The sequence below is a fragment of the Variovorax glucosi genome, from assembly GCF_051216695.1.
In the GTDB taxonomy this organism is placed as follows: Bacteria; Pseudomonadota; Gammaproteobacteria; order Burkholderiales; family Burkholderiaceae_C; genus Variovorax.
The window spans coordinates 900611-956648 of sequence record NZ_JBPJZE010000001.1 but is presented as its reverse complement, the minus strand read 5'-3'; the positions used below and the strand labels follow the sequence as shown (position 1 = coordinate 956648).

Sequence of the window (56038 nt, the reverse complement as noted above, 5' to 3'; positions counted from 1 at the left end):
ACGGCAGGTTGTGACGGGTCGAGTTGCAGCGAGCGAATCCGAAGCGTGCCGGTGCGCGCGACGCCCGGCAGTTGCGCGACCTGCTGAACGAAGGCGGGCGCGAAAGTCGCTTCTGCGGCGGTCGATGAGCCCGTCGTGCCGGCGGCGCGTACATACAGGTCGGCGGGCAGGACGACGTCGAGCCACTGCGTCACCGAATCGCGGAAGCTCGCGACCATCACGGTCAGCGCGACGGCCAGGCTGAGGCTCGCCACCACGCCGCTTACCGCCACTGCCGCAGTGCCGCGCATTCGCCGCGCGCGCTCGATGGCGAGCATCGGCAGCAAGCGCTGCGACAGGATCGGCGCGATGCGGTCGTAGAGCAGCGCGATCAGCGTCGGCAGCGCCGTGATGCCGCCGACCAGCAGGAACGCGACCGACAGATAGGCCGCGAGCGGAATTCCGAATACCGGCGGCACGTTCGCAAGTGCGACGCCGACCAGCAGCAGCGCCAGCGAAAACCATCGCGCGCCCGATGCCGACGGCGCTGCGCCCAGTCCCTTCAGCGTCTGCGCTTCGGGCAGCGACTGCGCCGCCCGCGCCGGCCACCAGCCGCCGACCAGCGCAGCCGCCACGCCGAGTGCGCCGTAAACCAGCGCTGCGGTGCCGCTCCAGCGCAGCGTCGGCGCGATGCCGGCGAAATAACCGCCGCCGAGATCGCCGCCCAGTACCTTCAGCGCGAACGCGGCGAGCGCCGTGCCGAGAGCGATCCCGGCCAGGCTGCCGACGATGCCGAGCACGAAAGATTCCGCCAGCACCAGACGGAGCCGCCCACGCGGCGTCAGCCCCAGCACGCCGAGCAATGCGAACTGTTGCGCGCGCTTGGCCACGCTCAGCGCCAGCACCGAAAACACCAGGAAAGCGCCGGTGAAAAGCGCCACCAGCGCCAGCACGGTGAGGTTGACGCGGTAGGCGCGCGACAGATTGCTCACGCGTTCGGCCGCATCGCCCGGCTCGGCGATCTGCACGTTGGTCGGCCAGCCGGGCGAACTCTCCAGCGCGCGGATGAAGGCGGCGCGGTCGGCACCGGTCGCCAGCCGCAGGTCGATGCGCGACAGCTGCCCGAGCCGACCGACCAGTTCCTGCGCGGCGCCGATGTCCATCACAGCCAATGCCGCGCCGCCGGCCGCGACGCGCCCGGCGATCTGCAGCGTTTCGCGACGGCCTGGGAGTTGTACTTCGATCTGCGTGGCGGTCGCGCCGACGGCCGTCTGCGCCGCGGCGTTCAGGAAAACCTGTCCCGGCGAGAACATCGCGAATCGCGGCGCGCCGTCTGCGGGTTGCGGCATCAGCGCCGGCGCCAGCGTTGGCAGCACCAGCGCGTCGATGCCGACGATGCGCAATGGCAACAGTGGGGAGGAGGGCGTGCGCATCTGCACCAGCGTCTCGACGACCGGGCTCGCAAGCGCGACCTGCGGATTGCGCGCGACCTGCGCGAAAACGGCTTCGTCGAAGCTGCCCTGGGCGGCGCGGAGTTCGAGATCAGGCTGGCCGTTAACCGACCGGACGGCGCTGGAGAATTCATCCAGCGCCGAAGCGTTGATCAGATGCACGGAAAAAGCCAGCGCGACGCCCAGCATGACCGCGACCACGGCAGCCGCATTGCGCCAGGGATGGTGGCGGAGTTCCTGCCAGGAGAAGGTGAACAGCAGGGCTCGCATCGGTCGATTGTGCCGGGGCAGGCGGCGCTAAGCTCGGCGCATGACGTTACTCCCTACCTACCAAGATGTCGTCGATGCCGCCGCGCGGCTCGAGGGCCATGCCCACCGCACGCCGGTGCTCCGTTCGTCCACGGCCGATACGCGCTGGGGCGCCGAGTTCTTCTTCAAGTGCGAGAACTTCCAGCGCATGGGCGCCTTCAAGTTCCGTGGCGCCTTCAACGCGCTGTCGAAGTTCGATGCGGCGCAGAAGAAGGCCGGTGCCATCGCTTTCTCCTCCGGCAACCATGCGCAGGCTGTCGCGCTGTCGGCACGCATCCTGGGCATGCCGGCTGTGATCGTGATGCCGCTCGACGCGCCAGCCGCCAAGCTTGCGGCCACCCGCGAATACGGTGCCGAAGTCATCCAGTACGACCGCTTCACCGAGGACCGCGAAGCCGTCACCCGAAAGATCGCAGCCGAACGCGGCATGACGCTGATTCCGCCCTACGACCATCCCGACGTGATCGCCGGCCAGGGCACGGCGGCGCGCGAACTGCTCGAGGAAACCGGCCCGCTCGATGCGCTCTTCGTCTGCCTTGGCGGCGGAGGACTGACGAGCGGCTCGGCGTTGTCGGCGCGTGCGCTGTCGCCACAGGCCAAGGTGTACGGCGTCGAGCCCGAAGCCGGCAACGACGGCCAGCAGTCGCTGCGCGCGGGTCGCATCGTGCACATCGACACCCCGAAGACCATCGCCGACGGCGCGCAGACGCAGCATCTGGGCAACCACACCTTCGGCATCATCCGACGCGACGTGGACGACATCCTCACTGTGAGCGATGCGCAACTGGTCGAGTCGATGCGCTTCTTCGCAGAGCGCATGAAGATGGTCGTGGAGCCGACCGGCTGCCTGGCGTTCGCCGCAGCCTGCGCGATGGCGGTAGGCGGTGGGCTGAAGGGGCAGCGCGTCGGTGTGATCGTCAGCGGCGGCAACGTCGATCTGGCGCGTTACGCGGCATTGCTCGCCGGCTGAAACTGTTTGACTCCGCTCAACTGCCGCGACTTTCGACACCGTCCGCCCGCAGATGCAGCACGCGGTCGGCACGCGCGGCGGCTGCGTCGGAATGCGTCACCAGCACCAGAGACGCGCCGTGCTCGCGCGTCTGCGCGAGCAGCACGTCCATGACCTTCGCAGCCGTCGTCGGGTCGAGATTGCCGGTCGGTTCGTCCGCCAGCAACAGCGCCGGCCGATGCAGCAGCGCCCGCGCGATCGCGACCCGCTGCAGCTGACCGCCGCTTAGTTGCTGCGGCAGGCGCGAACCGAGTCCGGCCAGCCCGACGACGTCCAGCATGCGTGCCACGCGCGCCTTCGCTTCCGCATCGCGCTGGCCGAGCAGCATCAGCGGCAGTGCCACGTTCTGCGCCACGTCGAGGTGCGGCAGCACGTGAAATGCCTGGAACACGAAGCCGACATGGCTGCGCCGCCAGATCGCGCGCGCCTCGGCGTCGAGCGCGCCGATGTCGGTGCCATCGTGCGTGATGCGGCCGGAGTCCCAGTCGTCCAGGCCGGCCATGCAGTTCAGCAGCGTCGATTTGCCGACGCCGGATTCGCCGACGATGGCGACGAATTCGCCACCCGCGACTTCGATGGAAACGTTCGCGAACACCGTCGATTCGGCGTAGCGCTTGGCGAGCCTGTCGATGACGAGCGTCATGCGACCTCCGAAGCCATTGCGGTCGCCATCGCCGCTGCAACCACCTGTTCGATGGCATCGGGCGCTTCGGCGGCGATCACGCGCCGCTGCGGCATGCTGCGCAGCCATGTCATCTGGCGCTTGGCGAGCTGGCGTGTAGCGGCAATACCGCGTTCGCGGATGTCGGCCAGCGCGATGGCGCCGCCGGTCGCATCCGCGGTATCCAGCGCTTCCCAGGCCTGGCGGTAGCCGACGCAGCGCATGGAAGGCAGGTCGGCATTCAGATCGCCACGCACGCGCAGGGCCTTCGCTTCGTCCAGGAAACCATCGCGCAGCATGGCGTCGAAGCGCATGGCGATCCGGTCGTGCAGCCAGGCGCGGTCGGTGGGTTCGAGCGACAGCAGCACCGATGCTTTCGGCCGCGCGCCGTCGGCGCTCGATTCGGACCTGGCCGCATGGAAGTGCGACAACGGCAATCCGCTAGCGTGCCAGACCTCCAGCGCGCGCTGGATGCGCTGGCTGTCGTTCGGCGCCAGCCGCGCCGCCGTCGGCGGATCGACTTCGGCCAGCCTGGCATGCATCGCCGGCCAGCCGTGGATCGCCGCTTCGGCTTCGAGCATCGCGCGCACCGCAGGATCGGCCGACGGCATCGCGTCGATGCCGTCGGCCAGCGCCTTGAAATAGAGCATGGTGCCGCCGACGAGCAGCGGCGTACGGCCGCGCGCGGCGATCTCGCCGATCAGCCGCGTGGCATCCGCCACGAAGGCGGCGGCGCTGTAGGACTCGCTGGGCTCCCGGATGTCGATCAGGTGGTGCGTGACTTCGGCGCGCTCGGCGGGCGTGGGCTTGGCGGTGCCGATGTCCATGCCGCGATAGACGAGCGCCGAATCGACGCTGACGATTTCGACCGGCAACTGCCTGGCTATGGCGAGTGCGGCTGCGGTTTTTCCGGAAGCGGTAGGACCGGCGAGGGCGATGTAGCTGACCGCCTGCGCGGGAGAAAGAGGCATGCGCCCGAGGTTAGCAAAAGCCTCAGATCGCGTGACCGGTGTCGCTGGAAGCCTGTTGCGTCGGCGTGGCCGGCTTCATCTGGAACAACTGATTCAGGGCCGCCCTGTATTGCACGGCGCCGATCGAATTGGTGTTGTGGTGCGAGCCGCCTTCGACCAGCACGAACATCTTCGGCACCGTCGCCGCTTCGTACAGCTTGCGACCCAGCGTCGGGTTGATCAGGCTGTCGGCAGTGCCATGCACGACCAGAAGCGGCGAATCGATGCCTTTCACCTTCGTGATGGCTTCGAAGCGTTGCGTGATGAAGGGTCCGAACGGCAGCCAGCCCCACTTGAAGCTGCTCGCCACATCGGCGATGGAGGTGAAGGTGCTCTCGACGATCACGCCGCTCTCGTCCTTGACGTTCGCCGCCAGGTCGATGCCGATCGCGCCACCCAGCGAGTGGCCGAAGATGTAGCGGTGCTGTGCCGGATGGCGCGCGGCCAGCCAGGTCCAGGCGGCGCGGGCGTCTTCGCGCGCGGTTTCCTCGGACGGCAGTCCGGCGGAACTCTTGCCGAAACCGCGATAGTCGATTGCCAGCACCGAAAAACCCAGTTCGTGCATCCGGCGCATGCGCGGTGCTGAGCCGGCGACGTTGTAGCGGGCGCCGTGCAGGTATAGCAGCACCGGCGTGTCGGCGGATTCGGGCGCGCCGCCGAGCCACAGGCCGTGCAGCTTGGCCGGCTCTCCGGTCACCGACGACTTGAAGTCGATCCAGACATGCTCCATGCCTTCGGTCTGGGATTCGGTGTTGCCCCAGCTTCGATCGCTCGGCTGGAAAATCCACTCCCGCTGGCGTTCGTCCAGCGTCGAGCAGCCGCCCGCGAGCAAGGCGAGGAGGGCAGTGGCGGTGGCGAACAAAGACCAATGTTTCATGCGTGGTGACGTAATGACCGGCGGCTTAGCCGAAAGTTCAATAGGCAAGACACATGCAACGTGCGTGCCGGTTTCTTCGCTGACGCTCGGAAACCCGTAGAAAGTAGTAATAAGGGGTTACAAACCGTCGGATATCGGGTCTTCAACGTCCGCGGAGAAAGAGGGTGTCCAGTTCCCGCACCGAGAGCTGGCGCCAGGTGGGGCGACCGTGGTTGCACTGATCGGAGCGCTCGGTGGCCTCCATCTGGCGCAACAGGCCGTTCATTTCATCGACGGTCAGCTTGCGGTTCGCGCGCACCGCTCCGTGGCAGGCCATGGTCGAGAGCAGTTCGTTCTGCGCGCGCTGCACGACAGTGCTTGCGTCATGCTGAGCCAGTTCGGCCAGCACGCTTCGTGCGAGTTCGACCGGATCGCCGTCGGCCAACGTGCCGGGTACCGCGCGCACCGCCAGCGTGCGCGGCGAAAAAGGCGTGATTTCCAGACCGAGCGCCTGCAGCACGCTCACGCAGGCTTCGGCTGTGGCGACTTCCTGCGGCGTAGCTGCGAAAGTCGCCGGAATCAGCAAGGGCTGGCTGGCGATCGATGCGCCTTCGAGCTGCGTCTTGAGTCGCTCGTAGACGATGCGCTCATGGGCTGCGTGCATGTCGACGATGACCAGACCCTGGCTGTTTTCGGCGAGGATGTAGATGCCCTGCAACTGCGCCAGGGCGCGGCCGAGTGGCCAGACGGGTTCGCTGAACGATGAATGGGTCGCGGCCGATCTCGTCGGAGCCGGCTCGACAGGCTGCGCCTCCTGCAGTTCCTGGAATTCGGTTGTTTCGCGCGTCGCGAACGGCGCCGCACCGGCTGGCGGATTCGCCGTGCTTGGCCACATCGCCGCCTCGTCGCCCGGCCCGCGCTCGGCGGCGAAATGCATGCGCGGCTGGGTCCATGCGGCGAATGTCGGCGCAGGGGCGGCAGGTGTGCGGGTGAAGAAAGGCGTCGGCGTGCCTTCGGCGTCGGTGGCGCGCGGGGCGGCCAACGCGTCTTCGACGGCATGGCGCACCGCCTGGTGGACTTCCCGGCTGTCGCGAAAACGCACTTCGATCTTGGTTGGATGCACGTTGACGTCGACGCGCGCCGGATCGATCTCCAGATACAGCGCATAAACCGGCTGGCGCTGACCATGCAGCACGTCTTCATAGGCGCTGCGCACGGCATGCGCCAGCACCTTGTCGCGCACGAAGCGTCCGTTGACGTAGAAGAACTGCTGGTCGGCGCGCGAGCGGGCGGCATCGGGAATGCCGGCGCGGCCTTCCACGCGAACCGCGCCGCGCGTGTGCGCCACGGCCACGCTGCGGGTCACGAAGTCGTCGCCGAGCGTATCGATCAGCCTCGGGTCGCGGCCTGCGGCGGCGCGCCACTGTTCGACCAGCTTGCCCTCGTGCCAGACCGAGAAGCCGACGTCTGGCCGGGCCAGTGCGTGGCGCCGCACCGCTTCGATGCAGTGCGCGAGTTCGGTGGCGTCGGTCTTCAGGAATTTGCGGCGCGCCGGCGTAGCGTAGAAGAGTTCGCGCACTTCCAGCGTGCTGCCATCGGCGCGCGCGACCTGGCGAAGCTCGCCGGTTCGCCCGTCGAGCGCAAAAGCCGCGTCGGCGCCGCGCGCACGTGAATGCAGCGTGAGTTCGGCAATGGAATTGATGGCAGCCAGCGCCTCGCCTCTGAAACCCATCGTGCCGACGGTTTCGAGATCGGCCAGATTGGCGATCTTGCTGGTGGCATGGCGGCGAAGCGCGACCGACAATTCTTCGCGCGGAATGCCCTGGCCATCGTCCTCGACCGATATCAGCCGGACGCCGCCGGCCGAGAGCCGCACCGTGACCTGTCGCGCGCCTGCGTCGAGCGCGTTGTCGACCAGTTCGCGCACCACCGAGGCCGGCCGCTCGACCACCTCGCCGGCGGCGATCTGGCTGACCAGCTCGTCGGGAAGCTCGAGGATTGGGCGACGCGGCAGAAAATCGGGGGAGGAAGACGGGATTGCGCTCACCGGAACATTCTAAGAACCCGCAGCTTCGAGGCGTTTTCAGGGAAAAGGCTGTCGCGGCGCCGGGATAATGCGCGCCATGGACATCGTGCACTTCCTCCTTGACTTCATCCTCCACATCGACAAACACCTCGAAGCGTTCGTCATCGCCTATGGGCCGTGGGTCTACGCGCTTCTTTTCGTGATCGTCTTCGTGGAGACCGGCGTCGTCGTCATGCCGTTCCTGCCAGGCGATTCGCTGATCTTCATCGTCGGCGCGCTCTGCGGCATCGGACTGATGAGCTTTCCGATCGCGTGCACGGTGCTGCTGGTGGCGGCCATCCTCGGCGATCAGTGCAACTTCACGATCGGCAGCAAGATCGGGCCGAAAGTCTTTCAGTGGGAGGATTCGCGATTCTTCAACAAGCGGGCGTTCAGCCAAGCCCATGGGTTCTATGAGCGTTACGGAGGTGTGACGATCATCCTGGCGCGGTTCATGCCGTTCATCCGTACGTTCGCGCCGTTCGTGGCCGGAGTCGCCGCGATGGACCGGGGCAAGTTCACGCTGTTCAACGTCGTCGGCGCGATCCTGTGGGTGATGGGCATCGGCACCGCCGGCTACTTCTTCGGCAATCTGCCGATCGTGCGCCAGCATCTGGAAAAGATCATCTGGGGCCTGATCCTGGTGCCGGGACTGATCGCGATCTTCGGTGCCTGGCGCGCCGGCAAGGCGGAAAAAGCAGCAATCAAGGCCTGATCGGACCGGCCAAGAAAAAAGGCGCTTTGACCGAAGCGCCTTTTTCAGTTTTGGCCAACCTTTCGGTGGACCGAATCAATAACGATTGCCGTCGCGGTAGTAGCGATCGGCATTCCGGTTGTCGGAATTGCGACCCACTTCATTGCCGATCAGGCCGCCGATGGCTGCGCCGCCGACCGTGCCCGCAGTTCCGCCACCCAGTGCGTTACCGATCAGCGCGCCGCCGACTGCGCCGCCAGCCACGCCGATGCGCTGGTTGGGCCCCGACCCGGCACAGCCGACCAGAGTCATGAGGGAGCTTGCTGCAACGGCTGCGATCAAAAGACGTGCTTTCATGATGTCCACCTTTGTTAAAAACGATAGTCTCATCATGGATTCGTGCTCGAACCTCGGTGTAGGAGCCTGCCGCAGACCCCTGAACGAGAGCGAGCGGGATTGCTGAGGGATCAGCCAGCGTGGTCCGACTGCGGTTTCGTGCCTTTGTTCACAACTGCCGGCTGCGCGCCAGCGGTGGGTTCTGCGCGAAATAACGCTGGATGCCGCGCATCAGCGCATCGGCCAGATCTTCCTGGTACTGCGTGCTACGCAGGTTGGCTTCTTCTTCCGGGTTGCTGATGAACGCGGTTTCCACCAGCACGCTCGGGATGTCCGGCGCCTTCAGCACCGCAAAGCCCGCCTGTTCGACCGTCGCCTTGTGCAGGCGCGCGCCGATGCTACGGATTTCGCCCAGCATCGCAGTGCCCAGCTTCAGGCTGTCGTTGATCTGCGCCGTCGTGCTCATGTCGAGCAGTGCGCGCTGCACCTGAACCTCGTGGCCGCCGACATTGACGCCGCCGACCTTGTCGGCCTGGTTTTCCTTGTTGGCCATCCAGCGCGCCGCGCTGCTCGACGCGCCCGACTGGCTCAGCGCGAACACGCTCGCGCCGCGCGCGGCCGGCGTCGTGAACGCGTCGGCATGGATGCTGACGAACAGGTCGGCCTGCACGCGTCGCGCCTTCTGCACGCGCGTGCCGAGCGGCACGAAGAAGTCGGAATCGCGCGTGAGAAAGGCGCGCATCGGGCTGCCGTTGACGCTGGCCGCGTTGATGCGCTCCCGCAGCCGGTGCGCGACCTGCAGCACGATGTCTTTCTCGCGCGTGCCGTTGGGGCCGATGGCGCCCGGGTCTTCGCCGCCGTGGCCGGGGTCGAGCGCCACGATGATGATGCGGTCGGTGCGGCTGGCGGTCGCGGTGCGGGCGGCTGGCGGGATGGGCGGTTGGGTAGCTATCGGCGGACGTGCCGGTGCAGCCGCGATCACGGGCGGTATCGGTAGCGGCATCGGCAGAGGAAGCGCCGGTCCCGTCGGCGTCGGCGTCCCGCTGCCGAACCGACCCGGGCGCTCGGACTGCTGCGCCATCAGGTCGCCGAGCGGATCGGCCTGCGGCGCGGCCGTGATGCCGGGCGTGCCCGGCGTGGCGGTAGCGACCTGCGCTGCAGCGGCAGCAGCGGCGGCGGCCGCCTGCGTGCGAGGCGCTTCGCGAATGCGCCCGGCGATCAGCGCTTCCATCGGATCGATCGGCTGCGCCGGATACAGGTCGAGCACAAGCCGGTCGCGGTAGGCGGCGATCGGCGCCAGCGAGAACACCTGCGGCTGAACATCCTGCTTGAGGTCGAACACGATCCGCACCACGTTCGGCGCGAACTGGCCGACGCGCAGACCGTTGATGTACGGGTCGCCCGGCTTGATCTTGGCTACCAGCTCGCGCAACGCGGGGTTGAGTTCGATGCCTTCGATGTCGACCGCCAGTCGCGGCGGCGTGCCGACGACAAGTTGTTGCGTGACGAGCCGGCCATCGGACTCGATCGTGACGCGGGTGTAGTCCTCGGCCGGCCAGACGCGCACCGCCATGATGGTCGCGCCGCGCGCGATCTCCTGCACGCCCAGCAGCAGCACCAGGCTGCCGGCCTTCATCATGCGGCGGCGGGAAGCGTCGGCGCCTCTGCGGGATGGCTTGCCGGTCATGCGGTGGTGGCCGCCAGCAGCGATCGGCCGTGCGCGGTGTTCGCGACAAGCGTCACGTTTCGGGTGTCGTCGGTCATGGTTTCAATCGTCAGGGTGAGATCCGCGGGCGGCAAGCGCCCCGCGGCGTTGTCCGGCCACTCCGCCAGCTTGAGGCCGGGGCCCGCGAAGATGTCGCGGAAGCCGGCGTCTTCCCATTCGCGGGGATCGCTGAAGCGGTAGAAGTCGAAGTGAAAAATAGCCAGGCCGTCGGGTGTCTCGTGCGGCTCGACCACGGCATAGGTGGGGCTCTTGATGCGGCCGGCGATGCCGAGCGCGCGCAGCAGGTGTCGTACGAAAGTAGTCTTGCCCGCGCCAAGATCACCGTGCAATGCCACGAAGGAATTACGCAACGATGCAGATGCAGCCAACTTGCGGGCAAAGGTTTCCGTGTCGGCTTCGTCCCGCCACGTCAGTCTTCGCGAAGTGCTTTGCATCTCTAAAGTTTCTACAGTTTCTACAATCGGCAGGTGAACGGCAGCCATCAACTCGTGATTCGGATTCAGGCCTTGGCCCGGGAACTCGGATTCTCCCAAATCGGGATCGCCGGCGTCGATCTGTCGAGCGCCGAGCCGGGTCTGATGCAGTGGCTTGCCAAAGGGTTCCACGGCGAGATGCATTACATGGCCGTGCACGGCACGCGGCGCGCCCGTCCGTCCGAGCTCGTGCCCGGCACGGTATCGGTCATCACGGCGCGGATGGACTATCTGCCGCGCGATACGCCGCCCGATTGGCAGGCTGCCGAATTCTCCCGGCTCGACCGGCCGACCGAAGCCATCGTCTCGGTCTACGCGCGCGGCCGGGACTATCACAAGGTGCTGCGCACGCGACTGGCGAAGCTGGCCGAGCGCATCGCCCAGGAGGTCGGCCCGTTCGGTCATCGCGCATTCACCGATTCGGCACCGGTGCTCGAAGCCGAGCTTGCATCGCGCAGCGGACAGGGCTGGCGCGGCAAGCACACGCTGGTGCTCGACCGCGAGGCAGGATCGATGTTCTTCCTCGGAGAGATCTACGTCGACATGTCACTGCCGGCGAGCGAGCCGGTGACTGCACATTGCGGCAGCTGCAGCGCCTGCATCGATATCTGCCCGACGCAGGCCATCGTCGCGCCGCATCGGCTCGATGCGCGACGCTGCATCTCGTACCTGACTATCGAGCATCCGGGCGCGATTCCGCTCGACCTCCGCCCGCTGATCGGCAACCGCATCTACGGCTGCGACGACTGCCAGCTGGCCTGTCCGTGGAACAAGTTCGCCAAACGCAGCGCGCTACCGGATTTCGACGCGCGAGAAGGGCTCACCGGGCAACAACTCGGTGCACTGTTCGCGTGGACCGAAGCGCAGTTTCTGCGGCACACCGAAGGCAGCCCGATCCGGCGGATCGGGCATGAGCGTTGGCTGCGGAACATCGCGGTGGCGCTGGGGAACGCAGCGCATGCAGGGCAGTCGGTTGCGCGGGATGCGCTGGCAACGCGACTAGGCGATCCGAGTGCGCTGGTGCGGGAGCATGTCGAATGGGGGCTGGGCGAACTGCGTGTTGTGTAGTGCCTCGGGGTCACTGGTCGTGCGAGTCATGCGTCGCGTCGCTGCCCCTGCGCCAGTAACCCGACGCGCGAATCCACTTCGGATTGGCGCTTCGTTCGTCGATCAGATGTGCACGCAGTGCTTTGGCCGCGGCGGACTCGCAGCCGATCCACGCGTGGAAATCGCCGGTCGGCAGTTGAGCGGCGCGCAAAGCGTCGAGCAATGGCATGGCTGCGCCGCCGTTTCGATGCACCCAGATCACTTCCACATCCGCAGCGCTCGGCAGTTCAACGTGATCGTCCGGCCCATCCACTTCCGCCAGCACCACCGCCCGCGCGCTCGCCGGCAGTTCGCCGAGCCGCCGGAAGATCGCCGGCAGCGCCGTGTCGTCGCCGATCAGCAGATGCCAGTCGAATGCGGTCGGCACGATAAACGATCCGCGCGGTCCGCCGACGCCCAATCGCTGACCCGGCTTTGCCTGTTCGGCCCAGCGCGTGGCCGGTCCGGCGACGTGGAGTGCGAAGTCGATCTCGAGCGTGCGGGCACCTGCGTCGAAACGGCGCGGCGTGTAGTCGCGCATCGTCGGCTTTGCGCCTTCCGGCCAGATCGGGCCGTCGGGGCCGGCGGTCGGCAGCGTCAGGGCGCCAGTCGATTCGTCGGGAAAGAAAAGCTTCGCGTGGTCGTCGAAACCGGGGCTGTCGAAGCCTTCGAGCGCATAGCCGCCGAGCGTGACGCGCACAAAGTGTGGCGTGATGCGCTGCACGGCGATGACGTCGAGCGCGCGGAAGCGAAGGGTGTGGCGCATGCGCTGCGGCGTGCGGTCGGGAGCGGTCGTCGGGTGGGTCGAGTCGTTCATCGGATCTGTTCCAGTTGTTGAGCGGCGCTGTCGAGCACGGCCGCGAATGCGTTGGCCTGCGTCTGCGTCAGCGCTTCGCCGGAGAGGCGCATGCGCATGGCGAGCTTCAGGTTCTCGATCGCGCGCATGACCTGCGGCGGACGTCCGGCGCGTGGGCCGGCGCCGTCGATACCACCGTTCATGCGTGCCAGCATGGCGTCGACGGTGACGCGGTTCTCGGTCAGGAAGAGCTGTCCGGCGTCGGTGATCCGGTAGCGCTTTCTGCCACCGGTATCGGCTTCCTCGACGGTGAGGTAGCCGAGCTCTTCCATCAGCGTGAGCGTCGGATAGACCGTGCCGGGGCTCGGGCTGTAGGCGCCGCCAAGGCGGTCTTCGATCGACTTGATGAGTTCGTAGCCGTGGCTCGGCTTGTCCGCGATGAGTTGAAGCAGGACGAAGCGCAAGCCGCCATGGCCGAAGACCCGGCCGCCGCGCAGAGCGCCGCCTTCGCCAGCGCCGCCGCCGCCCCGACGGCCGCGGCCGACAGGACCGCCGCCGAGGATGTCGTCGTGTTCGTCGCGGCGCATGTGGGCGTGGCGATGACCGTGAGGATGGCTGTGATGTAAAGGGTGCATTGGGTTATCTTAGTTATATCTATTTGATAAAGATATATCTAAATAGAGTCTAAGTCAAGTAGTTATCCAATTCAGGATTCAGAGAGCATTTGCAGGTCATGAAGTTGTTCAGGTTGACCAACTTGACGAAACGGCGATCAAACCTAATATCGATACGATGAGCACCAGATTGATTGCAGATCCATTCGTCACCTCGCGAAGAAACGTCGACATGAACAATCCGGTGCGCAAGGCGCGCCGGGTCCAGCGACCCGGCGCGTCCGGCAAGCAGAACGATCAAGCAAGAAAGCAGTTCGAAGCGTTGGCTGGATTTTTCTTGCCGCGAGGTCGGCGCACGACACGACGTGAAACCGATGCGGGATTCGATGCCTTCGGCGAGGCGGTGAAGGCACTGGTCAAAAAGGAACTTGCGGCTATCGAGCATGAAGTACTGCCTTGGCCAAAGGAATTGCTGTCCGCGCCTTCCGCGCTCGTGCAGTCATTTCACAAGCCCGGAGTCGATGCTGCCATCGCAGCTGGCGCCGAGCTTCGCGCCAGGATCTACGGCGGACCCGACATGCTGACCTCGGATGAGTTCGGCAAGCGTGCCGGCGTCAGCCGCGAAACGGTCAACAACCGCCGCATCGCCGGGCAGCTGCTCGCGCTGTCGAAGGGTGGTCGATCGAATCGATACCCTGCGTGGCAGCTTGCAAAAGAGGTCGAGGCCGTGATGCCTCGTCTGCTCGAAATCCTGAGTGCCTACGGCCCGCTGGACATCTACCTATTCGTGACTTCGGGAAAAGCCTTGCTGGACGGACGCACGCCGCTCGACTGTCTGATAGACGGTGAAAGCGATCGCGTTCTTGAAGCTGCAGCCATTTATGTCGACGACATGGCACCGAGTTCGTGAGCGCTGCGCGCGCCGTCGGTTTGCCTAAGACACCCCTGTCCCTGAGCTTCGCGCGTTTCGACGACGCTGTTTTGATGCTAATCTGCTCTTCGAGATATCCGTCCCTCGACGATGCGTTCGGAAACAAGGGCGGCTCCCGCTTCGACGACCCTCAGCGCGTCTACAAGACGCTTTACTGCGCGCCCGATTTCGAGACCTGCTACAGCGAAACGCTTCTTCGCGACCAGACCTACCAGTCCGACGGCGTCTATGTCGTCGGCAGGAAGGATCACTTCGACCGGATGCTGCAACTGCTTGTCGTCGATGTCTCGAAGCTCAGGCTGGTGGACCTGATGGGGCCGGGGCGGCGGAGCATGGGTTACAGCTTTTCAACCGGGTTGGGTCCGTACTCTCAGACCAAGCCCCTGGCACGCGCTTCTACGAGCACAAGGATCGACCCGACGGCATCGTATACATGTCGAATTTCGCCGACGAGGCCAAGCCCGCGGTCGTTCTGTTCGACCGCGCTAGGGCGCACGTGCGCTTCGTTAATGGCCACGTGCCGATTCCATTCGCTTCATTACCGGAGCCGTTCGATGCCATCTCCGTGCGTCGAAATATCGTTCTGAGCCCAGGTTCCTGAACACGCGGCGGGAAGCGTCAAGCATCAGATTCGCTTCATCGCGATGCGCTAGCCTCCCACGATGCGCATCCTTCTCGTCGAAGACGATCCCTCTCTCGGCGCCACGGTGCAGTCGTGGCTGCAGCTCGACGGCTACGCTGTCGACTGGTTGCGGCGCGGCGATCAGGCCGACACGGCGCTTCGGACGCACGACTACCAATGCCTGCTGCTCGACCGCGGCCTGCCGGGCATGACCGGTGAAGCGCTGCTTGCCGCATTGCGCGCCCGACGCGCGGCGATTCCGGTGATCGTCATCACTGCGCGCGACACGCTCGCCGACCGCATCGAGGGCCTGGACCTCGGTGCCGACGACTACCTCGTCAAGCCCTTCGATCTGGAAGAACTATCCGCCCGAATCCGCGCGGCACTTCGTCGCGATGCGCGAAACACCGCCGATGTCGCGCCCACGCTGCGTCATGCCGGTGTCGAGCTCGACCCCGCAGCCAAGCGGGTGACGCGCGACGGCGAGCTCGTCGCCCTGACCGCACGCGAATTCGCCGTGTTGCAGGCGCTGATGCGCCGCAGCGGTCAGATCCTGAGCCGCGTGCAACTCGAAGAAGCGCTCTACGGCTGGGGCGAGGAAGTCGAGAGCAACGCGATCGAAGTACATGTGTACAACCTGCGCAAGAAGCTTGGCAGCAAGTTCATCGTCACCGTGCGCCATCACGGCTACGGCTTGTGCGCGGCGTGAAGCTGCGGCGCTGGCGCGAGCGGCGACGTGCCGCGCGCGGCGCCTATTCGCTGCGCCGTCGCCTGATCGCATCGGTCCTGGGCGCCAGCGTCGTCGTCTGGCTGGTGACGCTGGCCGTCGTCGTGCACGTCGCCTGGCGCCAGACCAGCGATGTGTTCGACGACGCGCTGAAGGAGGGCGCCCGCCTGGTGCTGGCACTCGGCACGGCGCAGTCGCCGGCGCGCGCTGCCGGCGATCAGCCCGACCGCCGCGAAGCGGCAAAACTGGAGCTGCACTATCAGCTGGTGTCGAGCGATGGCCGCGTGTTGCGCCGCGCCGAGGAAGCGCCGCCGCAACCGTTCTCGTCCTCGTTCAACCGGCGGAAGGGCTACGAGAACGTCTGGGTCGACGGCCGCGCCTGGCGCGTCTACCTGCTGCGCGCCGAGGGCGACGAGAAGGGCGAAGGCGTACAGGTACAGATCGGCCAGCCCTGGGACGAGCGCCTCGAGTTGCTCGAAGACATTGCCGAAGATCTGGCCTGGCCGATGCTGGGCCTACTAATGCTGCTCGGTGGCTTCTGCTGGTTTGCGATCCGACGGTTGCTGCAGCCTATCGAACGCACCGCCGAACGCATCGCCGCCAAGTCGCCCGACGACCTCGCGCCCGTCGCATCGAACGAGGAACCGCGCGAACTGCTGCCGATCGTCCAGGCGCTCAATCTGGTGCTCGGCCGTCTCGGCCATGCCTTGCAGGCCGAACGCCGCTTCACGGCCGATGCTGCGCACGAACTTCGCACCCCGCTCGCCGCCTTGCGCATGCGAATTCAGCTCATGCAGCGTCAGCAGGCTGCCGAACGACCCGCGCCGGTCGACCTGCAAGGCTTGCGCGACGAAGTCGACCGCTGCACCGCACTCACCGAAAGTCTGCTATCGCTGGCAAGGCTCGATCCGGAACGGCCGGAATCGCTGGTGAAGGAGAACGTCGATCTCGATGCGCTGTTCCAGAGACTCGCGTCGACCCGACCGACCGGCACGGATTCGACCCTGAATCTCGATGCGGGTGGCCTGACGCTGCAAGCGCATCCCGCGCTGCTTGAGAGCGCGCTGCGCAACCTGCTGGACAACGCGGTGCGATACGGCACGGAAGGCGGGCATGTGGAAATCACGGCCAAGGCGGTCGGCAACACGATCCGGATCGCCGTGCGCGACGACGGTCCCGGCGTATCCGAAGCCGATCGCACGCGCCTCACCGAGCGCTTCTTCCGCGTGCTCGGCTCGGGCCGGCCCGGCAGCGGCCTGGGGCTGTCGATCGTCGCGCGCATCGCGGCGCTTCACGGTGCTGCATTGCGCTTCGAGCTCGGGATCGACGGCCGCGGGCTCGGCGTGACGATGGAGTTTCCGGCGCGCTGATATCAGAAAGCCTTCAGCTTCGACGATTCAAATCGACCCATGAACAAAACCACTACCGCTACCACCACTGCCACTGCCACTCTCGTCCTCGCACTCGGCCTGCTCGGCGCCGCCGCACCGGCACTTGCCCAATACACCGGCCCCACGCCAGCTGCCACAGCCGCGCAAACCGGCACGCCGGCCGCGGTGCCCTACACCGGACCGAGCTCGGTCCCGGTCATGACGGTGAGGCAGTTGCTCGATACCGCCAGGGACGACCAGCACGCGCGTCTGCAGGGCCGCATCGTGTCGCACGACGGCGGCAAGAACTACACCTTCGCGGACGACAGCGGTCGGATGCCGGTGGAAATCTCTGCCAAGCGCTTTCCGCCGGGCCAGCCTGTCAGCGCAGAGCAGCGCGTCGAACTCGTCGGCGAAGTCGACAAGGACATGCGAAAGATGGAGTTTGAAGTCGATCAGGTTCGCCTGATTCCGTAATCAGGTGATCCGGTGACCCGGCAATGTTGGCCGCTATGCGGCTTTCGGCTGCGCGTCGCCATCCTCGACCCGCAGCCGCGGCAGGAACTGCGGATATTCGCGCTGCATGAAATCGATCACGCCTTCCCGCACCGCGCAGCGCAGGTCGAAAGCCAGCGATGACGAAGCCGCCGTGCACAGCACGCGCAGCTGCATCGTCCGTTCGGTCGCATCGGTCACCTGCAGGTTGAAGAAGCGGCCGTCCCACAGCGGCGACGCCTTCACCAGCCGCTCGGCCTCTTCGCGCAGCGGCGCCAGCGGCAGGCCGTAGTCGGCGTAGATGAAGACGGAACCGAGGATCTGCGCGCTGTGCCGCGTCCAGTTCTGGAACGGCTTCTCGATGAAGTACGACAGCGGCAGGATCAGCCGGCGGTCGTCCCATATGCGCAGCACCACGAAGGTGCCGGTGATTTCTTCCACGCGACCCCATTCGCCCTCGACCACCAGCACGTCGTCGATGCGGATCGGCTGTGCCAGCGCGATCTGCAGGCCGGCGATCAGGTTGCTGAACACCGGCTTGGCTGCCAGACCGGCCACGATGCCGATCACGCCGGCCGAAGCCAGCAGGCTCGCGCCCACCTGTTTCGCGCCAGGAAACGTCATCAGCATCATTGCCGCGCCGGTCACCAGCAGCATCGTGATGGCGGTGCGCGCCAGCACGCGCGTCTGCGTCAGCACCCGGCGTGCCTGCAGGTTGTCGACCGCGTCGTACGGATGCTTGGCGATGATGCCGTCCGCCAAGCCGTTGATCGCGCGCACGCCGAGCCAGGTGGTCGCAGCGATCAGCAACAGCCCGTTCAGGTGACGCACGCTGTTGATGAAGCGCAGGTCGTCGGGCGCCGCCTGCCACACGATCTGCAGCGCGATCAGCGGCATCACCAGCTTGGCCGTGGAATTGATCTTGACCAGCATCGTGTTCAGCACGAGCGTGTGGCGGGTGATGCGCCGCAGCACCATCACGGCCACGCGATGCGCCGTCAGGGCGATGGCGACGGCGATCAGTGCCGAGAGGCAGGGCGCGAACCACGGGTGGCCGAGCAGCATGTCTTTGGTCATTGGGTTTGTCCGGTCGGCACCGGATTGACGTCGATGTCGTCCGCAAGCGGTTGCAGGATGCGTGCCGCATCGTCGCGAAGCTGCGTCGCCATGCCGGTCGCCAGGTCGAGCCGGCGCAGCAGCCAGGGCGTGATGTCGTTGTCGAAGGGGTCCGGCAGCGTGACGGCGCCAGCGAGCGCCGTGGCCGGCTGGCTTGCCGGCATGGTGGAGCCGGTCGTCGGCGGCGTCCCGATGGCGGCTTCGATGCGCTCTGCGGTGCGCTTCAGCGGGCCTTCGATTTCCGACGGCGTGAGCCGGTCGCGCCGCAGCACCAGCATCGACTTCACCGCGCTCAGTTGCGCCAGCATCTGGTAGCTGTGTGCCTGCAGGTGCTCCAGCGCGGCGATCGGCGGGCGCACGGCGCGGGGCTCCGACAGCGATCGCTGCGTTGCCTGCACCAGTGCGGAAAGGCTGTCGAAAGCCTCCTTGCGTGCCAGTCGCCAGTCGAGCTCGGGGCTGGTGTCGACGGAATGCAGCGCGCCCAGCCCGAGCGCATAGCGCGCATGCCGCGCCTGCGCCTTGAGCGTGCGCGCCACCAGCGCTGGAATCTGCGTGCGCTCCCACGACGGCAGCACGTAGCAGAACGCCCAGGCGATGGTCGCTCCGATCAGCGTGTCGGCGATGCGCTCGAACAGCGCGAAGGTCGGCGCCGCGCCCACGTTCAGCATGTGTGCCTGCACCAGCCCCAACACTGTCGCGCAGACGGCGGTGATCAGGTAGCGCCGCACCGCGAAGCCATGCGCGATGGCCTGCGCCACCACGGAAACCACCAGCATTTCGAACGGCGACGGATGCGTCGCCAGCAACCCGACCGCGAACACGCAGCCGACCAGCGTACCGGCCACGCGCGCATTGCGCCGTTCCAGCGTCTGCGACAGGCTGCCGCGCAGCACCACGACGATGGTCAGGAAGATCCAGTAATCGTGCGATCCCCAGGGCAGCACGAGCGTGATGGCATAGGCCGTGCCGATGGCGAGCGCCGCGCGGATCGCATGGCGCAGCGGCGGCGCATCCCAGCGCCAGACGCCGAGGAACGGGCGCCACGACCATTCGGTCGGGCTGACGAACATCTGCCAGTTCGCGCGCACCACGGCAAGGTCGGGCGCGATCTCGCCGCGCGCGAGCGCCGACAGCCGCATCACTTCGTCGTTGATGTGTCCGATGCGGTTGGCCAGGCCGCGCGCCAGCATCGCCGGTGTCGGGCCGCCGCCGGGAACCAGGTCGGTTGCGTTGTCGGGCAAGCGGACGGCGGCCAGTTGGTGGCGGCGATCCGGCACGGCATGCGGCGTGCGGCCGATCAGGATCGCGTCTGCCATCGCCGTGACTTCGTCGGCCAGCGCTTCGAGCACGCGCCGCATCTCCGCCAGGGCCGGCGCATGCGTCGGCTGCGACTGCAGGACTTCGAGATCGAGCTCGCTGGCGAGCAGCTGGTCGCGCATCTCCAGCACCATGATCAGCATGCCGGCGAGGCGCTGGCGGCGCGGCGTGCGCGGGGATTCGAGGACGATGTCGCGCGTTGCCTGCAACTGGTCGGCCAGCGCGGCCTGCGCGCTGAGCAACTGGCCGAGCATCGGCGCCGGCACCTCGCGAACGTCGCCCGACGCATCGCGCGACGTGAACTGACGCGCCTCGGTGCGCATCAGCGCGCCGAGCGACAGCAGCACGTCGGCCATCGCCTGTACGCGGTAGCGGGCGTTCAGCGCCAGATTGGCCAGCGTCGCGTAGATGACGTAGAGGCCGGCGCCGAGTCCGAACAGCAACGTGCGCTCGAACGCTTCGGCGATGCCGCCGGGTTTGGGCGTCGCCATCGAGAAGATCATCGCGAACATCACCGCGACGGCGATCGGAATGCCGCGCTTGCCCCAGGCCATCGCAAGGAACGCAAAGAAAGTGGCCGGTACCAGCAGCAGGCCGAGGCGGATCGGTGCCGCGTGCAGCATCTGGACTGCGAAGAACAGCGGTACGCCGATGATGGGCGCCGGCAGCATCTGGAGGAATTTCCCGCGGCGCGGGCCGGGAAGATCGGGCGGCGCCGTGACGATCACCCCGACAGCGACAGCGGAGGCCGCGAAGGTGCCCAGCCAGAAATGCACACCCATCGCAATCAGCAGCAGCCCGAACGCGACAGACAGGCCGTTGATCACATAGTGGCTGAGCGCGACCCGCAGGAAAGCGCGGGTGCGCAGGACGGCGGCGCGCGGCGCCTGCATCTCAGCGACGGTCGTTGTCGCGCCCGGAGGGCAGGATCGGCGACAGCGATGCGCCGGTTTCCGGTATGTCGCGGCGAATGCGTGTCAGCTTGCGCTGCACGGGTTTGGTCGGTGCGGCTTCTGCCGTTGCGTCGTCTTCAGGCGTGTCGAGCGTGTCGCTGCTGGTGGTGCGGGCGTACAGATCGGCGGCAGTGTCGGCGGTCGGGTCGCTCTCGGCGCGTGCGGCCGAAGCCACGGCGCGAACGCGATCGCTGGCGCGCAGCTTGTCGTCGACGCCGGCGAACTTCGAATACTTGGCTATCAGCGGCACGAGCTGGCCGTAGATGCGCGGCGCGCCGGCAAGGCATTCGCGCTGGTCCAGGAAGTCGGACTCGCCGGTGAAGTTGCCGATCAGGCCGCCGGCCTCGGTCACCAGCAGCGATCCGGCTGCGACGTCCCAGCTGTTCAGGCCGCTTTCGAAGAAGGCGTCGGTGAAACCGGCGGCGACGTAGGCCAGGTCGAGCGCCGCGGCGCCCGGGCGACGCAGGCCGGCCAGGCGCGGCATGAGGTCGGACATCATCGCCATGTACTGCTTGAAGTTGTCGCCGGCGCGGAACGGGAAGCCGGTCGACACCAGGCATTCATTGAGCCGCGTGCGCTTGCTGACGCGGATGCGGCGATCGTTCATGTAGGCGCCGCGGCCCTTGGTGGCGGTGAACAGGTCGTTGCGGCTCGGGTCGTAGATGACCGCTTGCTCGATCTTGCCCTTGACCGCCAGCGCGATCGACACGCAGTAGAACGGGAAACCGTGGATGAAGTTGGTCGTGCCGTCGAGCGGATCGATGATCCACACGTATTCCGAATCCTTGGCGCCATGCTCGCTGCCCGATTCCTCCGCGAGGATGCCGTGGCCCGGGTAGTTGGTCAGCAGCGTCTCGATGATGATCTGCTCGGCTGCGTGATCCACCTCGGTGACGAAATCGTTGACCTGCTTTTGCGAGATCCGAACCGATTCGACGTCGAGCGCCGCGCGGTTGATGATGGCGCCGGCGGCGCGTGCAGCCTTGACGGCCACGTTGAGCATGGGATGGAGATTGGGCGACGACATGGATTGTGAGAAGAACGACGGAGCGGAAGCCCGGATGTAAGCGCCCGGACGATGCGGGCGCAGGAAGCGTGCGATTTTACAGGGCGGAAGCAGGGACGAAGCGGCGACATCTACAATGAGAAGTATTCTCATTTGTATTGGTCTTTGTCTTTCAAGCCTTTTTCTCCGTCTTTCATGCAAAAACTGTCGACCGTCGGGCCGCTGCTGTCGCGCATCGTCGCGGCGATCTTCGGCGGCTATGCGCTGGCCGCGCTGTCGAGCGTGGCTGTACTGGCATTGCCGGTCGATCGCACGCAGGCCGTCATCGGCGGCATCCTCTCGAGCTTCGCGATCTATGCGGGCGCGGTGATCTGGGTTTTCGCGGTGCGGTCGGCGCGGCGTGCATGGGTGGGGCTGCTGCTTGCGGCATCGGTGCTGGCCGTGCCCGCCGCGGCCGTCTGGACAGGCTTTGGCGCATGAAAGTTCCCGGTATCCGCCAGACGATGTCCGACCTGCACATCTGGACCGGCCTCCTGGTCGGCTGGCTGCTCTACGCGATGTTCCTCACCGGCACCGTGAGCTATTTCCGCGACGAGATCTCGCAGTGGATGCGGCCCGAGGCACCTGCCGCGAAGCAGGTGCCCGATGCGGCGCTGGTGAGCGATCGCATCGTCGCCTCGCTTGCCGCTCTTGCACCGGCAAGCACGCAGTGGAGCTTCAGCCTGCCCGACGCGCGCACGCCGACGGTGAGCAGCTTCTGGCGCAATCCGGGACCACGGCGCGCTTTCGGTCGCGCCACGTTCGATCCGGCCACCGGCGAGAAGCTCGCCGTGCGCGACACCCTGGGCGGCGACTTCTTCTTCCGCTTCCACTTCGACCTGCACTATCTGTCTCCGATCTGGAGCCGCTGGATCGTCGGCTTCTGCGCGATGTTCATGCTGGTCGCGATCGTCAGCGGCGTCATCACGCACAAGAAGATATTCGTCGACTTCTTCACTTTTCGCTGGGGCAAGGGGCAGCGTTCGTGGCTGGATGCGCATACGGCGCTGTCGGTGATCGGCCTGCCGTTCCATTTCATGATCACGTACAGCGGCCTGGTCACGCTGATGCTGCTCTACATGCCGTGGAGCGGCGAAATCGCACTGAAGACGTCGGAGGCGCGCCAGGGCCTGCAGGCGCAGATGAGTTCGTTCCTGCAGCCGGCGAAGGCGAGCGGACGGCCGGTGCCGCTGGTGCCGGTCGGCCCGCTCGTTCGGCAGGCGCAGGCGCGGTGGGGCGGCGAGGGCAGCGTGGGCAGCGTGGGTAGTGTGAACATCACCAACCCCGGCGATGCCGCGGCGCAGGTGGTCGTGGTGCGCAGCGAACGCGCGCGCGTCGGGACGAGCCCGCAATACATGCTCTTCGACGGTGTCGACGGTCGGCTGATCCGCACCGTCGACGAGGTCGGCGCCGCCGCGCAGACGCGCGGCTTCCTCTACGGACTGCACATCGGCCGTTTCGCCGACGGCACGCTACGCTGGCTGTACTTCGTCGTCAGCCTGGCCGGAACGGCGATGGTCGGCACCGGACTCGTCCTCTGGACCGTCAAGCGGCGCCAGAAACTGCCCGATCCGGACAAGCCGTACTTCGGTTTCCAGCTGGTCGAGCGTCTGAACATCGCGACCATCGCGGGCCTGTCGATCGCCATGGCGTCGATGCTGTGGGCCAATCGCCTGCTGCCCGACGGCATGGCCGATCGCGCCGGGTGGGAAGTCCATGTGTTCTTCATCGTCTGGGCCCTGACGCTGGCATACGCCGTCGCGCGGCCGGCGAAGAAGGCGTGGATCGAACTGCTGTGGGTCGCCGTGGCAGCCATCGGGCTGCTGCCGGTCGTCAATGCACTGACCACCGACCGCAACCTGTTCGCGAGCCTGCGCAACGGCGACGGTGTCTTTGCAGGGCTGGAAATCACGCTGCTGGTGCTGGCCGGCATGCATGCAATGCTGGCCATCCGGGCAGCGCGACACCGGCCGCGCATGCGGACAGCCAAACCGGAAAAGTCGATCGACGGCGTTGCGGCATGAACAGTCACGTCGTCGTCTTTGCGTTGTGCCTGGGAGCGTTCGCCGGTATCGCGCTGGCTGTCGAGCGCCAGCAGGAAGAGCTTTTCGGTCGTGCGCTATCGATTGCGACGACGCGGCTCTTGCGGATTGCCGGCTGGACCGGCCTGATGCTTGCGTTCGCCGTGGCCGTTCGGGCCCAGGGTTGGGCCTTCGGCGGCGTCGCGTGGGTCGGCCACCTCAGTCTGGCGGCGGGATGCGTGTTCGGCGCGATGGTGATCGGGGTGCGTCTGCGAACGGGGCGTCCGGTCTAATACGGGCCCATGCGAACCCGCTTCATCCTGATCCAGACCAGCCATGCCGGCAATGTAGGCGCCGCAGCGCGCGCCATGAAAACAATGGGTTTCGGCGACCTCGTGCTCGTCGCGCCGCGCTGGGCCAACGTGCTGCGGCGCGAGGAAACCATCCAGCGCGCGAGCGGCGCACTCGACGTGCTGGCCAACGCGCGCGTCGTCGACACGCTCGACGAAGCGCTGGACGGCGTCACGCACCTCTGCGCCACCGCGATGATCCCGCGCGATTTCGGCCCCCCGACGCGCACCCCGCGCGAGCATCTCGAGCCGCTCGGCAGATCGGACCCGCCAGAGCACGTCGGCTTGCTGTTCGGCTCCGAGCGCTTCGGCATGCGCAACGAAGACGTCTATCGTTGCAACGTCGCGCTGAGCATTCCGGCAGACCCCAATTTCGGCTCCCTGAATCTGGGTGCGGCGATCCAGCTCGTCGCCTACGAATGGCGGCTGGCGCTGGGCGGCTTCCCGGTCGTCGAGTCAGTGACGCCGACACAGGCCGCCGATGCGCGCGCCGTCGCGGGCATGCTCGACCACTGGGAGAAGGCGCTGGTGCAGATCGGTTTTCTCGATCCCGCCGCGCCCAAGAAGCTGATGCCGCGTCTGCAGCAGTTGTTCAATCGCGCGCAGCCGACGCCGGAAGAGATCCACATCCTGCGCGGCATAGCCAAGGCGATGGCCGATACGCGGTCATGACGATACGGCGCCGTGCGTCTTGTCGGCGCCATCGACCATGTTCTTCACCCGTCTCGCCAGCGCGTCCAGTGTGAAAGGCTTGGTCAGCACCTGCATTCCCGGCTCCAGGTGACCGTTGCCGACCACCGCGTTCTCCGCATAGCCGGTGATGAACAACACCTTGAGTTCGGGACGTAGCGACCGGCCACCATCCGCGACCTGCCGGCCGTTCATGCCGCCCGGCAGTCCGACGTCGGTGATCATCAGGTCGATCGGCGCGCCCGACTGCAGCAGCGTGAGCGCTTCGGCGCCATCGGCAGCCTGCAGCGTCTTGAAACCCATCTCTTCGAGCGCCTCGACCACCAGCGACCGTACGTTGATCTCGTCGTCGACGACCAGCACCACGCCGGCGCCCATGCTGTCGTCGCGCAGCTGGCGGATTTCGACCGTCGGCAGATCGGCTTCCGCGTCGTCCCGGAGCTGGCGCGGCAGATAGATGCACATCGTCGTGCCCATGCCGATCTCCGAATACACCCGGATCTGGCCGCCGGACTGCCGCGCGAAACCGTAGACCATCGACAGCCCCAGCCCGGTGCCCATGCCCATCGGCTTGGTCGTGAAGAAGGGTTCGAACACGCGCTGGATCACGTCCGGCGCCATGCCGGTTCCGGTATCTGTCACGCAGAGCGAGATGTACTGGCCGGGCGGCAGGTCGCGCTCCCGGGCGACGCGCTCGTCCATGAACTTGTTGGCGGTCTCGATCGTGAGGCGTCCGCCGTCGGGCATCGCATCGCGGGCGTTGATGCAGAGATTCAGCAGCGCATTCTCCAGCTGGTGCGGATCGACGTGCGTGCGCCACAGCCCGACCGAACCGACCACGTCCAGCGTCACCGCCGGGCCGATGGTCCGGCGCAGCAGTTCCTCCATGCCGGCGACCAGCTTGTTGGCATCGACGGTCTTCGGTTCCAGCGTCTGCCGGCGTGAAAACGCGAGCATCCGGTGGGTGAGCGACGCTGCGCGTTTTGCCGCGCCTTGCGCTACCGTGATGTAACGCTCGAAATCGTCGTGCCGACCCTGGTTGAGCCGGCGCTGCATCAGCTCGAGGCTGCCGGTGATGCTGGCGAGCAGGTTGTTGAAATCGTGTGCCAGTCCGCCGGTCAGCTGGCCGACGGCTTCCATCTTCTGCGACTGCCGCAGCTGTTCCTGCATCGCTTCCAGCGAGGCGGCGGCTTCCTTTTCGGCGGTGACGTGGCGACCGCTTGCGTAGATGAGGCCGTCGACCGGCGCCGATACCCAGGAAAGCCAGCGAAATCCGCCGTCCTTGTGGCGGTAGCGGTTCTCGAAGGGCAGCGCGTCGGCGGACATCACGTCGCCCAGCGCCTCCTCGAGCGAGCGCACCGTCGTACCGTCTTCGGCAGCCATGTCGTCGAGACAGACGAACTCCGTGCAATTGCGGTCGAGGAGCTCTTCCGCGCGCCAGCCGAGCACCGTATTCCAGGCCTCGTTCACCGCCCGGATGGTGCCGTCGGGCTCGACGACCAGTTGCAGGTCGCGCGACTGTTTCCACGCGCGATCCCGTTCGCGCGTGCGCGCCTCGACACGTTGCTCCAGCGTCTCGTTGAGTTGCTGGATCGCGATTTCGCTCTGCTTGCGCTCCGTGACATCGACCGTCGCGCCGGGGAAACGGATCGGTACGCCGTCTTCATCGCGCACCAGCTTGCCGCGCGCCAGCACCCAGCGTACGGAGCCGTCGAGCTGCCGTATGCGGTACTCGCTGCGGAATTCGTCCTGGCCCGCAAACGTGCGGTCGAGCTCCGCCTGGAACGCGGCCATGTCGTCCGGGTGAAAGTTCTTGGTGTATTCGGTCAACGGCGCGCCGCGCGCAGCCCATCCGGTGTCGACCGAATAGATGCGAGCGAAATTCGGGTCGCCGTAGATGACGTCCGACTTGAGATCCCAATCCCAGATGCCGATCATTCCGGAAGCACCGAGCGCCAGATTGAGCCGCTCCTCGCTCGTCGCCAGCCGCTGCTCCACCGTGCGGCGTCCGGTGATGTCGCGCCCGACGGCGACCATCCGCTGCGGCTTGCCGTTGTCGCAGAAGATCGCCGTGACGACGAAATCCCACCACTTCGGCGTGTTCTTCAATGTCGGCGCGTAGCCTTCGAAGCGCCCGGTGCCACCCGCGCAGGCATCGCTCGCAGCCTTGTGCGCGGCGATGCGGTCGCTGTCGTGCCAGGTGTCGAACCAGGATCGGCCGACCAGTTCGGACGCGGCGGATGCCTCCATTCCCTTGACGCCGCCGGGACTGGCGAATTCGACCTTGCCTTCGAGGTCGAGCACCAGGATGCAGTCGCGGCTGGACGCCAGGATCGATGCGTTGAGGTCCTGCGCCATCCGCAGTTCGAGCTGCGCCTTCATCGTGTTGCTGATGTCGCGTGAAATCGCCAGCAGTTTCTCGGGCGCGCCGTCGGGCCCGAGGATCGGCGTGACCTGCACGTCCCACCATTTCGCGTTGCCGGCCATCGTGTCGGCCATGCCGGTGAAATGGCCGATGCCGCCGTCGCGGGCAGTTTCGATTGCTGCGACGGCGGCGGTGTTGCCGGCGTCCTTCCAGAAATCGGGCCACGGGCAGCCGCGCAGCTCGTTGAAGTCGCTGACTTCCATGACTGCCTGACCGCCTTCGCTCATGAACACCAGGCTGGCGTCGAGGTCGAGCACCTTGATGCAATCGTTCGACGAAGCTAGCACGCTGCGCATGAACTGGGCGTCGGCCCGCTGTTCTGCCGCCGCCTCTCTGGCTTCGGTGCCGTCCCGGAGGATCTTGACGAAACCGATGTGCCTCCTGTTTTCATCGCGCAGCGTCATCATTTCGCCGCTGCCCCAGAAGCGCGAACCGTCCTTGCGCAGATGCCAGCGTTCGTCGTTGCCACGGCCGACGTCCAGCGCCGCGATCATCTCCATCTCGATCTGGCCGCGCTCGCGGTCCTCGGGAGTGAAGAATCGTTCGGCGGACTGCCCGTACATTTCCTCGGCGGTCCAGCCGAAGATCAGCTCCGCACCCGAATTCCAGTCGGTGATGATTCCGTCAGGGTCCGTCGCGACGATGGCGAAATCGATCGCACTTTCGAAGATGGCCCTAAGGCGGCCGGCATCGGCGCCGACGTCGCGAGATTTTTCGTTTGCAGCAGAAAAAGATTTGGACATAGGTTTATGCCGCAAAACGTCTGGACCACGCCGGGCTGGACAAAGACTACATAAACCTTACGCCTGACCGGGTGAGTCGGAACTCCGCATGACTGTCGGACTGGAGCTACCCACGGCTCACATGCCGACGTAGTTCGGTCCGCCGCCACCTTCCGGCGTGACCCAGACGATGTTCTGCGTCGGGTCCTTGATGTCGCAGGTCTTGCAATGGACGCAGTTCTGCGCATTGATCTGCAGGCGCTCCTTGCCGCTGTCGCCATCCGCCACATATTCGTAGACGCCGGCAGGGCAGTAGCGCGCCTCCGGGCCGGCGTACTCGGGCAGGTTGATACGCGTGGGTACGCTCGGGTCCTTGAGCGTCAGGTGCGCCGGCTGGTTCTCTTCATGGTTCGTGTTGCTGATGAACACGCTGGAAAGCCGGTCGAAGGTCAGCTTTCCGTCGGGCCTCGGATAGACGATCTTCTTGCAGGCCGATGCCGGCTTCAGGCGCTTGTGATCGGCTTCGGTGCGATGGATCGTCCAGGGAATATGGCCGCGCAGCACGAACTGCTCGATGCCGGTCATGACGGTTCCGACGGTCAGGCCCTTCTTGAACCACTGCTTGAAATTGCGCGCCTTGTGCAGTTCGGTGTGCAGCCAGCTCTTCTCGAAAGCTGCCGGGTATGCGGTGAGTTCGTCGTGCTGCCGGCCGGCGAGGATCGCCTCGAACGCGGCATCGGCGGCGAGCATGCCGGTCTTGATGGCGGCATGGCTGCCCTTGATGCGGCTTGCATTGAGATAGCCGGCTTCGCAGCCGACCAGCGCACCGCCCGGAAACACCGTCTTCGGCAACGACAGCAGGCCGCCGGCCGTGATCGCGCGCGCGCCGTAGCTCAGGCGCTTCGGCGCCTTCAAACCCTTGTCCTGGCCTTCGAAATACCAGCGGATGTTCGGATGCGTCTTGAAGCGCTGGAACTCCTCGAAGGGGCTCATGTGCGGATTCTGGTAGTCCAGCCCGACCACGTAGCCGACGATCAGCTGGTTGTTCTCCGCGTGATAGACGAAGGAGCCGCCATACGTGTCGCCGGGCAACGGCCAGCCGGCAGTGTGGATCGCCAGGCCCGGCTGGTGGCGTGCCGGGTCGATTTCCCACAGTTCCTTGATGCCGATGCCGTAGCTCTGCGGGTCCTTGCCGTCGTCGAGCTTGTACTTTGCGATCAGCTGCCGGCCCAGATGACCGCGTGCGCCTTCCGCGAACACGGTGTATTTGCCGAGCAATTCCATGCCGAGCTGGAAGTTGTCGGTCGGTTCGCCGTCCTTGCCGATACCGAGATTGCCGGTCGCGACACCGCGCACCTTGCCGTCTTCGGTGTAGAGCACTTCCGCGGCAGGAAAGCCCGGAAAGATCTCGACGCCGGCTTCTTCCGCCTGCAGCGCCAGCCAGCGCGTCACGTTGCCGAGGCTGACGATGTAGTTGCCTTCGTTGTGGAAGTTGTGCGGCAGCATGAAGTTCGGCGTGCGGACGGCGCCGGTCTCGGTGAGCATGAGGAAGGTGTCGGCGGTCACCGGCTGGTTCAGCGGCGCGCCCTTGGCCTTCCAGTCGGGAATCAGTTCCGACAGACCGCGCGGATCCATGATCGCGCCCGACAGGATGTGCGCACCCGGCTCCGAGCCTTTCTCCAGAACCACGACCGAGACTTCCTTGTCGTACTGCGCCGCCAGCTGCTTGATCCGGATCGCGGTCGACAGGCCGGCGGGGCCGCCACCGACCACGACCACGTCGTATTCCATGGATTCGCGGGGACCGAACTGGGCAAGGATTTCGTCGTGGGTCATTGATCTGTCTCTTCGAAGGAGGATTTGTAAATATTTTATGCGGCGGCCTGCAGGAGGATTCGCGTCTCCAGACCGGTCTCCGCATCCGGCGGCGGCGACTGCATTTCCAGGCGCCCGCCATGCTTCTCGACGATCGTCGTGACGATCGACAGGCCCAGCCCGTAGCCGACGCGCGCAGTGCCGTGCCGGACGTGGCGCTGTCGCATCAACGCGAGGGCATCGTTTCCGACGCCCGGCCCGCCGTCGCGGACGATCAGCGCGCCGTCGCTGCGGACCTCGATGTCGACCCGGCTGTCGCCGGCGTAATGAAGTGCGTTCTCCACCAGGTTGCGCAGCGCGATGGCAAGCGCATCGAAGTCGCCGAGAGCGATCGGTCCTTCGCCGGTTTCCGGCACCCGCAGGTGAAGGCGGTGGAGCACGCCGGTGTCGGCCCAGAATTCCTGCGCCACCGTGGCAGCCAGCAGGATCAGGTCGACGCGCGAGCGCGTCAGCGACGCGCCCGACTCGGCCCTCGACAGCTGCAACAGCTTCTCGGTGCGATGGCTGAGCACCTGCAGCGCATCGAGCGCGCCGCGAACGTCCTCGCGGCGCAGGTCGTGATCGAGCGCGGTCTGCAGGCGCAGGCGGGCCGCGGCCAGCGGCGTGCGAAGCTCATGCGCGGCGTTGGCAGCCAGCGCGCGCTCGACGTCGAGCGACTTCGAGAGTCGGTCCATCAGCCGGTTGACATGCTCCTCGACCGACTTCAACTCGCGCGGCAGACGGGGCAGGGAAATGGGTTGCAACTGGTCGCTGCCTCTCTTGCCGATCTCCTGTTCGAGCGACTGCAGCACGCCGAGCTCGCTTCGCGCGATGCGGCGCAGCAGCACCGCCAGCAACGGCAGGATCGCCAGCAACGGCGCGATCAGCCCGATCAGCGTGCGGTCGACCGCTTCGCGACGCTCGTCGAGCGGATCGGCCACCTGCAGATACAGGTTGCGCACGGGATGGCGCACCGTGTAGATGCGCCAGTGGTCGTTGTTCGAGAAGCCCGGGGAAACCGGCACGTCGAAGACGTTGCCCGGTGTCTCGGCCGACCGCATCAGCACGCGTTCGCCGGGATCGACGATCTGGTAGATCACCGATGCATCGGTGAACGTCGTCGGCGTGGGCGCGATCAGCGGCTTGCCCGGATGCGGGGCCGGATCGTCCTTGTCCAGGTGCGACAGCGCGATGTCGAACATGCGATGCGAGACCTCGATCAGCTCGTTGTCGAAATTGAAGGTGATCTCGCGGTCCGTGTACCAGACCACCGCCAGCACGCAAGCCAGCCAGACGCCGCCGACCCAGAGGATCAGCGTGCGCGTGAGCCGCCCGGCGAGCGTGTCCCGTCCGACGCGTGAAAGCAGTGCTTCGATGCGCGGCGCGCTCACTCCGCCACGTCCGTGGAAGGCGCAAGCCGATAGCCGAGACCGCGCACCGTCTGGATGTGATCGCGTCCGAGCTTGCGGCGCAGCCGGCTGATGAAGACTTCGAGCGTATTGCTGTCGGCCTCGTCGTCGAAACCGTAGAGTGCGTCCTGCAGGTTTTCGCGGGTGTGGATGCGGTCGGGCCGCGTCGCCATCACGCGCAGCAACGCCCATTCCTTCTGCGTCAGCATCACGGCGAGTCCGTGGTTGCGCACCGTTTCGCGTCCGAGGTCGACCTGCAGGCTGCCGAGCGTGAGAACCGGTACGTTGTCGGCACTGCGCCGGCGTTCGACCGCGCGCAGCCGGGCCAGCAGTTCGGCCGGGTCGTAGGGCTTGATGAGGTAGTCGTCGGCGCCGGCGTCCAGCCCGCGGATGCGGTCGGTGACCTGGTCGCGCGCCGTCAGCACGATGACGATGGGGCGTTCCTTCAGCGCACGGATCTGCGGCAGCAGCGACAGGCCGTCGCCGTCGCCCAGATGCAGGTCGAGCAGAACGGCCGCGTACTGGGCGGCCCTCAGCGCGCCGCCGGCCATCGCGAGGCTGGGCACGGCGTCGACCACGAAGGCCTTCGCCGAAAGGTAGCCGCAGACAGCTTCCGAAAGCGCGACGTCGTCTTCAACAAGCAGAACGCGCACGGCGAGAATCCTTGGACAGAAAAAAACACAGTCTACCCAGCAGGTCCCATGCCGCTTCGGGCCGGCCGCTTCAGGTTGGATTCAGGCTGAACGCCTACGCTCCCGCCTTCGTCCAAAACACGCCTTGTCCGCCTTGAGTCCCGCCTCTTCATCTCTTCCTGCCGCGCGCACCGATACACGCCTCGTCGCGGTTACGGCTCTTCTTCTGGTTCTGGTGCTTCTCTGGGACGCTTTGGGTCTCGACCTGCCGCTGGCCCGGCTCGCCGGTACGGGCACGGGTTTCGCGCTGCGCGAAAACAGGACCTTCATCCTCGTCATGCACGAGATCCCGCGCTTCGCCAGCATGGCAGGCGTCGTCGTGCTGCTCCTGCTGGCGTTCTTTCCGCTCGGATTCATGCGCCGGATGACCCGCGGCGACCGTTTTCAGCTTGCCGGTTCGGTGCTGGCAGCCGTCACCGCGGTGTCGCTGGTCAAGAACATCAGCAACATCAGCTGTCCCTGGGATCTGCAGGAGTTCGGCGGCGTCGCGCGCTACGTTTCTCACTGGGCCTGGGGCGTGGACGACGGCGGATCGGGCCGATGCTTTCCGGCAGGCCACGCTTCCGCCGCGTTCGCTTATGTCGGCGGCTGGCTCGTGCTGCGCCGCTATTCGATGCGGTGGGCCGGCATCTGGCTCGCCGCCGCCATCGTGCTGGGCTTCGTGCTCGGTCTCGGCCAGCAGTGGCGCGGTGCGCATTACATGAGCCACACGCTCTGGACCGGCTGGATCTGCTGGGCCGTTGCGCTCGTCATCGAATTCGCCCTGCATCGTCCCCGTTTCTCTTTCAAATTCTCATGATTCGCGCGCTTTCTTCACCGCCCAACTGGCTGGCGGCCATCGACCGCTGGATGTCCCGCCCACGCAGCGCACGTTTTGTCGTTGCAGGACTCAGCCTGTATCTGCTGCTGGCGGCCAACTGGGCGTTGTGGATCGAGCTTTCGCGGATCGGCGGCGCGCCGAGTCTCTACTGGCGGTCGGCCCTCGGCATGGCGCTGCTGGTCGGATTCGGAACGCTGGGCATGCTGTCGCTCACGGCATGGTCGCGCTTCATGAAACCGCTGTGGTTCGTCATCGTGCTGATCGCGGCGGTGGCGCAGCACTACATGCTGACCTACCGGATCGTCGTCGACCCGACGATGGCGGCCAACGCCATGCAGACCGACTTCCACGAGACGCGCGACCTGCTCGGCTGGCGCATGGCATTCAACGTGCTGGCCGTGACGGTGCTTCCGGCCTGGTGGCTGCTGCGTGTGCGCATCCTGCGGACGGGCGCCTGGTCGCAGATCTGGCGCAATGCCGCGCTGTTCGTGGCGTCGATCGCGGTGGTCGCCGGCAGCGTGGCTGCGTTGTCGCGCGACCTGGCGCCGCTGATGCGCAACAACGTCACGCTGCGCTACATGATGAATCCGCTGGCCAGCGTCTATTCGGCCGGCTCGGTGGTGATCAAGCCGCTGTTCGCACGGTCCAGGCGGCTGGTGCCGATCTCGGCCGGCGCGGCACTGGGCACGTCTTATGCCGCGCAGACGAAGCCGCCGATGTTCGTGGTGGTCGTGGGCGAAACCGCCCGAGCCGACCATTTCGCGCTGAACGGCTATGCCCGCGACACGACGCCCCAGCTCGCTGCGCGCCAGGTGCTGAACTGGACCAACGTGCGCTCCTGCGGCACCAACACGCTGGCGTCGGTGCCATGCATGTTCTCGCCGCTCGGCAAGGAGGGCTACGAAGGTCGCAAGGACGACTACGAAAACCTGCTGGACGTCGCCAAGGCTGCCGGCCTGGCCGTGCTCTGGATCGAGAACCAGGCCGGCTGCAAGGGCGTGTGCGACCGCGTACCCAACATCAGCGCCGATGCCGACCTCGACGCAGCCACCAAGGCCCGCCTCTGCGACGGCGACGAGTGCCGCGACGACGTCCTGCTGCAGAACATCGACAAACGCATCGCCGCTTTGCCGGCCGAGCGGCGCGCCAGGGGTGTGCTGGTCGTGATGCACCAGATGGGCAGCCACGGCCCGGCCTACTACAAGCGGTCTTCTCCGTCGTCGAAACGCTTCATGCCCGAATGCGTGACCAATGTGCTGGCCGACTGCAGCCACGCGGAATTGCTGAACGCCTACGACAACTCCATCGCCTACACCGATCGATTTCTCGGCGACACGATCGACTGGCTGAAGACGCAGTCGGCCAGCTTCGATACGGGTCTTCTATATATGAGCGACCACGGCGAGTCCCTGGGGGAGTACGGCCTCTTCCTGCACGGACTGCCGTACAACTTCGCGCCCGAGGTGCAGAAACACGTGCCGATGATTGCGTGGTTCGATGCTGGCATGGCCGGGCGCGAGAAGTTGTCGATGAAGTGCCTGCGCGACGACCGCGACACGGCGCTGACGCACGACAACCTCTATCACACGGTGCTTGGCGTGCTGGATGTGAAGACGCCGACTTACAAGCCGGGGCTTGACGCATTCAAGAAATGTCGCGGTACGGAGGATTGAGACGTTTGGTCAACCTGTAGTCCCGGGCTGTTGCGCTACTAGCGTTGCGACTGGTGCGGGTGTTGACTGACTGTTTGCCACTGCCACTGCCACTGCCACTGCCACGGGCGTCGCGGCTGAATTCAATGGATCAGGCAGTATGGGAGCCGATTGAACGTTGGTCGTCAATAGAGCCGATGGCGAGTTTTCGATTATTCGAATGAATTCATCAAATTCGCTGTCGTACGAGCCTGCGGGGCTGACAGATGCGAATGACGGTGATAAGTCGTCATAGGATTGGCTGAAAATCGAAGACCCGCTTGTATTGATTCCCTGAGACGCACTTCCCTGATTCAATTGCGGAGCCTGGGCAATCTGGGGCCCTGAATTCGAAAATCCTTGCGTGTATGGCGTCGGCTGAAACTGCGGTTGATCGATGGAGTGCACGTTCTGGAAAGCGTTTGCTTGGTAATTCATGGCTCCCGAACTGTATTGCGGCCGTGTTTGAGGCTGATGCCGTTGCTGAGTAGTCGGTCTATTCATTCCATTCGAAGCTGTCCACGACGACGATGGAGTCGACTGCGACTGCGACTGCGATGGATCAATCGATGATCCACCCTGAAACAGGTTGGGCTGGTAGACCTGGCTTCCTGATTCATATGTCGGCTGTGTTTGAAGCTGCAGTTGTGGCTGCAATTGCTGCTGCACGTCGGGTTGGCCCATGCGATTGAAGGTTGGTCCGGACGACGATGGCTGCAAGGGATGGTACGCGGAAGTCGGCAACGCTTGACTCACATCTTCGAACTTCGTGCGTTTGAACGTTGGTGACTGTCTGCCGTACGACGTTGGCTCGCTGTTGACGTGCCAATAAACTCGCTTCTCAACAGTCAACGGTTCGGACACAGCCGCAGGGTCCAACAATGCGTTCGCATTGGACGGATAAATGGCTGGCGGAGCTTGAGTGCTAAGCAAAGCCGGATTCGAAGCCGTTAGTGAGATTCCGCCTTGTAGAGACTGCAAAGGCTGCAAGGGCTGCTGCGGCTGCGCAGGTTGAGCGGGTTGCTCGGTTGCAATTTTCGCAGACCGAGTACCTGGTAATGGCCGGCGATATTCAGGCGGTTGGTCGATCATGGCCAAAGCAGCTTCTCGATATTGTTCCGGGATGTTCAATGCCAATTTGCGAAAAAAAGTCCTAATCGCCATGTCGTTGGTCTGTATGGCGGAAATATCGTTTCCCGGTGCTCGACTCCAGGTGACGGCCTGATGACGCATTGCATAGACAGCTTTTGGGTTGGTGAATAACTCGGTATCGTACTTGGTTATGTTGTTGTCGTTGACCGCAATATCTTCTTTCATTGTTGTGAACAACTTCTGAAGCTGTTCTTTCGTAGTCCCGAAGCCAAATTCGGCTCTTGCTCCTTGTATTTGACGGCGTGTCGGCACCAATTTTCCCATTGGATCGTCTTTCATTGCTTTGTAAGTGTAATCTGGTCCATTATTTAGGAGGGCGCGCCTGAAATAATCGGAAATGTTCAAGTTGCCAGATGAGTAAAACGACCCTGGCGTGGCTGAAATCCTATTTTTTGCAGGTGTTTTTGGCGTGGTAGTCGAGGATGTAATCGATGTCGCGATGTTTTGCGTTTGCACGGGTGGGTTTGGGCGAACGAATTGGGGTGCCGGGGCTATTTCGGGGTTCGACGGCAAACGCGTTGAGCTTTGTCGGGTGATCGGCAGATCGCCTGTAATTTTTTCGTTGTTCATGATTGCTGGTGAGTTTTGATTGGAGAAGTACAACGACGCATGGATGATTTTTCTATCGTCGTTCGAGCCAAATATCTCTCCTATAAGAAAATTCTTAAAAAATAGGTCATACAACGTTCCATTGGTCTTCTTTTAGTCCGTTCATCGAATCAGTGGACTGCAAATGAGCGCTCATCTATTCGGTCGCGCATGCGGAAAGACACCACTGGTACGCAGGTGCGCCGACAAACCGAATCGAATTGCCCCCGCCGCCCAGTCTCCCGCCCTCCGCCAGTTGCGTCTAAGGGTTTCACCTGCCATGCTGATGGCAAACAACAAAGCGGCGTCGGTCGCATACCTCCGATGTCCGATGCGACCAACCCAGGGCGACGCGGCTTCCTGCGCCGTTCGATTGCGATAGTCCCCGCTGCGGGAGCGCTCACCGCGACCGGCTTCATCGCCGGCCAGCAGCAGAGCGCCGATGCAGCAGAACCGGCAGCTTCCGCGCCGCCTTCGCCAAGCCGGCCCTACACGCCGGTCTACTTCCACCCCGACGAATGGGCCTTTATCCTCGCGGCCGTCGCGCGGCTGATTCCGTCGGACGACACCGGCCCTGGCGCGATCGAAGCCGGCGTGCCGGAGTTCATCGACCGGCAGATGGAGGGCGGTTTCGGTCAGGCCTCGCTCTGGTACATGCAGGGTCCGTTCGTGCCAAGCTCGCCGCTGTTCGGCTACCAGGGAAAGATGCTGCCGCGCGAGGTGTACCGCGCCGGCATTGCCGCGACCGATGCCTGGTGCCGGCAAAACAGGGGCGGCAAACGATTCGCCGAGCTCGATGCCGCGCAGCAGGACGAAGTGCTCAAGGGGCTGGAGGGCGAAACGATCAGGTTCGCCGATGTCGGCGGCAAGGACTTCTTCGGTTTCCTGCTGCAGAACACGAAGGAGGGCTATTTCAGCGATCCGATCCACGGCGGCAACAAGGATGCGGCGGCCTGGAAGATGATCGGTTTCCCCGGTGCGCGCGCGGACTTTCTCGACTGGGTCGACAAACCCGGCGTCCGGTACCCGCTGCCGCCCGTCAGCATCGCCGGCCCGCAAGGCTGAGGGAAGGCTCGACATGGCAACCATCAAGAAACCTTCCGTCGACGCGGTGCTGGTCGGCTTCGGCTGGACCGGCGCGATCATGGGCATGGAACTCACGGCCGCCGGGCTCAAGGTGCTGGCGCTGGAGCGCGGCGAGAACCGCGACACCGTGCCCGACTTCGCCTATCCGCGCATCACCGACGAGCTGAGCTACGGCATTCGCGGCAAGTTGTTCCAGAACCTGTCGAAAGAGACGGTCACCGTTCGCCACACGCCGGCCGACCTGGCCGTGCCGTACCGCCAGCACGGCTCCTTCCTGCTCGGCGACGGCGTCGGCGGCGCCGGCGTGCACTGGAACGGACATCACTGGCGCGCACTGCCGGCCGACCTGCGGCTGCGCAGCACCTACGAAGAGCGCTACGGCAAGAAATTCATCCCCGACGGCATGAACCTGCAGGACTTCGGCGTGACCTACGACGAACTGGAACCGCACTTCGACCAGTTCGAGAAGATCTGCGGCACCTCCGGCAAGGCCGGCAACCTGCGCGGCAATGTCCAGGCCGGCGGCAATCCGTTCGAAGGCTGGCGCACCAATGAATTTCCGCTGCCGCCACTGGCTTCGCCGAACAGCGCGGTGCTGTTCGAGAAGGCTGCGCGCGAGCTCGGCTTTCATCCGTTCCCGCAAGCCGCGGCCAACGCATCGCGGGCGTACACGAATCCGCATGGTGCGCAGTTGGGTCCGTGCAATTTCTGCGGCTTCTGCGAGCGCTACGGCTGCTACATGTATGCCAAGGCATCGCCGCAGACCACCTTGCTGCCGACGCTCATGAAGCGGCCGAACTTCGAGCTGCGCACCCGCTCGCACGTGCAGCGCGTGCTGATGTCGGCCGACGGCAAGCGCGCGACCGGCGTGCTTTACATCGACGCACAGGGCAACGAGGTCGAGCAGCCCGCCGACCTGGTCGTGCTGTGCGCCTACCAGATGCACAACGTGCGCCTGCTGCTGCTGTCGAACATCGGCAGGAAGTACGACCCGGCCAGCGGCGAAGGCGTTGTCGGTCGCAACTACGCCTACCAGCTCAACGGCGGTGCTGCGCTGCATTTCGACAAGGAACAGCCGATGAATCCGTTCGTCGGATCGGGCGCCAGCGGCCACGCGATGGACGATTTCGACGGCGACAACTTCGACCACGGCCCGCTCGGTTTCGTCGGCGGCGCGACCATCAACTGCATCAATACGGGCGGACGCCCGATCCAGCAGCTGAGCCTGCCGGCCGGTACGCCGACCTGGGGCGCGGCGTGGAAGAAGGCGGCCAAGGAGAACTACGTCTATCAGACCAGCGTCGGCAGCCAGGGCTCGGTGATGTCCTACCGCGACAATTACCTCGACCTCGATCCGACCTACAAGGACCAGTTCGGCCAGCCGCTGCTGCGCATGACCTTCGATTGGAAGGACAACGACATGGCGATGACGGCGTTCATCGGTACCAAGGTCGAGGCGATCGCCAGGGCGATGAACCCGAAACACATCAGCATGGGCTTCAAGAAGAAGGGCGAGCACTACGACGTGCGGCCCTACCAGTCGACCCACAACACCGGCGGCGCCGTGATGGGCACCGACCCGAAGACCAGCGCGATCAACCGCTATCTGCAGAGCTGGGACGTGCCGAACGTGTTCGTCATGGGCGCGAGCGCATTTCCGCAGAACTTCGGCTACAACCCGACCGCCGTCGTCGGCGCGCTGGCCTACTGGTCGGCCAAGGCGATTCGCGAGCGCTATCTCAAGAGCCCCGGAGCACTCGCATGAACGCCGAAACCACGAAGCGCCTTCGCATCACCGGGCTTGGCATCGTCATCGCGGCGGTCGTCAGCACCTGGGCCTTCGGCGCTTTCGGGCAGAAGGCAACTCAAGGGCCGGGTACGGGGCCGGGTACAGCGCCCGCATCGGCCAACGCGCCCGCGACATCGGCCGTTTCGCCGACGGCCGCGGCAACCAGCGCGTCCACACCGGATCCGATGGTCGAGCGCGGTCTCTATCTGGCGCGCGCCGGGGACTGCGTCAGCTGCCACACCGGCCCGAGCAAGACTCCGTTCGCCGGCGGCCTGCCGATGAAGACGCCGTTCGGCACCATCGTGTCGACCAACATCACGCCGGACAAGGCCGGCGGCATCGGCGACTACACCGAGGCCGATTTCGCGCGTGCATTGCGCGAAGGCGTTCGCAAGGACGGCAGGCATCTGTATCCGGCGATGCCGTACACATCGTTCGCGCGCATCGACGACGCCGACATGCATGCGCTGTACACGTACTTCCAGCGCGGCGTGAAGCCCGTCGCCGACAAGCCGCCCGCGACGGACCTGCCGTGGCCGTTCAGCATGCGCTGGCTGATGCTCGGCTGGAATTTTCTCTACCTGGAGCAGGGCGTCTATTCGCCGGACGCCGCCCGCAGCGCCGAATGGAATCGCGGTGCCTATCTGGTGCAGGGCCTCGGCCATTGCGGCGAATGCCACACGCCGCGCAACAGCCTGACCGGCGGCGTCAAGTCGACCAGCGACCGTCGCGGCGACAGCTTTCTGGGCGGCGCGCTGATCGACGGCTGGTACGCACAGCCGCTGCGCCACACCGACCGCCCGACCGCCGCGCAGTGGTCGAGCGCCGATCTGGTGGCTTTCCTCGGCACCGGCCGCACGCCGCATACCGCTGCTTTCGGTGGCATGAGCGAAGTGGTGGAAAACAGCACGCAGTACATGAGCAAGGAAGACCTGGGTGCCATTGCGAGCTATCTGCAGACCGTCGGCGCGCCGGCCGGTTCGACACCGCCGCTCGCTTCGCCGCAAGCAGCGATGGTCGCTGCCGCCGACAGGCACCCGGACACGCTGAAGCTGCGCGCCGGCGCGGTCGAAGGTGCAGGCGCAATGATCTACATCAACAACTGCAACGCCTGCCACCGGTCCAGCGGCGCCGGAGCGAATGGCGTGTTTCCTTCGCTCTCGGGCAACAGCGTCGTCAATGCGAAGGACCCGACCTCGCTGATCCGCATCGTGCTGGGTGGGTCTGCCATGCCGAGCACCGAGAAGTCGCCGTCGGCGCTGGCGATGCCCGGCTTCGGCTGGCGTCTGACCGATGCGAATGTGGCCGACTTGCTGAGCTATGTTCGCATTACATGGGGCAACAAGGCCGAGGCGGTGACGCCTGCGCAGGTGGCCGCGGTGCGCGCGACATTCAAGCCGGCCGATCTGGCGCTGACGAAGCCCTGAACCCCATGGGGCCGGGTCACTTTAGCGCCTTGCCCTGCGTCGCGCCCAGCGGCGTGTGCAACTGCGACGTTACCCATTCGCCGGTGTTGTCGTCGCGGCCCTGTAGCAGGTAGCGTGTGTCGGGCTTGCGGTAGTTCTGCACGGCGAGCGCCGAGAACTTGCCGATGTCGGTTTTCGGGTCGCGCAGGCGGTTGACGATCAGTACCTTCTTCGTGTCCGCGAAGTCGGCCATCATGTTCTGGTCGCCTTCGCTGTCGCCGGCAATGAAGCTCGGGCCGTAGCCGTACTTCGTCACCAGGAAGCGTCGGATGTTCTTCGTCTTGCCCGGACCTTGCGTCTGGTCGTAGCCGCGGCGGTATTCGGGCTGGATCACGCCTTTGGCGTCGCGTTCGAGCTCCATCGCGAGCACGCGTTCGGGCGGGTTGTTGTAGCCGAAGGCGGGATTGGAAGAGATCTCCCTGATCACGTCGACGAACGACGCCGAGCACACCCACACGTCGAAGCCCGCATTGCGGAAGGCCGCATAGAGCGCCTGCATTTCCGGCTGCAGTCGCAGGCCGTTCTTCCAGCTGACCGACACCACGCCGGCTTCGCCGGGCAGGCTGGCAGGCGATGTCCACTTCACCTTGGCTATCGGTTGCGCGAGCTGCCACCTGACCGTTTCGGCCGTGAGCTTGCGGACCTGTGCCTCGGTCATGCCGGCGAACAGGTAGGTGACCCATGGGTAAGCCGTGTCGTGGTCGAAGGTGTCGCCAATGGCTTCGTAGAGATAGCGCACCTTCGTGATGAAGGCGGTGTAGTGCGGGCTCTGGCGAACCTGTTCCAGCGTCTGCGTGCCGCCGAAGCCGATGTAGTTGCTGCGCAGCCAGGTGTAGCTGGCGACGATATCCGGCGCGATCCGGTCGATGCTCACCGGCTGGCCGGCAGCGTTGTTGTTGCCCGGCAGGAAGTTCGTCTTCGGAATGTTCCGGCGCAAGGCGGTTTCGAGCTGCGTCGGCGTGGCGCCGAACTGGAGGTTCTCCAGCTGATAGATGAGCGCGGCTTCCTCGATGTCCAGAAAGATGCTGGTGTTGTCCCAGTCGAACACGACGTACGGCGGCCTTGCGGCGTCGTAGCCGGCGCTGCCCTTCCCGAGTCCTGAAATCAACCCCTCGATCTGCGCGCGGTTGAAGTCCTCCCAGTGGGCCGGCGCCAGGGTGAGCGCCTGCGGCTGGAGGCTGGCACAGCCCGTGGCGACGAGTGCCGCAGCCACGGGAGTGAGGAGGAAGAATCGGCGTTGCATCAGAGGTCCTTGGTTAAAAATTCTTGGTCGCCCGACTCCAGCACCGCAAGATCGCTCTCGTCCTTGAGCGCGATGCCGGTCGCGCCGCGTCGCAGCGCCTCGCGCATCAGCCAGGCGAGCTTGAAGGCTGCGGTGTCGTAAGCCAGGCCGGCCGGCCGCACGTTTGAGATGCAGTTGCGCTCGGCATCGTGGCGGCCCTTGCGTGGTGCGTGCGTGAGGTAGATGCCGAGACTGTCCGGCGAGGTCAGGCCGGGTCGCTCGCCGATCAGCATTACCGACAGCGCAGCACCGTGGATTTCCGCAACCTCGTCGGCCAGCGCCACGCGCGCTTGCGACGCGATCACGACAGGCGCGAAACGCGTGCCGGGCGGCAGATGCGGGCGCAGAGCGGCCAGCAACGGCACCGCGTTGCGCGCGACCGCCAGCGAAGAAAGGCCGTCGGCGATGACGATGCAGACATCGCAGTGGGTTCCGTCGGGCGTTTGCGTTATGGCTTCACGCAGGCGGTCGGCGTCACCGGCATCGAGTTGTCGGCCCAGATCGGGTCGCCGCAGATAGGTGGTGCGGTCTTCCGCACGACTTCGAACGCGCGCCACGTCCCAGCCGTCCGCGCGAAGTTCGGCGTCGAGCGTGTCGACATCGAGCGCGGCATGGATCGCATCGCGCGCCATCGCATGCGCCCAGCCGAAGCGCAGCGTTTCGTCGGTCGGCATGCCGGCGCCAACGCGGCCGAGCGCGAGGCGGGCAGGGGTGGCGCGGCGCCAGTCCTGCCAGGGATTCGGAGTGACGGAAGACGTGTTTTCGTCCGCGCCTTCGGTGGTTATGGTGGCGTCTCTTGGGACGATGGGCTCGGTCATTTCAGGTCCCCAGCGCAGCGAGGCCGCCCATGCCCGCCAGCAGGTGGTTCGATGACGGCGGCAGCAACCGACCTGCGTCGTCGGTGATCTGCATGCGTTGCAGCCACGCCTCGAATTCGGGCGCACGCTTTATGCCCATCGTTTCGCGCAGGAACAGCGCGTCGTGGAACGATGTGCTCTGGTAGTTGAGCATCACGTCGTCCGCGCCCGGCACGCCGATAAGGAAGGTCAGGCCGGCGGTGGCCAGCAGGACGAGGAGCGTGTCCATGTCGTCCTGGTCGGCCTCTGCGTGGTTGGTGTAGCAGACATCGCAGCCGATCGGCAGGCCGAGCAGCTTGCCGCAGCAGTGGTCTTCCAGTCCGGCCCGGATGATCTGCTTGCCGTCGAACAGGTACTCCGGCCCGATGAAGCCGACGACGGTGTTGATGAGCAGCGGCTTGTAGCGCCGCGCCAGCGCATAGGCGCGAACCTCGCAGGTCTGCTGGTCGACACCGAAATTCGCATTCGCCGACAGCGCGCTGCCCTGGCCGGTCTCGAAGTACATGACGTTGTTGCCGACCGTGCCGCGCTTGAGCGACAGCGCGGCGGCATACGCTTCGTCGAGCAGTTCGGGCGTGACGCCGAAAGACAGGTTGGCCTTCTCGCTGCCCGCGATCGACTGGAACACCAGATCGACCGGCGCACCGGCCTCGGCCAGCGCGATGGTGTTGGTGACGTGCGTGAGCACGCAGCTCTGCGTCGGTATCTCGAAACGCTGGATCACCTCGTCGAGCATGTGCAGCAGGCGACCGAGCACCGGCATGCTGTCGGATGCCGGGTTCAGCCCGATCACCGCATCGCCCGCGCCGTAGAGCAGGCCGTCGAGCGTGGAGGCCGCGACGCCGCGCAGGTCGTCGGTCGGATGGTTCGGCTGCAGGCGCACCGCCATGTGGCCGGGCAGGCCGATGGTGTTGCGGAATCGCGTGACCACGCTGCACTTCTTCGCCACAGCGATCAGGTCCTGGTTGCGCATCAGCTTCGATACGGCGGCAACCATTTCCGGCGTCAGTCCAGGGGCGAGGGCGGCCAGCGCGGCGGTCGTCGCCCGCTCCGACAGCAGCCAGTTGCGGAAGTCGCCGACCGTCATGTGCGACACCGGCGCGAAGGCGAGGGCGTCGTGGCTGTCGATGATGAGCCGCGTGATGTTGTCGCTCTCGTACGGGATCAGCGCTTCGGTCAGGAACTGCTTTAGGGGCGTGTCGGCCAGCACGTGGCGTGCGGCCATGCGCTGCTGCGACGTCGCCGCGCCGATCTCGGCCAGGTAGTCGCCCGAACGCGCCGGGCTGGCGAACGACATGACCTGCTTCAGGTCGTCGAATGCGAAGACTTGTCCGGCGATGGTGGTGCGGTAGCGCATCGTGGCTTTCCTTCAGGTGGACAGCATCTCGTCCGGTGCGGCGGCCCTGCGCTGTGCGCCGGTCGCCAGGAAGTAGCAATATGCCAGTGCCATCAGCACCAGGAACAGCACCGTCAGCAGGGTGTTGAACCAGACCATCGCACCCAGGCACACCAAGCCGAGCACGAAGGCGATGGCCGGGAACGCCGGGTAAAAAGGTGCGCGATAGGTACGCAGCAGGTTGGGCTCGCTGCGGCGCAGCCTGAATAGCGCGGCCATCGACATCAGGTACATCACGATCGCGCCGAGCACTGCCATGGTCACGATGTTGGCGGTGAGCGTCTGGCCGCCGAAGCTGATCAGCTCGTCACTGAAGATCGCCACTACGCCGATCACGCCGCCGGCCAGCAGCGCGCGGTGCGGCGTACCGAAGCGCGGGCTCAGGCCGGCGAAATACTTCGGCAGATAGCCGGCGCGGGCCAGCGCGAAGATCTGGCGCGAGTAGCCCATGATGATGCCGTGGAAGGACGCGATGAGGCCGAAGAGGCCGATCCACACCAGCATGTGCAGCCAGCCGCTGTTCTCGCCGACGACCACCTTCATGGCTTGCGGCAGCGGGTCGTTGATGTTGGCCAGCTTGCGCCAGTCGCCCACGCCGCCCGCGAAGATCATCACGCCGAAGGCCAGCACTACGAGCGTGACGATGCCGGTGGTGTAGGCGAGCGGGATGGTGCGGTGTGGATCTTTCGCTTCTTCAGCGGCCATGGCCGCGCCTTCGATGGCGAGGAAGAACCAGATCGCGAACGGTATCGACGCGAAGATGCCCGAGACGGCCGCGCCATTCAGTACCTCGCCGCCAGCCCAGCCGTTGGCCGTGAAGTTGGACCATGACCAGCCCGGCGTGACCACGCCCATGAACATCAGCAGCTCGAAGATGGCGAGCAGCGTCACGAAAAGCTCGAACGCCGCTGCAATTCCCACGCCGGCCCAGTTCAGAGCGATGAAGATCACATAGGCGCCGAGCGCGAAATACTTCGGGTTGACGCTTGGAAACTGCACGTTGAGGTACGCGCCGATGGCCAGCGCGATGGCCGGCGGCGCGAAGACGAATTCGACCAGCGTCGCGAAACCGGCCACGAAACCGCCGGTCGGGCCGAAAGCGCGGCGCGCATAGGCGAAGGGCCCGCCGGCATGCGGGATCGCGGTCGACAGTTCGGTGAAGCTGAAGATGAAGGTCGTGTACATCGTCGCCACGAGCACGGTGGCGACCAGGAAGCCCAACGTGCCGGCGGTGTTCCAGCCGTAGCTCCAGCCGAAATACTCGCCGGAGATGACCAGTCCTACGGCGATGCCCCAGAGCTGGAACGGGCCCAGGACTTTCTTCAGATGGCCGTTGGCCGGGCTGCTGGAACTCATGGTGCTTTCCTGTCGGAACTGTGATGACCCGTATTCGACCCATGCGACAGTCATTGTTCTATCCGGAATCGGAAAAAGACGGGAGCGGCCGAGGCATCGCCGTGCGGCGTCATTGCGGTTTGGCAGCTTGCCAGCCGGGTCGCAGTGGCACCGCTCTTGCTTGCAGGCCGGTCGTCATGTCTGCCAACGAACCGTCTTCCTTCGTCGTCCGCGACGATTGCACTGCTGCGGCGCGCGCGCGCTACGTAGAGCGTGCGAGCCGCGACGTGGACGAGCATGCGACGCACATCTCGGCATGGCACCAGGAATACGACCAGCTCTCGTGCGGCGCCTTCACGGGGGCGGTGCGCGAACTGTGCGTGGACGCGCCTCGTCTGCAGGTGTTCCACGAGCACACCGGCCAGCAGACCAGCCAGCGTTGCCTGCCGTGGCGCGGTGCCATCTGGTTCGGCGTGCCCGACGCAGCCAATCACGCGCCGCTGCATTTTTGCGGCCGCACACAGCCGCTGGAACGCGAGCGCCGCGTGCTGTCCGCCCGGGCCGACGACGGCTTCGCGCTGCGCACGCCGCGCCACTTCGGCATCTACGGCGTCGTCATCGACGAGGAGTGGATGGGCGGCGAACTCGAACGCCTGGGAACCCGGACGCCGCTGCGGCCTGCCGCGACCGGGCTTTCCGTGCATGCCACCGTGCTGTCCGCGCAACGCCATGCCGCGCTGTGCCAGACCATCGAGTCGATGCTCGCCCTCGGTGCCAGCGAAGAGATCGCATTGCAGTGGGGCCGCACGGCCTTGCGGACGCTGACCGACCAGCTGCTCGGCCTGCTCGGCGATGTCGAGCGATCGCCGGAGCGCGAAGAGGTCGACCGGACCTCGCAGCGGCGGCTGCAGGTCGTGATGGCTGCGCGGTCGCTGGCCAGCGATCCGGTGAACCACGACCTCACGGTCGACGCGCTGTGCGACCGGCTGCACGTGACGCCGCGCACCCTGCTCAATCACTTCCAGGGCGCGGTGGGCGAGTCGCCGACCGAATTCCTGCGCGCGGTGCGACTCAACGCCTGCCGCCGCCGCCTGCGCGCGACGGCTTGCGAAACCAAGGTGCAGGACGTCGCAGCGCAATGGGGCTTCTTCCACATGGGCCGCTTTTCGCACGCGTACAAGACGCTGTTCGGCGAGCTGCCGTCGGAGACCCTGCGTCTGGCACGCCAGCATCACTGACGCGAGCATCGTTCATGCAAGTTTCCGTAAGGGCCGGCATGGCAATAATGGCGATTCCAATCTTCGAGACCATCTTTCCATGCGAATCCTTCCTAACGCCGCCATCGCCGCCATCGCCGCTGCTGCTGCCGCTCTGTTCGTACTGCCATCCGCCGCCTGGGCGCAAGCGCCGGCCAAAGCCGTCACCACGCCCAGTGGCCTGATCTATCAGTCGCTCAAGGAAGGCACCGGCGCATCGCCGGCTGCCACCGACACGGTCAAGGTCCACTACAAGGGCACTTTCCCCGAAGGCGGCAAGGAATTCGACAGTTCCTACAAGCGCGGCGAGCCCACCGAATTCCTGCTTAACGCCGTGATCCCGTGCTGGACCGAAGGCGTGCAGAAGATGAAGGTCGGCGGAAAGGCCAAGCTGACCTGCCCGCCGGCCATCGCCTATGGCGCGCGCGGAGCGGGCGGCGTGATCCCGCCGAATGCGACGCTGGACTTCGAAATCGAGCTGATTTCGGTCAAGGGACGCTGAGGCCGGGGACGACGCCGGTCGTCGCTCGTCCCGAAGCCACCCAGGCTTCCAGTCCGCCGGCCAGCGGCCGCGCGCTCGTTGCGCCGCGCGCGGCTAGCAGTTGTGCGGCCATCGCTGCCGAGACCTCATTCGGGCAGTCGCAATACAGCACGATCTCGCGGTCGGTCGGCCAGTCGGCGATCTGCAGCAGTTCGGCCAGCGGCTTGCCGGATTTGAGTTGTTGCAGATGCACGTTGATCGCTCCGGGAATACGCCGGCTGTCGATGTGCATCGTTGCCTCCGAACGAACGTCGATCACCAGTGGCGGTTTGTCTGTCGCCATCAGCGTGTGCAGTTCGTCGATGCCGATGCGCGGCACGCCGATCGCCATCAGCGTGTTGCGGCGGCGCCAGAAGCGCAATGCGAGTGCAGCCGCGATGGCGACCAGCAGCACGACCATCGCCAGCGAACTGGCGTCGGTGATGGCTTCCAGCACGACTTCGATCTGAGCGCTGAACAGCCAGCCGGGAATCAGGAAGGCGGCGACCCAGATCGCGGCGGCCAGCAGGTCGAATGCCAGGAACCGCCGCAGCGTCATGTGCAGCGCGCCGGCCATCGGCGGCGCAACCACCGAGACGCCGGGCACGAACTTGGCGGCGATCAGCGCGCTGCCACCCCAGCGCGTGATGAGCGATTCGCTCTGCCGCACGCAGGTGTCGGGCGATAGCGAAATCTTGCAGAGCAGCCGCATCACCCGGTTGCCGAAAAAACGCCCGGCGTAGAACCAGGCCGCGTCGCCCAGCAGGTTGGCCAGGATCGCGGCCACGACGATCGAGCCGAGCGGCAACTGGTCCGCGGCGATTAGCCCGCCCGCGACGACCAGCACGGCCGACGCCGGAATCGGAGCGCCGAGTCGCGCGAGCAGGGTCGCGACGAACACCACGGTCACGCCGTGGACCATGAGTTGCGACATGACTGCCGAGATGAGTTGCTCCATGCTGTCGAATCTAAACGTCTTCAGCGTTGCGGGAGCGCGTAGGGTCCGATCAGCGCCGCGCGTGCGGTCGGCGACGGAAAGACGCAGGCGACGTCGTGAGCGCAGCCAGGCACAACCGTGACGTGTCGCTGCTTCTGAGGCGCCAGTGCGGCGCGGTCGTAGGCTGCGTAGGCGATGCCGCGCTGCAGACGGTCGGCGCCCTGGGCCATGGCGGCACAGGATTTGTCGAGGATCCGGTAATAGGTGCCCTTCGAGTCGCCGCTGTCGAGTTCACCTTCGACGTAGTGGATGTCTGCTTCCGCGTAGCGCTGGCGCGCGGTCGCTGCGTCGCGCCCGAGCCACGCGGGCAGTGCTTCGGTGCCGTATTTCCAGCGATCGATTTCGGGGCAGCTGCCGGCGGCGGGCGGTTGGGGTCGCATCGCATCGAAGTAGAGCCATGTGCCCGGATCGGAGACAACGTAGCGCATCGCAACGCCTGGAGATGCTGCCCGAGCGACGTTCGCGAAGCCGATGTAGTGCTGGACCATCTGTGCGCCGGCCGAGAAGCCCGCGACGGTCACGGTGCGCAAGCTGGGCCACTGTCGCGCCACTTCTGCAACAAGCGCGTCGAGCGCCGCGAACGACGTCAGTCCGGTGTTCGCACGGCCGCCTTCCATCCAGGAGCCGCAAGTCCACAGCGCGTCGCCGGGCACGGCGGCCGGCACGCCCGGTGTCCGGCATTCACGCGAGCGGTCGGCATCGACCTGGAACACGGGAGCGACGACCAGGATCCGGTCGATCGCGTCGGCGCCACGTACTGCCTTCAACGTCGCGTCAAACGTCTTGTCGGCATCGCGCGGGTGGCCGTGGAGGGCGATCAGGGCCGATATCGGTGCGCTCGCGGCATTTGCGCGGGCTGGCAACGAAGCGTAATAGCGAAGAGTGCCGCCAGTGCCTGGTGCGTCGAAGCCGAAGTAGCAATCCGGTGATGCGGCCAGTCGGCAGGTTTGCAGGTCGCCGGCGGCGAGCGCAGGTGCATTCGCCATCAGACCTGCAGCCAGAGAGCAGACCGACAAGGCTGTTTTCCAGATCGGTCGCATGTGCATGGCCCTAGAACGGTTGGTACTGGTAGAGCCAGGTCTCCGAAAGTGTCTGGTCGCCATTCTTCAGGAAAAGCCGCATGTCGACCGGCTCGCTGCCCTGGGACGCGAAGTCGAATTGTGCGCGCCACTGGCCCGCTACGCCGTTGGGCACGGCCTCTGCGAAGACGTACGAGAAAGTGCCGCGCGACGCCGTCAGCACGATTTCCGGCTTGACGCCGAAGGGCAGGGTCGCGAGCGGCGCACCGATGAACTCGACCATGAACTTGCGCACACCCGCGGGGCGCGGCTGTCCGGGCTGACCGCCACGACCGATGCGCGTCGCGATGCAGCGCGCCAGCGGCGACGGGAAAGGCTCGGCGTCGGTCCAGTGCAGCCGGTACTTGAGCGCATAGGCCGATCCCGCCACGGCGGGCGCCTTGGGCACCCACATCGCGACGATGTTGTCGTGGATCTCGTCGTCGGTCGGTATCTCGATCAGTTGAACTTCTCCCTGGCCCCAGTCGCCGATCGGCTCGACCCACAGGCTGGGTCGCTTTTCGTAGAAGACACCGTCCTGGTAGTGGTCGAAAGCGCGATCGCGCTGCAGCAGGCCGAAGCCGAGCGGCCTGTTGTCGGTGAATGCCGAGGCGCGCGTCTGCGTCGGATTGTTGAGCGGACGCCAGATGCGCTCGCCGGCACCGCTCCACATCGCCAGGCCGTCGGAATCGTGCACTTCCGGGCGCCAGTCGACGCCGGCCGGTTTGACGGTTTCGGAATACCAGTACATCGAGGTCAGCGGCGCGATGCCGAGGCGCGCGATGTCCTTGCGCACGAACAGTTGGCAATCGATGTCCATCAGCACCGATTTGCCGCGTTGCATGACGAATTTGTAGGCGCCGGCGATGCTTGGACCTTCGAGCAGGGCGTAGACCGTGACCTTGTCGCTTCCGTCGCTCGGCGGCTCGAAATAGAAACGCGTGAATGCCGGGAACTCTTCCGGCCGGTCGGGGACGGCGACTTCGAGTGCGATACCGCGCGCGGACAGCCCGTACTGGTAGAGCTCGCCAATGGCGCGGAAGTACGAGGCGCCAAGAAACGCGACCCAGTCGTTCTTGCGCCAGTCGAGCTTCGACGGGTCGCCGAGCCGGCTTTCCTGAAATCGGAAGCCGGCAAATCCCGCGCCTTTCGGCAACTGCCGCGCGGGGCTGTCGGCAGGCATGTCGAAATAGTCCGGGTCATAGAGGATCTCGCGCGCGGAGCCGTCGCTGCCGGCTTTCTCCAGCACGTGCATGTGCACCGGTGTGTAGAAGAAGCGGCCTAGGTGGAAGAAGGTGACCGGGAATGCGCCGGGGCCGTCCTTGAAGAGTGCGCTGTCGGTGTCGAACCTGATCTTGCCGTGCGTCTCGTAGTCGATCTTGTCAAGCACGTCCGCCGGCAAGGTATTCAGTGAAACGTAGGGCTGCGCAGCCATCGATCGGGCCTCGGCGGTCAGCCGGTCGAAGGAAAACGGTGTGGGCTGTCCGAGCTTGAGTCCGCCGGCGGCAAATGCATCGGCGGGAATTCCGAGAGCAGCAAGCGCAGCGGAAGCGCCGCCGGCGGCGATGAAGGATCGTCTTTGAAGCATCGCCGAATCGTGCCGATTCCAGCGTCTTTCGACTGTAGGCAACCGCCGCTCGTGAACCAGCACATCCCCCGCTGCGAGGATCGGAAAAAATCTTGCTCAGCAGGGAGATATATCGTTTTCGGTCACGCGAACTTTTCAATAGAGTCGAGTCTTTCCAACCCCAAAACCCCCAAAAACCTCAAGAACGATGACCGACTCTACACAGCGCATTCCCTTCCACTTGGCTTTCCCGGTCCGCGACATCGCCGAAGCGCGTGCGTTCTACGGCGAGCTCCTGGGCTGCCCCGAAGGCCGGAGTTCTCCCGAGTGGGTCGACTTCGACTTCCATGGCCATCAGATCGTCGCGCACCTTGCGCCCGACGAATGCGGCCACAGGACCAGCAGCGCCGTCGACGGTCACCAGGTGCCGGTGCGGCATTTCGGCGCGATCGTGCCGATGGACAAATGGCAGGCGATGGCCGAGAAACTGATCGCGCAGAAGACCGAGTTCGTGATCGAGCCGTACATCCGCTTCAAGGGTGAGCCGGGCGAGCAGGCGACGATGTTCTTTCTCGACCCGTCCGGGAATGCCATCGAGATGAAGTCGTTTGCCGACCTGAACTCCCTGTTCGCGAAGTAGAGCCGTCAGGCGGCAGCTTCCGCCAGGCATCGCGCGAAATGCGCGACGACCGGCGGGTCCATGCGGTTGCCGCGTTGCAGCAGTCCGATCTCCCGATGGAATGTGTGCTCGCCGAGAGATACCGCACGCACGCCGTCCGGCAGAGGCAGATGCGCCTCGACCATCGGGGCCAGCGCAACACCCAGTCCCTTCGAAACGAGATGGATCAGTCCGGAGATTTCGTCGAGCTCGATCGCATCCCGGGGCGTTATGCCCTGGCGTCTGAGGAAACTTTCGACCAGTCGTCCGCCGAACGATGCGCGGTCGTAGCGGAGAAACGGCTGTTCGTCGATCAGCGCGCGCCAGTCTTTTCGCTTGGATCCGTCCTTGGGCACGATCAGTACGAAAGGCTCGCTGACCAGCGTATGCCACGTCATGTCGGGCGGAATGCCGAACGGCGGGCGGATTGTGACGGCGACATCGATGTTTCCTGCATCGAGATCGTCCATCAGCCGCAGCGAGACGCCGGGCGAGATATGAATTCGTACGAGCGGGAAGGTCCGCCTGAAAATTTCGATCGCGCGCGCGACGAGCGTCGGCTGAGCGGACGCGATGGAGCCGAGACGCAACAGACCTTGCGGCGAGTCTTCATCGGCCGGTTCTCCGAGCTTTGCGAAGAGCGCACAGATGACCTCCGAGCGCTCGAGCACGGTCTGACCGGCCGAGTTCAGCGTGGCAGACCGCCCGGTCCTGTCGAAAAGCGAAAAGCCCAGGTGTTCTTCAATCCGACGGATCTGGCTGCTGACAGCCGACTGCGTCAGACCAATGCGTTCCCCGGCGGAGGCAAAGGTTCCATAGCGGCAGACGGCGATGAAGGTTTTTAACTCGGCAATCATCGCCGTAGCCTATCGCCTATCCGGCGAATAATCCGCGGCGATCAAGATCGTCTCGGAGTCGGAAACGGGCGGATCAGGCCGGCGATCGGGCCGGGATCACTCGCTCGACCTCGAGCCTGCGGAACAGATCGATGAACGCATCCTCCGTGCTCTGGTAGTCGAGAAAACCGGCCTTGCGGCTCTTCGTCATGTCGGCCAGCACTTCCATAGGACGGCCCAGGTCGGCGTCCGTGTGCCACCACGATGCGAGCTTGCCGAGGTCGCTTTCCTTCAACCCGTCGCGCGCCGCGATCGCATCCCATTCGGCCGGGCTCGCTGCCATGCGCTCCGCCAGCGGGCGCACCGTGCCGTCGAACGGTGCGGACTCGATACCGAAGTACGTCGCCAGGCGCAGCCACAGCCATTGCCAGCGGAATACGTCGCCATTGACAACGTTGAAGTCCTCGTTGCGCGCCGCGGGGCTCTGCGAGGCCCAGGCCAGATGGCGGGCGAGCAGACGCGCGTCGGTCATGTCGGTCAGGCCTTCCCATTGCGCAGCGGAGCCGGGGAATACGAAGGGTTGTCCGTTGGCCTTGCAGAGCGTTGCATAGGCCGCGAGCGTCACGCCCATGTTCATGGCGTTTCCGACCGCGTAGCCGATGATCGTGTGCGGTCGGTGCACGCTCCAGCCGAAGCCGTGGCGCGCTGCCGCTTCGAACAGGCGGTCTTCCTGCTCGTAATAGAAGTTGTCGACTTCCTGCCGGCCCTGTTCCTCGCGGAACGGCGTCAGCGGCACATTGCCGGTGCCGTAGGCCTCGAACGGGCCGAGGTAATGCTTGAGACCGGTGACCAGCGCGGCATGACCGCCACGCAGTACGGGGCCGACGGCGTCGAGCACGTTCTGCACCATGGCGCCGTTGACGCGAATGTTCTCCTTTTCTGTGGCCTGGCGTGCCCAGGCCGTGAAGAAGACCTGCCTGACGTCGAGACCATCGAGCGCCTTCGCGATCTGTCCGGGGTCAGTGAGGTCGGCGGTGATCTGGACGCAGCCTGACGCGACCGGTGTGCGACCGCGAGAAAGACCGTAGACGGTCCATCCCTCGGCAAGAAGATGTTCGGACAACGCGTTGCCGATGACGCCGCTTACGCCGACGATGAGAGCTTTTTTTTCCATGGGCGATGGTCCCATTCATGCGCGAACGGTGCAGCGCCGTCGTGCAAGGCCCTCGACCGCATGCGGTCGGCGGTGCCGGGCGCTAACCCGCGATCAGCTTCTGCACCAGTTCCGCCGTGGTGGCCGCGCTGTACTTTCGCATCAGCCGCGCGCGATGCAGTTCGACCGTGCGGTGGCTGATGCCCAGTTCGCGCCCGATCTCTTTCGACGTGAGCCCGCGCATCACCTGCGCCGCGACCTCGCGTTCGCGCGGCGTCAGTTCCGCTTTCGCGGTGCGGCGCGAGCCGAGATCCTCGAAGGTCCAGATGCCGGCCTCGTGCGGCATCTCGCGGTTCAGCGCATGGCCGGAGACATGGCACCAGAACGTTTCGCCGGCGAAAGCGCCGTGCAGGCCGCCGAGCCGCCGCATCATGCGGTTGTCGGCATAGCGCCCGCTGGCATTGAGAAGCGGCACCATGCGCCGGCCGATGCGCTCGAACTCGACCGCGCTCGGGTACAGCACGCGAAAGGACTGGCCGACCAGCGCCTCGCGTGTGGCGCCGAACATCTCGCACAGGCGCTGGTTGCAGTCGATCATGGTGCGATCGCGCGACAGCACCATGCCGACCGGCGCATGGTCGAAGGCCAGCCGGTAATCGATCGTGTCTACGGCAATCGTCTCCACGGGGTCTCCATTACGAATTTCTACGTATGCAAGTACGTAGTATCGTTTCGGCCTCAGCCCCAAATTACCGAGGATCACGACCCCATGGCCAACAAGATCTATTCCTCCGCCGACGAGGCGCTCAAGGGCGTCGTCGCCGACGGGCAAACGCTGGCTGTCGGCGGCTTCGGCCTCTGCGGCATTCCGGAGGCGCTGATCGACGCGCTGCACGATTCCGGCGTCAAGAATCTGACCTGCGTTTCGAACAATGCCGGCGTCGACGGCTTCGGGCTGGGCAAGCTGCTCGGCACGCGCCAGATCAAGAAGATGGTCGCCAGCTACGTCGGCGAGAACAAGGAGTTCGAACGCCAGTATCTGGCCGGCGAACTCGAACTCGAATTCACACCGCAGGGCACGCTGGCCGAGAAGTTGCGCGCCGGCGGTGCGGGCATTCCGGCCTTCTTCACCAAGACCGGCGTCGGCACGCAGGTCGCCGAGGGCAAGGAACTGCGCGAGTTCGACGGCGAAACCTACGTGATGGAACGCTCCATCGTTCCCGATGTGTCGCTGGTCAAGGCCCACACCGCCGACAAGTCCGGCAATCTGCGTTTCCGGCTCACGGCGCGCAACTTCAACCCGGCTGCAGCGATGGCCGGCAAGATCTGCATCGTCGAGGTCGAGAAGATCGTCGAAACCGGCGAGATCGCACCGGACGATATTCACCTGCCGGGCATCTACGTGCACCGCATCGTGCTGAACGCCAACCCCGAGAAGCGCATCGAGAAGCGAACCGTGAGTGCCGCAGCGCCGGTCGATGTCGAAGCCGCGAAGGTCGAGGCGCAGGTCGTGATCGCACAAGCTGCCGCCATCGACGAATTGCCCGTTCCTACCGTGCCAGTCAACAAACAAGAAGGAGCCTGAGATGCCCTGGACCCAAGATCAGATGGCCGCGCGTGCGGCGCAGGAACTCGAAGACGGCTTCTACGTGAATCTCGGCATCGGCATCCCGACGCTGGTCGCCAATTTCGTCGGCGACAAGGAAGTGTGGCTGCAGAGCGAGAACGGCATGCTCGGCATCGGTGCCTTCCCGACCGAAGACATGGTCGACGCCGACCTCATCAACGCCGGTAAGCAGACCGTGACGACGATCCCAGGCAGCGCGATCTTCGGCAGCCACGACAGCTTCGCGATGATCCGCGGCGGCAAGATCAACCTGTCCATCCTCGGCGCCATGCAGGTCAGCGAGAAGGGCGATCTCGCCAACTGGATGATTCCCGGCAAGATGGTCAAGGGCATGGGCGGCGCGATGGACCTCGTCGCCGGCGTCAAGCGCGTGATCATCCTGATGGAGCACGTCGCGAAGAAGAAGGACGGCACGGAAGACATGAAGATCCTGCCCGAGTGCACGCTGCCGCTAACGGGTGTCGGCGTGGTCGACCGGATCATCACGGATCTGGCGGTGATGGACGTGACGCCCGAGGGCTTGAAGGTCGTGGAGCTGGCGGACGGCGTGAGTTTCGAGGCGCTGCAGGCGAAGACGGGTGTGGCGTTGATCGAATGATTCCGGCGGAATACGCTCGGACGTTCAGTTGAAGGAGATTCCAATGACCGACCGTACCGTCCGTCTTCACCGGGTCCTTCGCGCGCCGTCCGCAAAGGTCTATCGTGCGTTTCTAGAGGCGGCCGCGCTGGCAAAGTGGCTGCCGCCGTACGGCTTCACCTGCACAGTCGACCATCTGGACGCCCGCGTCGGCGGCACCTTCAGGATGTCGTTCCGGAACTTCGGCAGTGGTGCCGCGCATTCTTTCGGTGGCGAGTATCTCGAACTCGTGCCGGACGCGCGTATCCGCTACATAGACAGGTTCGACGACCCGAATCTGCCAGGCACGATCGAGGTGACGATCTCACTCGAGCCGGTCATTTGCGGAACCGAACTGAGCGTCTCCCAGTCCGGCATTCCGGACACGATTCCACTGGAGATGTGCTATCTCGGGTGGCAGGAGTCGCTGGCACAGCTGGCCTTGCTGGTGGAGCCCGAGATTCCGGGTTGAGGGTCAAGGCGC

The 56038-nt window shown here is 65.4% G+C and carries 52 protein-coding genes and 1 pseudogene (2 of these 53 cut by a window edge); 23 read left to right on the top strand and 30 right to left on the bottom strand.

The features are described 5' to 3' along the window. On the bottom strand, positions 1–1700 hold the 5' portion of the coding sequence (locus tag ACSFA3_RS04575) for an ABC transporter permease (RefSeq protein WP_435504205.1). It extends 880 nt beyond the left edge of the window; only the first 1700 of its 2580 coding nucleotides appear in the window; its start codon is at positions 1698–1700; its stop codon lies off the left edge, out of view. A 40-nt stretch (positions 1701–1740) separates the two neighbouring features. On the opposite strand from ACSFA3_RS04575, the gene ACSFA3_RS04570 reads away from it, so the two are divergent. Then, the gene (locus tag ACSFA3_RS04570; protein ID WP_435504204.1) at positions 1741–2709 is read left to right on the top strand and encodes a threo-3-hydroxy-L-aspartate ammonia-lyase; all 969 of its coding nucleotides are present in this window, start codon (positions 1741–1743) and stop codon (positions 2707–2709) included. Positions 2710–2725: 16 nt separating this feature from the next. On the opposite strand, the gene ACSFA3_RS04565 is transcribed toward ACSFA3_RS04570, so the two are convergent. The 4 genes from ACSFA3_RS04565 to mutL all read right to left on the bottom strand — a co-directional run bounded on the left by ACSFA3_RS04565 (position 2726) and on the right by mutL (position 7322). After that, positions 2726–3391: an ABC transporter ATP-binding protein gene (locus ACSFA3_RS04565; protein ID WP_435504203.1), complete on the bottom strand. Its 666-nt coding sequence runs from the start codon at positions 3389–3391 to the stop codon at positions 2726–2728. Then, positions 3388–4380 carry a tRNA (adenosine(37)-N6)-dimethylallyltransferase MiaA gene (miaA, locus tag ACSFA3_RS04560; protein ID WP_435504202.1) on the bottom strand — a complete coding sequence of 331 codons (993 nt, stop codon included), beginning with the start codon at positions 4378–4380 and terminating at the stop codon, positions 3388–3390. The genes ACSFA3_RS04565 and miaA overlap by 4 nt, the downstream gene beginning before the upstream one ends. 22 nt (positions 4381–4402) lie before the next feature. Further along, positions 4403–5296: an alpha/beta hydrolase gene (locus ACSFA3_RS04555; RefSeq protein WP_435504201.1), complete on the bottom strand. Its 894-nt coding sequence runs from the start codon at positions 5294–5296 to the stop codon at positions 4403–4405. Positions 5297–5438: 142 nt separating this feature from the next. Beyond that, the gene (gene mutL, locus ACSFA3_RS04550; RefSeq protein ID WP_435504200.1) at positions 5439–7322 is read right to left on the bottom strand and encodes a DNA mismatch repair endonuclease MutL; all 1884 of its coding nucleotides are present in this window, start codon (positions 7320–7322) and stop codon (positions 5439–5441) included. Between the two features lie 76 nt (positions 7323–7398). Here mutL and ACSFA3_RS04545 point away from each other — a divergent pair, with 76 nt between their 5' ends. Continuing rightward, complete coding sequence (locus tag ACSFA3_RS04545) at positions 7399–8055, top strand: DedA family protein (protein WP_435504199.1); 657 nt, start codon at positions 7399–7401, stop codon at positions 8053–8055. A gap of 75 nt (positions 8056–8130) precedes the next feature. On the opposite strand, the gene ACSFA3_RS04540 is transcribed toward ACSFA3_RS04545, so the two are convergent. From ACSFA3_RS04540 to tsaE, 3 genes are all read right to left on the bottom strand, one after another. Next, complete coding sequence (locus ACSFA3_RS04540) at positions 8131–8391, bottom strand: glycine zipper domain-containing protein (protein ID WP_435504198.1); 261 nt, start codon at positions 8389–8391, stop codon at positions 8131–8133. Positions 8392–8539: 148 nt separating this feature from the next. Beyond that, complete coding sequence (locus ACSFA3_RS04535) at positions 8540–10057, bottom strand: N-acetylmuramoyl-L-alanine amidase (RefSeq protein WP_435504197.1); 1518 nt, start codon at positions 10055–10057, stop codon at positions 8540–8542. After that, a complete protein-coding gene (gene tsaE / locus ACSFA3_RS04530) occupies positions 10054–10578 on the bottom strand; it encodes a tRNA (adenosine(37)-N6)-threonylcarbamoyltransferase complex ATPase subunit type 1 TsaE (RefSeq protein WP_435504196.1) in 525 nt (174 codons plus the stop codon). Before tsaE ends, ACSFA3_RS04535 begins: the two co-directional genes overlap by 4 nt. A gap of 15 nt (positions 10579–10593) precedes the next feature. On the opposite strand from tsaE, the gene queG reads away from it, so the two are divergent. Then, complete coding sequence (gene queG, locus ACSFA3_RS04525) at positions 10594–11637, top strand: tRNA epoxyqueuosine(34) reductase QueG (protein ID WP_435504955.1); 1044 nt, start codon at positions 10594–10596, stop codon at positions 11635–11637. A gap of 10 nt (positions 11638–11647) precedes the next feature. Here the strand turns inward: queG and ACSFA3_RS04520 are convergent, their stop codons facing one another. Together ACSFA3_RS04520 and ACSFA3_RS04515 are read right to left on the bottom strand one after the other, a co-directional pair. Then, positions 11648–12472 carry a siderophore-interacting protein gene (locus ACSFA3_RS04520; protein ID WP_435504195.1) on the bottom strand — a complete coding sequence of 275 codons (825 nt, stop codon included), beginning with the start codon at positions 12470–12472 and terminating at the stop codon, positions 11648–11650. Further along, complete coding sequence (locus tag ACSFA3_RS04515) at positions 12469–13038, bottom strand: PadR family transcriptional regulator (protein WP_435504194.1); 570 nt, start codon at positions 13036–13038, stop codon at positions 12469–12471. The genes ACSFA3_RS04520 and ACSFA3_RS04515 overlap by 4 nt, the downstream gene beginning before the upstream one ends. Before the next feature lie 205 nt (positions 13039–13243). Between ACSFA3_RS04515 and ACSFA3_RS04510 the strand changes: the two genes are divergently transcribed. From ACSFA3_RS04510 to ACSFA3_RS04490, 5 genes are all read left to right on the top strand, one after another. Then, complete coding sequence (locus tag ACSFA3_RS04510) at positions 13244–13975, top strand: hypothetical protein (protein WP_435504193.1); 732 nt, start codon at positions 13244–13246, stop codon at positions 13973–13975. Continuing rightward, entirely contained in the window at positions 13972–14583 is a 612-nt protein-coding gene (locus tag ACSFA3_RS04505; protein WP_435504192.1) for an RES family NAD+ phosphorylase, read from the top strand. Before ACSFA3_RS04510 ends, ACSFA3_RS04505 begins: the two co-directional genes overlap by 4 nt. Before the next feature lie 75 nt (positions 14584–14658). After that, positions 14659–15327 (top strand): response regulator transcription factor, encoded by a 669-nt coding sequence (locus ACSFA3_RS04500; protein WP_435504191.1) that lies wholly within the window; start codon positions 14659–14661, stop codon positions 15325–15327. Then, entirely contained in the window at positions 15324–16715 is a 1392-nt protein-coding gene (locus ACSFA3_RS04495) for an ATP-binding protein (RefSeq protein ID WP_435504190.1), read from the top strand. The genes ACSFA3_RS04500 and ACSFA3_RS04495 overlap by 4 nt, the downstream gene beginning before the upstream one ends. Positions 16716–16754: 39 nt before the next feature. Beyond that, positions 16755–17192 (top strand): YgiW/YdeI family stress tolerance OB fold protein, encoded by a 438-nt coding sequence (locus ACSFA3_RS04490; RefSeq protein WP_435504189.1) that lies wholly within the window; start codon positions 16755–16757, stop codon positions 17190–17192. Between the two features lie 33 nt (positions 17193–17225). Here the strand turns inward: ACSFA3_RS04490 and ACSFA3_RS04485 are convergent, their stop codons facing one another. The 3 genes from ACSFA3_RS04485 to ACSFA3_RS04475 are packed head-to-tail and all read right to left on the bottom strand — an operon-like array spanning position 17226 to position 21623. After that, positions 17226–18287 carry a mechanosensitive ion channel family protein gene (locus ACSFA3_RS04485; protein WP_435504188.1) on the bottom strand — a complete coding sequence of 354 codons (1062 nt, stop codon included), beginning with the start codon at positions 18285–18287 and terminating at the stop codon, positions 17226–17228. Next, the gene (locus ACSFA3_RS04480; RefSeq protein WP_435504187.1) at positions 18284–20536 is read right to left on the bottom strand and encodes an FUSC family protein; all 2253 of its coding nucleotides are present in this window, start codon (positions 20534–20536) and stop codon (positions 18284–18286) included. The genes ACSFA3_RS04485 and ACSFA3_RS04480 overlap by 4 nt, the downstream gene beginning before the upstream one ends. A 1-nt stretch (position 20537) precedes the next feature. Further along, entirely contained in the window at positions 20538–21623 is a 1086-nt protein-coding gene (locus ACSFA3_RS04475; protein WP_435504186.1) for an inositol monophosphatase family protein, read from the bottom strand. Positions 21624–21797: 174 nt separating this feature from the next. On the opposite strand from ACSFA3_RS04475, the gene ACSFA3_RS04470 reads away from it, so the two are divergent. From ACSFA3_RS04470 to ACSFA3_RS04455, 4 genes are read left to right on the top strand one after another with little or no spacing between them, the layout of a single operon-like run. Then, a complete protein-coding gene (locus tag ACSFA3_RS04470) occupies positions 21798–22082 on the top strand; it encodes a DUF3649 domain-containing protein (protein ID WP_435504185.1) in 285 nt (94 codons plus the stop codon). Further along, the gene (locus ACSFA3_RS04465; protein ID WP_435504184.1) at positions 22079–23665 is read left to right on the top strand and encodes a PepSY-associated TM helix domain-containing protein; all 1587 of its coding nucleotides are present in this window, start codon (positions 22079–22081) and stop codon (positions 23663–23665) included. The genes ACSFA3_RS04470 and ACSFA3_RS04465 overlap by 4 nt, the downstream gene beginning before the upstream one ends. After that, complete coding sequence (locus tag ACSFA3_RS04460) at positions 23662–23955, top strand: DUF3325 domain-containing protein (protein WP_435504183.1); 294 nt, start codon at positions 23662–23664, stop codon at positions 23953–23955. Before ACSFA3_RS04465 ends, ACSFA3_RS04460 begins: the two co-directional genes overlap by 4 nt. Before the next feature lie 9 nt (positions 23956–23964). Beyond that, positions 23965–24684, top strand: coding sequence for an RNA methyltransferase (locus tag ACSFA3_RS04455; RefSeq protein WP_435504182.1), 720 nt, complete (start codon positions 23965–23967; stop codon positions 24682–24684). Here ACSFA3_RS04455 and ACSFA3_RS04450 read toward each other — a convergent pair. The 5 genes and pseudogenes from ACSFA3_RS04450 to ACSFA3_RS04430 all read right to left on the bottom strand — a co-directional run bounded on the left by ACSFA3_RS04450 (position 24679) and on the right by ACSFA3_RS04430 (position 31765). Beyond that, entirely contained in the window at positions 24679–26640 is a 1962-nt protein-coding gene (locus ACSFA3_RS04450) for a hybrid sensor histidine kinase/response regulator (RefSeq protein WP_435504954.1), read from the bottom strand. The two genes, ACSFA3_RS04455 and ACSFA3_RS04450, sit on opposite strands and share 6 nt — an antisense overlap. A gap of 57 nt (positions 26641–26697) precedes the next feature. Beyond that, positions 26698–27870 (bottom strand): annotated as a pseudogene (locus tag ACSFA3_RS04445) (PAS domain-containing protein); the annotation flags it as partial. A 117-nt stretch (positions 27871–27987) separates the two neighbouring features. Continuing rightward, complete coding sequence (locus ACSFA3_RS04440) at positions 27988–29685, bottom strand: electron transfer flavoprotein-ubiquinone oxidoreductase (protein WP_435504181.1); 1698 nt, start codon at positions 29683–29685, stop codon at positions 27988–27990. A 35-nt stretch (positions 29686–29720) separates the two neighbouring features. Then, positions 29721–31094: a sensor histidine kinase gene (locus ACSFA3_RS04435; RefSeq protein WP_435504180.1), complete on the bottom strand. Its 1374-nt coding sequence runs from the start codon at positions 31092–31094 to the stop codon at positions 29721–29723. After that, a complete protein-coding gene (locus tag ACSFA3_RS04430; protein WP_435504179.1) occupies positions 31091–31765 on the bottom strand; it encodes a response regulator in 675 nt (224 codons plus the stop codon). The genes ACSFA3_RS04435 and ACSFA3_RS04430 overlap by 4 nt, the downstream gene beginning before the upstream one ends. Positions 31766–31889: 124 nt before the next feature. Between ACSFA3_RS04430 and ACSFA3_RS04425 the strand changes: the two genes are divergently transcribed. Next, on the top strand, positions 31890–32603 hold the full coding sequence (locus tag ACSFA3_RS04425; protein ID WP_435504178.1) for a phosphatase PAP2 family protein: 714 nt from the start codon (positions 31890–31892) through the stop codon (positions 32601–32603). Continuing rightward, the gene (locus ACSFA3_RS04420; protein WP_435504177.1) at positions 32600–34297 is read left to right on the top strand and encodes a phosphoethanolamine transferase; all 1698 of its coding nucleotides are present in this window, start codon (positions 32600–32602) and stop codon (positions 34295–34297) included. Before ACSFA3_RS04425 ends, ACSFA3_RS04420 begins: the two co-directional genes overlap by 4 nt. A 9-nt stretch (positions 34298–34306) precedes the next feature. Here the strand turns inward: ACSFA3_RS04420 and ACSFA3_RS04415 are convergent, their stop codons facing one another. Next, positions 34307–36151, bottom strand: coding sequence for a hypothetical protein (locus ACSFA3_RS04415; RefSeq protein WP_435504176.1), 1845 nt, complete (start codon positions 36149–36151; stop codon positions 34307–34309). Positions 36152–36379: 228 nt separating this feature from the next. On the opposite strand from ACSFA3_RS04415, the gene ACSFA3_RS04410 reads away from it, so the two are divergent. Genes ACSFA3_RS04410 through ACSFA3_RS04400 form a run of 3 tightly spaced genes read left to right on the top strand, consistent with a single transcriptional unit; the run spans position 36380 to position 40357 of the window. Next, on the top strand, positions 36380–37120 hold the full coding sequence (locus ACSFA3_RS04410; RefSeq protein WP_435504175.1) for a gluconate 2-dehydrogenase subunit 3 family protein: 741 nt from the start codon (positions 36380–36382) through the stop codon (positions 37118–37120). 13 nt (positions 37121–37133) lie between these two features. Beyond that, complete coding sequence (locus ACSFA3_RS04405) at positions 37134–38906, top strand: GMC family oxidoreductase (RefSeq protein WP_435504174.1); 1773 nt, start codon at positions 37134–37136, stop codon at positions 38904–38906. Further along, complete coding sequence (locus ACSFA3_RS04400) at positions 38903–40357, top strand: c-type cytochrome (protein ID WP_435504173.1); 1455 nt, start codon at positions 38903–38905, stop codon at positions 40355–40357. Before ACSFA3_RS04405 ends, ACSFA3_RS04400 begins: the two co-directional genes overlap by 4 nt. A gap of 16 nt (positions 40358–40373) precedes the next feature. On the opposite strand, the gene ACSFA3_RS04395 is transcribed toward ACSFA3_RS04400, so the two are convergent. The 4 genes from ACSFA3_RS04395 to eat are packed head-to-tail and all read right to left on the bottom strand — an operon-like array spanning position 40374 to position 45287. After that, complete coding sequence (locus ACSFA3_RS04395) at positions 40374–41639, bottom strand: HAD family hydrolase (protein WP_435504172.1); 1266 nt, start codon at positions 41637–41639, stop codon at positions 40374–40376. Next, positions 41639–42496: an ethanolamine ammonia-lyase subunit EutC gene (gene eutC, locus ACSFA3_RS04390; protein ID WP_435504171.1), complete on the bottom strand. Its 858-nt coding sequence runs from the start codon at positions 42494–42496 to the stop codon at positions 41639–41641. The genes ACSFA3_RS04395 and eutC overlap by 1 nt, the downstream gene beginning before the upstream one ends. A gap of 1 nt (position 42497) precedes the next feature. After that, a complete protein-coding gene (locus ACSFA3_RS04385; protein ID WP_435504170.1) occupies positions 42498–43892 on the bottom strand; it encodes an ethanolamine ammonia-lyase subunit EutB in 1395 nt (464 codons plus the stop codon). Positions 43893–43904: 12 nt separating this feature from the next. Then, positions 43905–45287: an ethanolamine permease gene (gene eat / locus ACSFA3_RS04380; protein WP_435504169.1), complete on the bottom strand. Its 1383-nt coding sequence runs from the start codon at positions 45285–45287 to the stop codon at positions 43905–43907. Positions 45288–45463: 176 nt separating this feature from the next. Between eat and ACSFA3_RS04375 the strand changes: the two genes are divergently transcribed. Continuing rightward, positions 45464–46504, top strand: a complete 1041-nt coding sequence (locus ACSFA3_RS04375) for a helix-turn-helix domain-containing protein (RefSeq protein ID WP_435504168.1) — start codon at positions 45464–45466, stop codon at positions 46502–46504. Between the two features lie 79 nt (positions 46505–46583). Continuing rightward, positions 46584–47024 carry an FKBP-type peptidyl-prolyl cis-trans isomerase gene (locus tag ACSFA3_RS04370; RefSeq protein ID WP_435504167.1) on the top strand — a complete coding sequence of 147 codons (441 nt, stop codon included), beginning with the start codon at positions 46584–46586 and terminating at the stop codon, positions 47022–47024. Here the strand turns inward: ACSFA3_RS04370 and ACSFA3_RS04365 are convergent. From ACSFA3_RS04365 to ACSFA3_RS04355, 3 genes are read right to left on the bottom strand one after another with little or no spacing between them, the layout of a single operon-like run. Then, entirely contained in the window at positions 47011–48000 is a 990-nt protein-coding gene (locus tag ACSFA3_RS04365) for a VTT domain-containing protein (protein ID WP_435504166.1), read from the bottom strand. The two genes, ACSFA3_RS04370 and ACSFA3_RS04365, sit on opposite strands and share 14 nt — an antisense overlap. A 20-nt stretch (positions 48001–48020) precedes the next feature. Beyond that, positions 48021–49055, bottom strand: a complete 1035-nt coding sequence (locus ACSFA3_RS04360; protein WP_435504165.1) for an alpha/beta hydrolase family protein — start codon at positions 49053–49055, stop codon at positions 48021–48023. A gap of 34 nt (positions 49056–49089) precedes the next feature. Further along, positions 49090–50685 (bottom strand): OpgD/OpgG family glucan biosynthesis protein, encoded by a 1596-nt coding sequence (locus ACSFA3_RS04355; protein ID WP_435504164.1) that lies wholly within the window; start codon positions 50683–50685, stop codon positions 49090–49092. Between the two features lie 187 nt (positions 50686–50872). Here ACSFA3_RS04355 and ACSFA3_RS04350 point away from each other — a divergent pair, with 187 nt between their 5' ends. Continuing rightward, positions 50873–51304, top strand: a complete 432-nt coding sequence (locus ACSFA3_RS04350) for a VOC family protein (protein WP_435504163.1) — start codon at positions 50873–50875, stop codon at positions 51302–51304. Positions 51305–51309: 5 nt separating this feature from the next. On the opposite strand, the gene ACSFA3_RS04345 is transcribed toward ACSFA3_RS04350, so the two are convergent. The 3 genes from ACSFA3_RS04345 to ACSFA3_RS04335 all read right to left on the bottom strand — a co-directional run bounded on the left by ACSFA3_RS04345 (position 51310) and on the right by ACSFA3_RS04335 (position 53996). Then, positions 51310–52179, bottom strand: a complete 870-nt coding sequence (locus ACSFA3_RS04345; protein WP_435504162.1) for a LysR family transcriptional regulator — start codon at positions 52177–52179, stop codon at positions 51310–51312. Between the two features lie 73 nt (positions 52180–52252). Further along, positions 52253–53332 carry an SDR family oxidoreductase gene (locus tag ACSFA3_RS04340; RefSeq protein WP_435504161.1) on the bottom strand — a complete coding sequence of 360 codons (1080 nt, stop codon included), beginning with the start codon at positions 53330–53332 and terminating at the stop codon, positions 52253–52255. Between the two features lie 82 nt (positions 53333–53414). Then, entirely contained in the window at positions 53415–53996 is a 582-nt protein-coding gene (locus ACSFA3_RS04335; RefSeq protein WP_435504160.1) for a LuxR C-terminal-related transcriptional regulator, read from the bottom strand. An 84-nt stretch (positions 53997–54080) separates the two neighbouring features. Between ACSFA3_RS04335 and ACSFA3_RS04330 the strand changes: the two genes are divergently transcribed. The 3 genes from ACSFA3_RS04330 to ACSFA3_RS04320 are packed head-to-tail and all read left to right on the top strand — an operon-like array spanning position 54081 to position 56026. After that, a complete protein-coding gene (locus tag ACSFA3_RS04330; protein ID WP_435504159.1) occupies positions 54081–54896 on the top strand; it encodes a CoA transferase subunit A in 816 nt (271 codons plus the stop codon). 1 nt (position 54897) lies between these two features. Then, the gene (locus ACSFA3_RS04325) at positions 54898–55536 is read left to right on the top strand and encodes a 3-oxoacid CoA-transferase subunit B (RefSeq protein WP_435504158.1); all 639 of its coding nucleotides are present in this window, start codon (positions 54898–54900) and stop codon (positions 55534–55536) included. A 43-nt stretch (positions 55537–55579) separates the two neighbouring features. Beyond that, the gene (locus ACSFA3_RS04320; protein WP_435504157.1) at positions 55580–56026 is read left to right on the top strand and encodes an SRPBCC family protein; all 447 of its coding nucleotides are present in this window, start codon (positions 55580–55582) and stop codon (positions 56024–56026) included. Positions 56027–56029: 3 nt separating this feature from the next. Here ACSFA3_RS04320 and ACSFA3_RS04315 read toward each other — a convergent pair whose 3' ends face one another. Then, a protein-coding gene (locus ACSFA3_RS04315) for a glucan biosynthesis protein G (RefSeq protein WP_435504156.1) crosses the window boundary here: on the bottom strand, positions 56030–56038 show its end. The gene runs 1629 nt beyond the window's last position; 9 of the gene's 1638 nt are visible here — the last part of the coding sequence; its start codon lies off the right edge, out of view; the stop codon is at positions 56030–56032.

Coding starts and splice junctions, on each gene's coding strand:
- ACSFA3_RS04330 (WP_435504159.1), top strand. CDS start 54,081: ATGGCCAACAAGATCTATTCCTCCGCCGACGAGGCGCTCAAGGGCGTC.
- ACSFA3_RS04385 (WP_435504170.1), bottom strand. CDS start 43,892: ATGCGCTACCGCACCACCATCGCCGGACAAGTCTTCGCATTCGACGAC.
- ACSFA3_RS04535 (WP_435504197.1), bottom strand. CDS start 10,057: ATGACCGGCAAGCCATCCCGCAGAGGCGCCGACGCTTCCCGCCGCCGC.
- ACSFA3_RS04400 (WP_435504173.1), top strand. CDS start 38,903: ATGAACGCCGAAACCACGAAGCGCCTTCGCATCACCGGGCTTGGCATC.
- ACSFA3_RS04365 (WP_435504166.1), bottom strand. CDS start 48,000: ATGGAGCAACTCATCTCGGCAGTCATGTCGCAACTCATGGTCCACGGC.
- ACSFA3_RS04320 (WP_435504157.1), top strand. CDS start 55,580: ATGACCGACCGTACCGTCCGTCTTCACCGGGTCCTTCGCGCGCCGTCC.
- ACSFA3_RS04555 (WP_435504201.1), bottom strand. CDS start 5,296: ATGAAACATTGGTCTTTGTTCGCCACCGCCACTGCCCTCCTCGCCTTG.
- eutC (WP_435504171.1), bottom strand. CDS start 42,496: ATGACCGAGCCCATCGTCCCAAGAGACGCCACCATAACCACCGAAGGC.
- ACSFA3_RS04410 (WP_435504175.1), top strand. CDS start 36,380: ATGTCCGATGCGACCAACCCAGGGCGACGCGGCTTCCTGCGCCGTTCG.
- ACSFA3_RS04490 (WP_435504189.1), top strand. CDS start 16,755: ATGAACAAAACCACTACCGCTACCACCACTGCCACTGCCACTCTCGTC.
- ACSFA3_RS04520 (WP_435504195.1), bottom strand. CDS start 12,472: ATGAACGACTCGACCCACCCGACGACCGCTCCCGACCGCACGCCGCAG.
- miaA (WP_435504202.1), bottom strand. CDS start 4,380: ATGCCTCTTTCTCCCGCGCAGGCGGTCAGCTACATCGCCCTCGCCGGT.
- ACSFA3_RS04420 (WP_435504177.1), top strand. CDS start 32,600: ATGATTCGCGCGCTTTCTTCACCGCCCAACTGGCTGGCGGCCATCGAC.
- ACSFA3_RS04350 (WP_435504163.1), top strand. CDS start 50,873: ATGACCGACTCTACACAGCGCATTCCCTTCCACTTGGCTTTCCCGGTC.
- ACSFA3_RS04355 (WP_435504164.1), bottom strand. CDS start 50,685: ATGCTTCAAAGACGATCCTTCATCGCCGCCGGCGGCGCTTCCGCTGCG.
- ACSFA3_RS04500 (WP_435504191.1), top strand. CDS start 14,659: ATGCGCATCCTTCTCGTCGAAGACGATCCCTCTCTCGGCGCCACGGTG.
- ACSFA3_RS04460 (WP_435504183.1), top strand. CDS start 23,662: ATGAACAGTCACGTCGTCGTCTTTGCGTTGTGCCTGGGAGCGTTCGCC.
- ACSFA3_RS04465 (WP_435504184.1), top strand. CDS start 22,079: ATGAAAGTTCCCGGTATCCGCCAGACGATGTCCGACCTGCACATCTGG.
- ACSFA3_RS04540 (WP_435504198.1), bottom strand. CDS start 8,391: ATGAAAGCACGTCTTTTGATCGCAGCCGTTGCAGCAAGCTCCCTCATG.
- ACSFA3_RS04395 (WP_435504172.1), bottom strand. CDS start 41,639: ATGCAACGCCGATTCTTCCTCCTCACTCCCGTGGCTGCGGCACTCGTC.
- ACSFA3_RS04455 (WP_435504182.1), top strand. CDS start 23,965: ATGCGAACCCGCTTCATCCTGATCCAGACCAGCCATGCCGGCAATGTA.
- ACSFA3_RS04510 (WP_435504193.1), top strand. CDS start 13,244: ATGAGCACCAGATTGATTGCAGATCCATTCGTCACCTCGCGAAGAAAC.
- tsaE (WP_435504196.1), bottom strand. CDS start 10,578: ATGGCTGCCGTTCACCTGCCGATTGTAGAAACTGTAGAAACTTTAGAG.
- ACSFA3_RS04480 (WP_435504187.1), bottom strand. CDS start 20,536: ATGCAGGCGCCGCGCGCCGCCGTCCTGCGCACCCGCGCTTTCCTGCGG.
- ACSFA3_RS04570 (WP_435504204.1), top strand. CDS start 1,741: ATGACGTTACTCCCTACCTACCAAGATGTCGTCGATGCCGCCGCGCGG.
- ACSFA3_RS04545 (WP_435504199.1), top strand. CDS start 7,399: ATGGACATCGTGCACTTCCTCCTTGACTTCATCCTCCACATCGACAAA.
- ACSFA3_RS04450 (WP_435504954.1), bottom strand. CDS start 26,640: ATGATCGGCATCTGGGATTGGGATCTCAAGTCGGACGTCATCTACGGC.
- ACSFA3_RS04340 (WP_435504161.1), bottom strand. CDS start 53,332: ATGGAAAAAAAAGCTCTCATCGTCGGCGTAAGCGGCGTCATCGGCAAC.
- ACSFA3_RS04485 (WP_435504188.1), bottom strand. CDS start 18,287: ATGACCAAAGACATGCTGCTCGGCCACCCGTGGTTCGCGCCCTGCCTC.
- ACSFA3_RS04405 (WP_435504174.1), top strand. CDS start 37,134: ATGGCAACCATCAAGAAACCTTCCGTCGACGCGGTGCTGGTCGGCTTC.
- ACSFA3_RS04325 (WP_435504158.1), top strand. CDS start 54,898: ATGCCCTGGACCCAAGATCAGATGGCCGCGCGTGCGGCGCAGGAACTC.
- ACSFA3_RS04475 (WP_435504186.1), bottom strand. CDS start 21,623: ATGTCGTCGCCCAATCTCCATCCCATGCTCAACGTGGCCGTCAAGGCT.
- eat (WP_435504169.1), bottom strand. CDS start 45,287: ATGAGTTCCAGCAGCCCGGCCAACGGCCATCTGAAGAAAGTCCTGGGC.
- ACSFA3_RS04470 (WP_435504185.1), top strand. CDS start 21,798: ATGCAAAAACTGTCGACCGTCGGGCCGCTGCTGTCGCGCATCGTCGCG.
- ACSFA3_RS04375 (WP_435504168.1), top strand. CDS start 45,464: ATGTCTGCCAACGAACCGTCTTCCTTCGTCGTCCGCGACGATTGCACT.
- ACSFA3_RS04515 (WP_435504194.1), bottom strand. CDS start 13,038: ATGCGCCGCGACGAACACGACGACATCCTCGGCGGCGGTCCTGTCGGC.
- ACSFA3_RS04370 (WP_435504167.1), top strand. CDS start 46,584: ATGCGAATCCTTCCTAACGCCGCCATCGCCGCCATCGCCGCTGCTGCT.
- ACSFA3_RS04565 (WP_435504203.1), bottom strand. CDS start 3,391: ATGACGCTCGTCATCGACAGGCTCGCCAAGCGCTACGCCGAATCGACG.
- ACSFA3_RS04440 (WP_435504181.1), bottom strand. CDS start 29,685: ATGACCCACGACGAAATCCTTGCCCAGTTCGGTCCCCGCGAATCCATG.
- ACSFA3_RS04345 (WP_435504162.1), bottom strand. CDS start 52,179: ATGATTGCCGAGTTAAAAACCTTCATCGCCGTCTGCCGCTATGGAACC.